The organism is Lactonifactor longoviformis DSM 17459, from assembly GCF_900129135.1.
In the GTDB taxonomy this organism is placed as follows: Bacteria; Bacillota; Clostridia; order Lachnospirales; family Lachnospiraceae; genus Lactonifactor; species Lactonifactor longoviformis.
Genome location: NZ_FQVI01000006.1, coordinates 1 through 57,671, shown reverse-complemented (window position 1 = coordinate 57,671; position 57,671 = coordinate 1). Strand labels below are relative to the sequence as shown.

Sequence of the window (57,671 nt, the reverse complement as noted above, 5' to 3'; positions counted from 1 at the left end):
GGCACTGACCATCTCCAGAATATGGTCCCTGGCCTGCTGCTCTGTCATATGTTCAAACATGATTCTTTCACCTGCTTTTTCCTATATTCTTCTATCTGCTGTTCCATCACTGCAGACACATCCGCTCCCGCCAGATATGCCTTGGTCCACGCCACCGTTCTTTCAACGGCTTCCTGCACGTGCCATACCGGTTTCCATCCCAGCTCTTTTTTGATTCTGGAGCAGTCCAGCTTCAGAAAGTTCGCTTCATGCGGCCCATCCAGAGACTGGTTTATCCAGGTCTGCCCATCCCCCCAGGAACGGCAGAAAATATCGGCCAGCTGCCCTGTGGTAATGCAGTCTCCCTCCTCCGGGCCTACGTTATAGCACCCTGCAAGACTGGGATCCCCGTATTGCCTCCGGGCAATCAAAAGATAGGCGGACAAGGGCTCCAGCACATGCTGATACGGCCTGGTGGAGTGTGGATTCCGTACTATTATAGGTTCCTTCTCTTGGGCTGCCCTTATACAGTCCGGAAGGATGCGGTCCGGCGCAAAATCCCCTCCTCCTATGACATTGCCTGCACGAGCTGTGGACACGGGAATCCCGGCTTCCTCAAGGAAGGACTGCCGGTAGCTGTGGGTTACCAGCTCTGCGCAGGATTTGCTGTTGGAATAAGGGTCGTAGCCGTCCAGCTCATCTGTCTCCCGATACCCCCACTCCCACTCCCGGTTGCGGTATACCTTGTCGGTAGTTACATTGAGAAATGACTTTACACACCCTGTCTTCCTCACGCACTCCAGAATGTGGACAGTTCCCATTACATTTGTCCCGTATGTGGATACAGGATTCACATAGGATTCCCTCACAATAGGCTGTGCCGCCAGATGGAAGACAACCTCCGGGCGTGCCTCCTCCACGGTTTTCATGAGAAGGGGAAGATCCCTGATATCCCCGGTAACCGACTGCATTTGTCCGGCAATTTTGCTGACGGCAAACAGACTGGGATCTGTAGGGGGATCCAGTGCATATCCCGTGACAACAGCCCCTGCCTCAAGCAGCATCTTACAAAGCCAGGTTCCCTTAAACCCTGTATGTCCGGTCACAAACACTCTTTTTCCCCGATAAAATTCTATATCTGCCATTAGTTCCACACCTTCCAGGGAGCACTGCCTGACTGCCACATCTGCTCCAGCTTTTCCTTTTCACTCAAAGTATCCATACACTGCCAGAAACCGGTATGCTTATAGGCATTCAGCTGGCCTCTTCTGGCTGCTTCCTCCAGGGGATATCTCTCAAATATAGTGTCGTCATCCTGGACTAAGTTGAGTATCTCCGGTTCCAGTACCATAAACCCGGCATTGATCCAGCCCTCATCCTCTTTTTTCTTTTCCTTAAAATTGGAGATACTTCCGTCGTCCTGGATGTCCAGCACACCGAAACGCCCGCTGGGCTGGGCAGCTGTTATAGTCGCCATTTTCCCGTTGGACTGGTGATATGCGAGAAGCTCTCTGATATTCACATCGGCAACTCCGTCCCCGTAGGTGAGCATAAAAGTCTCCTCATTCAGATACTCGCGGATCCGTTTAATACGTCCGCCGGTCATAGTCCGCAGTCCGGTATCTACTACCGTTACTTTCCACGGTTCAGAAATGTTATTATGTATGATTCTTCTGTTTCCCTGGGTCAGGTCAAAGGTCACGTCGCTGTTGTACAGGAAATAGTGTGCAAACCACTCTTTTATCATATGCTGCTTATAGCCGCAGCAGATCACAAATTCGTCAAATCCATAATGGGAATATAATTTCATAATATGCCACAGGATGGGCTTTTCCCCGATCTCCACCATGGGCTTTGGTTTTAAATGGCTTTCTTCGCTGATTCTCGTACCGAACCCGCCCGCCAGGATAACAACCTTCATAGGATACCTCTGCCTTATACTTTTTCTTTTGTTTTATTCGCTGCCGCAGTCCTGCAGTCCTTTTTGGCCTTTGCGAAATAAACAACTAATAGTATAATATAATACTTTCTGCAGAAAAAGGAAGAGGTTTTTTGCATTTTATACATTTTAATGTCTTTTTTCGTCTAGATTAGAGGGGATATTGTTGTAAAATGCCTGATTTTAGTTTTATGTATGTGAAGTTCGGGGGTATGTAGTCCGAAAGCAGGGCGTTACAGACGGACGGATATAGGAGGGAGCACCGGGGAGACAGGGCCAGGCCAGGGGCCGGGGGATAGGGACCAGTCAGCTCGAGGCTCCGTTCCCCTAAGCTAAGTCCTACCAGCTGCTAAGCTCGTCAGGAAAGCCTTCCTCGCTAAATAGCTGGTGGACTGGATCTTAGGCTCACTCCGCTTAACCTCCCTGACTGGTCCCTATCCCCCGGCCCCTGGCCTGGCCCTGTCTCCCCGGTGCTCCCTCCTATATCCTGACAGAGACTCACTTCACATTCACGGAAAACGGGTGGGGAAGGTCGTGAGTTGTACACTTTTCATATTATTCATCATTTATGATCGCTCGATGTTTTGGATAAACAGCCAAACCTGTTACCGTTATCACTTCCATACTTTCTGGTTACATTACATCTATATTCTATCTGACAAATTTACAGCCATATCCTATGTGTAAGATTCCATTCCCGTTCTGATAAATCTCCCCCCCTGGAACTTTCCCATACCCAGGTGAGAGGAATCCTGCGGCGGCGGGCTGGCTGGTTCGGACGGGAGGGAGGGCTTAAGTTCCGCGGACGATTCCGCTGGAGTGACTAGAGAGTCTTAGGCAAAAACGGGATTCACGCTGGAGATTTTTTCGGCAGTCCAAGCCGAAAAAAAGTGAGCATGTGCAGAGAATGCACATAAAGCATTCTTTGGCCATACGAACGGTGCTCCGGCGGGGATTCCGGTTTTGTCTTAGACTCTCTTGGCGACGGAGGTGTCCCCGGAACTTAAGCCTTCCTCCCGTCCGATACTGCCAGCCCGCTGCCGCGGGATTTCTCTCACCGTCCCCCTTGCCCCCATACCTTCCGGCTAAAAAGTCTTAAGCTTAGGAAATTAGCTTAATCTTCTCCTATCGGTTGCACTCTTTCAGCCCATATGTTTCTATCTTCTTAAGTACGGTCTGTCCTCCGCAGCTGCACAGATATGTCTGGTTTTGTGCGCTGCCCGCATAAATATTCAAAGAATGATTATTCCGATACTGATTAGTAAAGATTTCCACAGAACTCTGGTCTGATAATATATGAACATCTAATTCTTTTTTATTCCGGAGATATAATGTGCTCTCAGACACTCCCTTGCTCCAGCCGTCTGCATGATTTCTGTTCACAGACATTATACTTTTTGTAAAATCAAAGGTACATACGGTCTGCTGTCCGTTCCCGCAGCGCAGCACAACCTTTAATTGTTCTGCATCCGTCTGCTCAAGATCAACCGTAAGCTTACACTCAAAAGATACTCCGTCTCCGGCTTTTACTATAGCCTTTTCCTGCTTTATTACCATATTTTCCTTCTGCCATGCATCTGTGCGGATCGTTTCAATCTCCCTTATGGGCACAAACTGTAGGGTATAATCTTCCATAAGGCGTACCTCTCTTGGAATATTATAAGAGCCGCACCAGCCCTCCTGGTATGTTGGTCCCCAATCCTTCCAAAACGGCATCCAGTCCCATGCATTTGCCCAGCCAACAATGATTCTGCGTCCGTCCGGTGCCTCAAATGACTGCGGCGCATAGTAATCAAATCCCCAGTCAATTTCTCCATTCACATGATAATCAAACTTACCGGTCTCATAGTCAAAATCGCCGACCAAATACACAACCGTACGCTCTCCTGCTCCCATTGGTGAGAACATAAGCACATATTTATCACCAATAGGATAAAAATCCGGACACTCCCACATATAGCCCCACTCACCCCGGCTTTCGGCCAGCACATTAAAGAGCTCCCAGTGCAGCATATCCTTAGAACGGTACAAAAGTGCCTGTGCTCTATTGCTGCGGCTTGCCCCGCATACCATATAATACGTATCTCCATGTTTCCAAACCTTGGGATCCCTGAAAAAATCGGAGGGTACCCCTTCTGGTGCAGTCAGTACCGGATTTCCCTCATATTTTTCAAAATGAATGCCATCCTCGCTATAGGCAATACACTGTGTCTGTTCAAATCCATTTCCATTATTAGCGGTACCAGTAAACATCAGAAACAATTTCCCGTCATGCTCAATTGCGCTTCCGGAGAAACAGCCGCCCCGCAGATGATTGTCATAGGTCTCAGAAGGTGCCAATGCCAGCGGCAGATACTCCCAATGCAGCATATCATCGCTTACGGCATGCCCCCAGTGCATACAATCCCAGAATCCGTAATATGGATTATACTGAAAGAAAAAATGATATTTTCCTTTATAATAGATCAGTCCATTGGGATCATTCATCCAGCCCGTCTGGGCCATAAAATGATAGTGCTGTCGCATCTTTCCATTTTTTACAATCTCTTTTTTGGCATCAATCTCCTGCTGGGCCTTCACAATATTCTCTTGCATCAATTCTCTGGACATAAAACTCCTCCAAGTTATCTATATTTATCACGAGGCTTTTTGGCAAATCCTGTATTAAGCCTTCACTCACGACGCGCTTTTTCTTCTTTTATCCTAAACTGTTCCTGCCTTGCAGGACTGTATTCCTCCCAACGCTTTGCCCATGATTCCTTACAGCTTCATCTCATATGTCATTTCCGGCAGTTTAAGTTCTCTACCCGGCGGAGTCGGAACATTCGGAAGTCTTTCTTCCACCGGAAGAATCGTGACTTTCTTACTTGTAGGCAGCGTCTGATACCAATAAGTGGTTGAACTCCAATTGTCGGATAAATGATTTGCATGTTCATGCTCAATTGTTACCTTTAAACTCTTTTCAAAGCAAACGGGATCCTTGAAATGAAATCTGTATGACACCTGGAAACCATCGGTATCACCCTCATGGACAATTGTTTCAAAGAGTGGGTATGCATTTCTCTGCATTCCCCAGGTATGATTAAAATAGTCTTCTGTTCCCGTACCATTAAGGCTTGGATATTCTTCCCCGTCAATAAAGAACATGTCGTTGCCTTCGCCTTTCAAGTTTGTTACATTATTTACATCGGGCGAATTGATCTGCACATCCGGTCCCCATCCGTCACACGGATTTTCACGTCTCCAGCAGGCAATCTTAAAACATCCGAACAAAGCTTCTATCTGTTTTTAGATTCCGAGCAAGAGGTAAAATATCCAGCCACCAGAACCAAAGGTTCTGGCTTTGCCCTTGGTGTGCCGTCAAGGGTGGCGGACGCCGCTAAAAAACTAATATATCTGCAATTTTCTAGGTTCCTCTGGAACTATTTTTTAGCTCCAATTTTCATATGCTACTTTACACTACCGAATTAGCACCATGGAACCCGTTCCATACCTGATAAAAAATAAAATATATTCCAAATATTTTTGCAAGTGTTGTGGAACGCGTTCCGCAACACTTGCAACATGAATGTGCACTATTCGATGTCTTTAATCTTATTATATTCTTTCATTCCCCGATGTCAATGTTTTTTTATGCCTTATACTTGCTTCTGCATATAGGAGTATCCTTCTTCAAATGTACAAAATTCGCCTGAATATATGCAGCATAGGTAGTGGACCAATGACATAATCAGCCAATACCTTTGGATTCTCTTCCTGAAACGCATTTGATATTTATCCAGTGCAAGCTTGCCTTTGCTTTGACGAAAAAATAATTCAATCCGCCAGCGTTTTGTGTACGTATCAAGGAGCTCCTGTGTGGATAATTCTACATTCGTGGATATAAATATCCATAATGCTTTCGGATTTCCAAAGGCTTCTTTTGGATAAATGATCCAGTTGGTCTTTAATGCACCAATCGTGTAGAAACCTTTCCGGATAAAGCTGTCCATTACTTTAGCAGTTGTATACCAACTGTCACAAAGAAAATAGGAGATCACCGGTGCAGTGGGGAGTTCCTCTGCGTTTTCCACCTGATACCCATAATCCTGACAGCCCTTCCAACAAGAGGATTTTCAACCACTAAAGTGTATTGAAAATCCTCTTTATTTATTCGGACTGTTTTTTCACAGCCCCTTTACACATATTAAGGGATATATGTCAGCTAAGACTTCAGATTCCTCTGAAATCCTTAACTGCTTTGTACATTGCCACCAGATTTTCTGCTGGTACTTTTGCTACTACATTATGAATGGTAGCAAATACAAATCCTCCATTTGGACTGAATATATTTAATCTCTCCATAACTTCATTGTATACTTCTTCCGGCGTTCCTGATGGCAGGGTATGCTGTGTATCTACGCCTCCGCCCCAGAACGTAATTCTATCGCCGTATTTTGCTTTCAACTCGCGGCCGTCCATGCCTGCCGCTGATAATTGCACCGGGTTTACAATGTCCATACCCATATCAATGAAATCCTCCATAAAGCCTGCAACCGCCCCACAGGTGTGATAGAAGGTCTTCCATGTCGTGTTCTCATGGATCCAGTCATTGACTTTTTTATAGTATGGCTTATACAGATTACGGAATGTATTCAGAGAATGCATTGGCGCATTCTGGGTTCCAAAATCAGTTCCACTCAGCCAGATTGCCTGAATTTTATTTCCAACAGCCTGCTTATAAAGTTCCAGATTCTTAATCATAACATCTGCGGCATAAGCATACACCTCTTCCACATATTCCGGGTACAGGAGATGTGCCATTAACCAGTCCTGTACACCGCGGATACCCTTGGGGTTTTTCAGGAAAGGCCCCGGAACTTCCGCTGCATCCCCAATGCTCATACCGCCCAGACAGCCAAACACAGCGTAATCAGATGTATCGTAAATGTGTTTAATCTGCTTTTCCCAATGTTCACAGTCAGCTTCCGTCTTTACCGTAAAGCTATCTCTATAATCCTCCAGTGGTGTCAGATTATCCTCGTCATACTCCGAGCGCTCAATATTATCGAAGAAAAAACCTTCTTTTGTCATCATCAGGCTTGGTTTTACGCTTCTGTCACCACAGGGATAAACATAGGTATATCCCCGCTCATCCACATCATACTCAAAGTCTTCAGACATTAATGTGGGCGTGCCGTCGCACAGAGTCCATGGTTTCGTACAATTCAGGTTGGAAATTCCCATCAGATTATCCCTGTTCCATAGAGGAACGACGTCGCCACCGATTTTTTCCAGTAAATCTAATTCAACTTCCCCTAATATCTGATAAGGCTCTACAATTTTGACAGGGTGTTCATCCAGTCCATACGCTTTTCTAAGCTGGTACAGTGTACTTGCACTTATTCCCGTCTGGCCGCAGCCACCCAAATCCATTGGTACATAATCCGGTGTTTCATGATTTAATGCTGCTATCACTCTTTCTCTCGATGTCATTTTTCTACTCCTTTTCATTCCAAAATTGATGATGAGACTGTCACATCAGAACTCGTCCCTATGCATTCCCTATCGCTTGATTTTTCCGGTTACATTCTGCATAATAATTGCAAAAACCAGCAAAAGCCCTGTCGCTATATCTCTCCACGCCTGATTTAATCCCAGCATAGTCAGACCATTGGAAAGGATTCCTGTAACAAGAACTCCCATGAAAGTTCCCAGCATCTTGCCTTTACCACCCGATAATACAGTTCCACCCAGCACTGTACCGGCAATAGATTCCATCCCATATGTACTTCCCACAGAAATCTGCGCTGCGTTCATTCTTGAGGCCAGAACAATTCCTGCAAAACCTGCCAGTGCACCACTGAGCACATATGTGATGATTTTGACTTTATGTATATTGATACCCGCAATTTTAGCCGACTCTGCATTACCGCCGACACAGTAAATATATCGTCCCAAAACAGTATTTTTCAGAAACCAGGAGAAAATCAGATACAGCACTATAAAAATCACCATGGCAAGTGGTATTTTCAATCCGGTAAAAGTAGTTCTTCCGATAGCCCCAAACGCCGGTTTTGAGGATAGAATTGCCTGCCCGCCGGACACCAGCAATACCAGACCGCCCAGCATAAAATTAGTAGCCATCGTTGTTATAAATGCATTGATATTCAGTTTCGTAATAAGCAATCCGTTGACTAATCCAACAAGGGCAGCTACTCCAATTGCAAGAATAAATGCCAGCACATAATTCATGCCCATTTTTTCAAAGAAAACACCCAGCATGATCCCTGTAAAGGCTGCTGCATTTCCTACGGACAGGTCAAAATCCGATGTCAAAATACATAATGTCTGTCCAATCGACACAATACCCAGTACAGAAATATTTAACCCGATGGCAAAAATATTTTTCATTGTCAGGAAATAATCCGACAACATAGAAAAAACAACCAGCTCGATAATCAGCAGCGCTACCAGTATATACTTATTAAGCATGTCTCCATTAATTTTCAGTGAACGTTCTTTTTTCACAATTTATCTCCTCCTTCATCTTTCATGATTGCATAATGGAGAACCTGTTCCTCCGTCAAATCTCCTACCTCTGTAAACTCCTTATTAATCTCACCATCACGGTATACCAGGATCCTATCAGACAGAGACAGCAGTTCCGGAAGCTCCGAAGAAATCATAATGATAGATTTTCCTTCGGATGCCAGTTGTTCCATAAGACGGTAAATTTCCGCCTTAGCTCCCACATCGATTCCCCTTGTAGGCTCATCAAAGATCAATATTTCTGATTCAGCTCCCAGCCATTTCGCGATAACAATTTTCTGCTGGTTTCCTCCAGAGAGTGAGCCTGCACTGTCGTCCAGGGAGGCTGCCTTAATCCTGAGCTTTGCTGACAATTTCTGCGCATTGTCGCACTCCTGCTTATGATGAATTGTCTGTAAGGACGATGAAAGTTTTTTCAGGTATGGCATTGTTATATTCCACTGCACACTGGAAACTGTTGACAAACCTTCTCCCCGTCTGTCCTCTGTTACAAAACCCAGCTTACGTTTTACTGCCTGCCGGGGATTCCGGATTTCCACAGTTTCCCCATTTATTTTAATCCTTCCCCGCTCCTTTTTCTCCAGTCCAAAGATTAATCTGGCAGTCTCTGTCCGTCCTGCCCCGACAATACCGAACATCCCAAGGATTTCTCCTTTGTTCAAAAAGAAGGATACATTTTTCACTTTTTTATCCCAGCACAGTCCTTCCACTTCCAAAACCTTCCGGGATATATCCGTATAATTCTTTTCTTTCAGATAGCCCCCTGTTTCCCGCCCAACCATCAAAGCAACCAGGCTCTTTGCGCTCACGTCATTTATTACTTTTGTATCCACATATTTTCCATCTTTAAAAACCGTGACCCTGTCACATACCTTAAATATCTCACCAAGACGATGACTGACATAAATAATAGAGATTCCCTGTTCCTTCAGTTCCTTTATCAGATGAAACAGACGTTCCGTCTCATCATCCGAGAGAGAACTGGTCGGTTCATCAAAAGCGATAACCTTTAATTCTGTAGAAATTGCTTTCATAATTTCGATCAGCTGCTGATGTCCCATACTTAAATCACCAACTCGCGTATCCGGCGTAAAATGATTCTCACACCCAATGCGTTTCTGTAATTCTAAAGTTTTCTCCCGCATGGCATTCCAGTCAACTTTTCCATGCTTTACAGGGTATTGCGTCATCATTACATTTTCTGCCACCGTTAGATCCTGTGCCAGATGAATTTCCTGGGGAATCAGAGATATTCCATTATTTCTGCACTCCTGAACAGATTTAAAATTTATTTCATTTCCTTCATAGATAATTCTTCCGGAATCCTTTCCGTACAAACCTGTGAGGATTTTAATCAATGTGGATTTTCCTGCCCCATTCTCGCCACACAACGCATGAACTTCACCTTTTTTCAGTTCAAAATCAACATCGTCCAACGCCAGGACCCCCGGAAAACTCTTCCTAATCTTCTGACAGGTTACAATATTCTCTGCCACATCTTCCACCTTCCTTTCCCTATCAGGCGCGCGGGAAATGTCTTTTACAAAACATTTCCCGGCATAGTCCACAATTACTGATCTGTCATCAATTTGCCGTTGGGATAGAAGTCCAGATAGTTCTCAGAATTTGCAATAGAACCTGAAACAAAAGTGTTCTCCGGCATTTCTGTTCCATTTACGATGTAGTCATACGCTATTTGAACTGCTTTATATCCTTCTACATCCGGCTGCAATACAATTGCAATATAACTGGGATCACCTGCTTTAAATTTTTCAAGAGACATCTCATATCCCCCAAGTCCACAGGCAAGCACATTATTCATGTCAAAATTCTGTTCTTCCAGTACTGTCATAGGTGCCAGCGCACAGTCATCATTAGCTCCTGTTACGATCCAATGTGTTACATCCGGATTTCCCAGGACAATCGGAGACGCTACGGCCAGATTTTCCTCATAAGATGCTGTCGCATCGGCTGCCTCCACCCGGATGAAATCTTCTTCTTTCAATGGCGTATTTTCCATCAGAGCTTCCTTGTATCCGTCCAGTCTCGGAGCAAATACTGTATTCGTGGGAATATCAATCTGAAGAACCTTCACCTTATTTCCCTCTTTGAAAAAGTCTCTTTCATTTGCCATCTTCGCCAGTTCTTCACCGCCCAACATTCCTACTTCCTTCGTAGGCATTCCGACATGGGGAACCTGATTTCCATCTGCATCCATGATATTATCGTCAATCGTCACCAGTGGGATTCCCTCATCCTTACATTTTTGCGCTGCATTCGGACCCATACTCTGATTGGTGATGCACATCAAGAGTGCATCTGCTTCCATCGAAAATGCACTGTCAATATCAGAAAGACATTTCTCATCATTTCCGTCACTGTCAATTCCCACATATTCAATTCCCAATTCATCACAGGCTTTTTTAATTCCCATCTCTTCCTGAACAAACCAGGGGTGAGTCAGCTGCTTGGATATGTATACAAATTTCAAATCCTTCCCGTCAGATTTCTCTTCTGCTGCCTCTGTCGACTCCGCAGTTTTTTCAGCAGCGCCGCTGCCTGCATCCGCTCCTGCCGTACCCGCAGACTGGCTGCCACAGCCAACACAGGACAATACCATTGCCATCGCCAAAATACCACCCAATACTCTTCGCTTCATATTCTGCTTCCTCCTTATTCTTTGTGAACACCCTTGTTTGTGTGTTCTGTTTTAACTTGAGTATATTAAACCATATCCCATTATCTTTTAGAATGAGACAATCTTGGCAATATGTGCTGTGATTTTGTCCAATCGGGAAAGCAATTTTCGGACTCACTTTGGCAAAATCAGTTTCAAACTCTTAGGAGGTTTTATATATGTGTGATTGCGGGATGATTTTTATGATTTTATCGGCGAGAAGCTTACGGACGAGGTCCTGGATGACCTCCACTATCAGTTTATCCGCCGTCTGGAAAAAGAAGGCCTGGTGACACCTAAGACGCTGTATATCGACAGTACAATTATAGAAGCAAATGCGAACCGCTACACCTTTGTATGGAGAGGAAGCATCGAACAAAGGAAAACAGGGGCATGGAAAAGCAATCTATGAGGCCCGAGAGCTGCAGGAAGAAAGTTAAGAGAATACCCAAAGCGGGGAAGAGGCGCATCACCGTGTGGTACGCTCTATCCAGACGGAGGGAAATTTCGGAGATATGAATGAGAATGAAAACATTTCATTATTGAACGAAGGAAAAGTAAATAAAGAATTCATGCTGCATGAGATGGGGCGAAATCAGAATAAATACTATCGATTTCTGCAAGGGGAATTAAAGAAATACGAAAGAGCAGAAGAAGGGAAAACTGCATAAGAGAAAAAAACGAACAAGAGGCATGAAAGCCATGATTCCTACAGGGATGCTCCTAATGGGGTGTCCGGGAGTTGAAAAAACCATTTCCCGACAGCCCCTTTATTTATTGCCACTATCTTCAAAATATAGCATATAATTATCACAGGTCGCAACTGCCCCGCCCAGGATAATAGAAGTATCCAGCTCTTCTCCATTCACCAGATATTCATGCAGCATCTCCGCTGCCTGTGCTCCCTCAACATCCGGCTGGGTCATAACTGTTATATAGTTCCTGTTTTGCGCCTCAAATTCCCGGATACTCAGTTCATACCCGCCCAGACCACAGGCAATAATCTGTTCCGCTGGAACACCCATCTCTTTCAGAACATGCATTGGAGCTAATGCACAGTCATCGTTTACCCCACAGATAATCCAGTAGGTATTTTTATCCGGAACATTTTCCTGAAAATAGCGCTTTACTATTTCGCAATTTGCCTCATACATTCCTGTAGAAACATCAATTACCGTAATGTTCTCCCTGTTTAGAGGCGAATTGGTAAGCAGTGCATCCTCATATCCTGTCAGCCGCTCTCGAAAAACACTCAGACGGGGTACATCTATTTCCAATATGCGTACATCCCCGTTTTCCAGCGGAAACTCCTTTTCCTTTGCCATCTTTGCCAGCGCAGCTCCGCCAATAGAGCCAACTTCCCTTGTTGCCATACCTACATAAGGGAATTCCTTACCATCGGCATCCCTCATGGAATCATCTATCGTGACTACAGGAATTTCCGCTTCCGCACACAGCTTTCCTATTTCGCTCCCCAGCTTCTGCTCAGTTGCGCAGATCATCAGGCCATCATATTCTTCCCTGATCACCTGCTTTACCTGTCTGATACATGTATCGTCATCATAATCCGAATTAAAACACTGCAGCTTCATCCCCATTTCCTGACATTTGCTTTCCATTCCTGACTTCACCTGCTGATACCAGTAATGATCCAGATCTTTCGAAATAAAAGCCAGCTTGATCATGCTGTTCTCCTCTTGCTGAGAATGCCTGCCGCACCCGGTCAGAATGACTGCTGACAATATTACCCAAAACAGCCAACGTCCTATTTTCATGTTCCGTCCTCCATGTAATCCCCCCAGATATCCAGTATCTGTTCTTTTTCATTATCTAAAATACCAGTTCTGTTAGAAGAGTATCCATTTTCGATAGCAAAGAAATAATAATTGGAATGCTCGGGAAATTCCACATCCCCCATACTGGTGTAAAAAACCATGCTCAAAGAAGGAATCAGACATTCTCCCTTTTCCAGGCGGATTTTCTGTCCCAGAGTACTGACATAGTAACTGAGAAATTTCTTAGCCATCCGCACATGCTTGCCATTCCCCGCTGCGACCAGTGGGACATCAAAATTACTATTCTGGAAATCACTCTCAACAGAGGGATAAGGGACAATATCCCATTCAAAATCTATCCTGCTGCAAACACGCGTCATCTCCAGACCGCCAATAATCATAGGCAGTTCTCCTGCGGAAAACGCTTCTGCCAAAGATGTACTGTCCTCTGTTTCAGCATTCATCACAGTCCCTTCCTCCATCAACTGTCCCAGAACCTCCAATGTTTCCAGTGCTTTATCATTCAATTCAACCTGACCATCCGCCGCTTTATATTTGCCTCCGTCACAACGCACAAAAGGCTCTGCCACAGTCCAGTCTCCTGGCAGCGCAATCCCCGGTTTTCCTGTTCTCTCTTTAACAGCCCTCATATAGGCTGCAAATCCTTCTAAATTCCACTGCTTTTTTTCAAACAATGTCTGAACATCCTCCAACCCATTTTCTGTAAGAAAACTTCTATTATAATAAATCATGTAGGGCATAACCCCCGCAGGCAGTGCATATTGCTTTCCATCGAAATTTCCGTTCTCCAGTGCTACCGCATAAAATTCATCCCCTTCCTGACGCCTGGACTCTACTATATCGTCCAGCTCCTGAAGTTCATTAACTTCCATTAACCTGGAAAGAATATCTTGATTTGTATAGAAAACATCAAAAGTAGTCCCTCCTGCTATCTGACTGATTATTTTGGAATTCAGTTCTTCTTCTGAAGCATAGCAGTATACCTCGACCTTGCACTTATTCTGTTTCATAAAGGTTTCCGCTACTTCTTCTGCAATCTTTTGTATTTCTTCATTGCCATATAAAGCGAAGCTTATCTTCTCTTCATCCACTGTACCCTGTGGCTGTACGCTTTCCCGCATTTCCATTGATATTATCAGTCCCACCGCTCCCAGCACCAGAAATGCGATACTTATGATATAAAGTATTTTATTTGTTCGATTCTTCATTCTGATTATCCTCTGAATTCAGACGGTGTCTTTCCTGTAATTTTCTTAAACAACTGGCTAAAATACCGAACGTTTCCAAAACCCACCATATCCGCCACTTCGTAATTTTTCAAGCTTGGGTTTTCCCGAATAATCTTCTGTGCCTGATCAATCCTAAGTGCACTCATATAGTCACTAAATTTGATACCCTTTTCCTTGCGAAATAATTTACTAAAATACCACTTGCTTACATAGACCTGATCTGCCACCTCTTCCAGAGAAATCTCTCTTCTGCAATTTTCTCTCATATACTGCACTGCCCTGTCCATAATATACTCCGTACGCGATAATTGCTTCTGACTAATGAATCCCTCTATCCAGCCACTGGTTTCATTCATAATATCCATAAAATTCTGCAGGCTTTTTGCATAGTAAGTTTTTTCCATTGCAGTTTCAAGGCTCTCTGAAAGTTCTGTGCTTTCCCCATAGTCTTCCATTAAATAACGGTAGCTTTTGGAAATCCATTCTGCCACGGTACTTTTTACTATGATGATATTTTTCACATTTTTCAATTGATCACACAGATGCCGCGCCTCCGCTGCAATATCACCACCCTGTCTCAGCGCTTCAAAGAAAGCCTCTGTTTCTACCTCTGCAACGCCTTCCCCGCTATCGGAAATGTTTTGTAAATCGCTGTAACAGATCACACTGCCTGCTCCCAGATAATAGCTCTGTACCGCACATTTATCGGCTTCTATCCGTGCTTTTCTGATATTGGCTGCTCCTTCATATGCCCGGCTGATACCAATGGACACGGAAAACCTCCCACAGGATTCAATCCGCTCTCCCAGTTCCCGCGCATACTCCGGCAGCAACTCCTTCGTCATCATTTCCTTATCGCCGCCAATAATGGCATAGACTGATTTTTTATGATGAAAGGTAATAGCCGTAAAGCCGTAATCCGGCAAAAGTTCTTCTATCTGCTCCACAATCAGAAAAAGCAATATCTGCACATCATCTTCTGTAAACCCTTTTTCCAACTCATGAAAGGAATCAATTTCAATGTTCAAAATGGCAAACCTGTCTATCCGCAAATTAAAATATTCCATTTTCTCACAGACGCGATAAAGGGTATCCGGGCTGCTGAATAGTAAGCTGGAAATGAATTTATCCTTTAAGATAGGCAAACTTTCCTTCACCTTAGCTTTAAGCAATTCCTTCTCTTTTTTCAGCGCTATGGATTTTTTTATTTTCTCTGCCAGCTCCTTTACGACCTCTAATAATTCATCCTGATCTACCGGTTTTAAAATATAATTACTCACTCCAAATGAAATTGCTCTCTGCGCATATTCAAACTCTTTATATCCCGTCAGCAAAATAACCTGGATATCCGGATTTGCAGATACAAGCGTCTCAATCATGGACAAACCATCCATCTTAGGCATGCGGATGTCGCTGATTACCAGCTGAGGCTGAAAGCTCTTCGCCTTTTCCAGCCCATCCACTCCATTTTCCGCCAAGGCTACTACTTCACAATCTATCTCATCCCAAGGCAGTACACTGGCAATTCCCATGCGGATAATGGGCTCGTCCTCTACAATCATAACTCGGATTTTCATACTGCCCCTCCTTCTAAAGGTACTGTTATTACAATTTCTGTCCCAACATCAACTGTACTTGAAATTTCAACACCAAACTTTTCTCCATAGTTCATTTGAATACGTTTATGTACATTATACAGCCCTACTCCGTGCTGCTTCTGCTGACGCACTTTGCCGCTCATAACCTCTTCTACTTTTTCAGAGGTCATGCCAACTCCATTATCCCTGATTGTGATTTTTAAAACCGAATCATCAGAATCTGCTGCGATCAGGAGACGCTTATCCCCGTCCTTCATTTCCAGACCATGTACTAGAGCATTTTCCACCAGAGGCTGCAGTATCATTTTAGGCACATGCATGCTCAGCTCCGGCTCGTCCACAGAAACCGCATATTCCAGACTGTCTCCGTACCGAATTCTCTGTATTGACAGATAATCCTCCGTGTTACTTACTTCCTCTTTCAGAGTAACAATGTTTTCTGTATTAGAAATCGACCATCTTAATATTCTGCCCAGGGCAACTGCCATTTTGCTCACATCTTTATTTCCTCCCATGGAAGCCATCCAACTGATAGCATCCAGAGTGTTATACAAAAAATGAGGATTGATCTGCGCACGTAGAAACTTATATTCTGTTTCTTTAAGTAGAATTTTGCTCTTATAATCTTCCTCTATCAGGCGCTTGATCCGTCCCGTCATAGCGTTAAAAGTAGTCGCCAATTCTCCCATCTCATCCTGATGTTCTACTTCGGCAACTACATCAAAATTCTCATTTCTAACCTCAAGCATTTTCTCCTGCAGATTTCGGATGGGCTCAGTGATAGAATTCGAAAACCGATTCATAATCAGGAACAGTACTCCTAATATCATCAGTATAATGGAAGCAAGCAGCAACTGTATGCGGTAGATGTCCTGCATCATCTCATCCTTCGGCGTGAATTCCTGAATCGTCCATCCAATATCGGTATTCTTCAGTTCCTCATAATAATATGCTCTGTCATTCACATGCGCAATGCTCAACTCCTTTCGGTTGTCCGATTGAAAATCATCTGTAAACACAATATCCTGCCCATCACAAGACACTATCTGCCCCTGCTCATCCCGCACCGCAAAAAAACTACCCGGAGTTATTTTCAGTTCTTCGTACTGCTGCCGGATCGTCTCCTCTTTGAAAAAAACATAGAGCCTTCCCAAATCTTTCAGCGTTTCAAAATCACGAATTTTCCGTACTCCCACCACGTACTCGTCCGTTTCAGGAACCCCCTGCCAAACTGTTTCACCCCTCTGATATTTCTGTTTAACAGTTTCATCCCAGTCAAGTTCATCATTCCGGAGATATTCATTTACTAAAGTATACATATCTCCTGTAGAATACGTAAATTTCTCTTTATTCTCTGTCACGATCACCAGGCATTCAATATCTTTCCTGGCATTGGCAATGCTTCGCAAAAGACCTTTCGCAAGATTTTTTTCCTCCGGTGATGACAGATACTCCGAACTTTTATTCAGCATTCTCATCAGATCGTCATTCCAGAGATTCGAGATAATGATGTTATCAAGCTCAGATAAGCTGTTGTCAATCCCCTGCATGCTCTGATTCAGATACTGCTGTGAACTTTTATAAATCTGGTCAAGCTGCATCCCCCGCGTCACCAGCGATACGATTACGCCAAACAAAACCAGCGGGATCACGATTAAGACTGCAAAAAATATATTCAGTTTCGTCCGAATTGGTTTATCGCCAAGGCACTTCCATAGTCTCTGCATTCTCATAAGCTTCCTTCTTGTATTAATCACTAACCCTTTACCTATATTTAAAATTAGTTTAACATTTTCTTTAAAACTTCACAATTATATATTCCAGCTCAATATAAACCTTTATCCTGCTCTGCGGTAAAATCCACAAAAAAGCAAGTGCTCCATCCGGTCAGAAATCATACTGGCAGCACGATTTCCGGACAGATGAAGCACGCAAGACAATCCTATAGGAGAACAGTTCGATCATATAAGGGAATCCCCTCATCTTTGGTTTATCGTAGCGCTAAAACTGCGGCTCTCCGGTGCTCTTGGCCCGGTTCTCGTAGCCGTCATCCCGCACTAACTACCAAAATCTATGTCCGAACTCTGGAGAAAACGCCTCCACAATCAGCACCATGCCCTGCTCCTCAATTGATGCACATAATCCTGACAGCCCTTTCCGCAAGGTTATTCCATTGACCATGACTGAGATAGGTTTTACTCATTTATAGTTCTCAATGCTTTATGCTGCTTTTATCTTAAACACTTGTTGTTTTTCTCTTTTTTAATTCTACATTCAATATAATATTTTTGTCCTTATACATTTTGCCGTTAATCAATTTACATATCAGACGGGCAGATTCCTTTGCCAGCCCTCCTATTGGCTGAACAATTGCTGTTAATTCCGGTTCAACCATTTCCGTAATATAGGTACCGTCGTAAGCAACAAATTTCACATCTTTCGGAACCTTCTTATGTCTTCTTATCACTTCATTCATGCATTCTATAGCCAGCCTGTCAACCCCGAAAACGCCGTCAAAGTCTATATTTTGAGACATAACATCCTTCACAGCCTCCTTGTAGTACTGAGCATCCAGCCGATTCCATTCCAATTCATAGCAGATTGTCCGGATATTATTTTCCTTCATAATTCTCTCGAACTCATAATGCCTCTCGTGATACGGAGATTCCACCCTTGTACTGCCGATAAAATGCAAAATCTTTTTGCATCCATTCTCAATTAATGTCTCCGCCGCAAGCCTTCCGCCTTCCTTATGGTTAACCGCTACCACCGGTATCTCTTCTCCCAGGTAACGATCCAAAGCAACAATCGGCTTATGGATTCTCCTGTATTCCTCCGCCTTCAAAGAGTGGACCCCTGTGATTACCCCGTCAACAATGTGCCGATTCAGCATATCCAAATATTCCAGCTCCGCATTGCTTTCTTTTTCTGTATTGCACAGCATCATTTTAAATCCGGCATTATACAGCTCCGACTCTACGCAATCCACAAATTCTGCGAAAAAAGGGTTAGAAACATTCGGCACCAGCACTGCAATAATTCCTGTCTTTTTATGATAAAGATTCCTTGCCAGTTCATTCGGTGTATAGTCAAGCTTTTTCATTGCATCTTCAATTTTCGTTCTCGCCTCTTCTGATACGTAACCACTGTCATTTAGAAATCTTGACACTGTACCGACCCCTACCCCGGCCTCTTTTGCAACATCTCTGATGCCTGCCATAACTTTTCTCCTTTTATCTTATCTGCAAACGATTGCTGCTATAATGAAGTATAATTCCCGTGAAATCAAGTTGTCAATAAACATTTTTTCTACTTCGTTCTGTAAAATCCACAGCTATCCGGCGCCGGGTCCGATATTCTGCAATTTGCGGGGATGGCAGTGTGTTGCTGGAAGTATGCATCTTGTACTGGATCTCAGGGGAACCTGATGATAGAATAAATAGAAAATAGCAGAGATAACCGAACCAAACATGATGAAAAGACTGGATACGAGGTGAACCAATGAGTGGATATGAAATCCGTTTTGTAGACAAGATTCTGGATAATGTACATGGATTTATTGAATATACTGCTGTGGAGAAGGAGATTATAGAGCTTCCTGTCTTCAAGCGCCTGCAGAGCATCAAGCAGCTGAGCCTGACCAATTGGATCTTTCCCGGCGCAGAGCATACCCGTTTTATCCATTCCCTGGGGGTTATGTACATTGCCGACCAGATGGCCATACAGCTGAACTATACAGGGGAGGAGCGGCAGCTGGTGCGGCTGGCAGGCCTTCTTCACGATATCGGGCACTATCCCCTCTCCCATGTGGGGGAACAGGCCTACAAATCACTCCCACGGGATCCGGAGAATATTCTTGTGAATCAGAAACGCAGGGTGCAAAACAGTCTGAATGGCCTGGATCATCCCAGCCTGCGCTGCATGCAGGAATCTCCCAATCCATTTCATCATGAGCATATTACCAGGGAAGTCATCCGCCATGATGAAGATATTATTAGAATTATTGAGAAATACTGCGGGGGCTCCTCCCTGATACAGATTGATAATATCTGCGACATTATTACCGGAAATGTGGAGCGCAATCCTGGCATCTCGGGCCTGGCACAGCTGATCCACTCGGAGCTGGATGCCGACAGAATCGATTATATTATGAGGGATGCCACCTTTTCCGGAACCAGCTACGGCGGCTTTGAACTTGGGCTGTTTCTCAGGAGTCTGGCACGTACCAGGTATCAGGATACGGAGATCATCGGTGTTCATTCCAAAGGGATTTCCATCGCTGATCAGTTTCTCATGAACCGGTATTTTTCCTACACCCAGGTTTTCTTTAACCGCCATGTGGCGATCCTGGAATTCATGGCCCGTTCTCTGACGGAGGTGTTTATTTCCAGAAATACCAGCGAGTACCCCTCTCCGGATGTTCTGCTCCAATATGTCAAAAAGCATAATGGAAAGACAGAATTTCTGTATTTCACTGACCGGGCATTCTGGGACAGCCTGCATCATGTATCCATGGGGTATTCCCCCTATGCAGATATCTTCCAGGAACTTCTGCTGAAATATCAGGAGCTGGATCTCACCGAAAACCGGGAGATATCCATTACGTTTAACAGCAAAGAAGAATTAATGAAGCGTCTGGAAGAGCATCCCATCTATCAAAACCTTCTGGATGATGCCTGTGAGGCAGTTCCCATCCTCCACCTGGGAAACTTCACCGGCCAGCTGCCCCGGGAAACCTTCTGCAGAGAGCTTGAACGTCTCCGGGATGTCTCGGGCCTCACGGAGGCGGATATCCGGCGGATGACGATACGGCGGATGCAGGAAGGCATTACTGTAATTGAAGAGGGGAAAGCGCCCTCACTGCTCTGTGACAACCCGGCCTCCCTTATGTCAGGCCTCTATTCCACCCGATTCTGTATCCTCAGAGAATACGGGCTTCCCCGGTGAGGGACGCCCGTATTCACAAAAATCTATATGCATTTTTTTCGAAAGCAGACGCTCCCGGCTGCTCCCAGTGTACACAGCAGCAGCCAGGCAGGCGCCTCTATGGCGTCCCCCGTGTCTGCTGTCTTCGCGTATCCAGTCTTTCCATATTTTAATTTCCCGGAAGGAGACCCCACGCTTGATCTGTATTGCCATACTTTTGGATAAGCAGGCTGCTGTGGCCCTGGCTCATCAGGATAGATCTCCTTATTTCATTCGGCGTCTGTCACCGCAATTCCATAGGTAAGGCTGCCGGTATAAGTGACTCCTTTTACTGTGGTAGGTCCGATTTCAGGAATTGCTCTGTACGTTTTTGTGCCGTCTTCTGTGAAGGATACAATTTCCTGTCCTTTTGCCACAGATACATTTGCTATGGACTCTATTAATGTGCCGTCAGGTCTCTGAATCTTATAACCAAGGATTCTGTTAATTCCGCCGGAGTCTTTGCCGCTTAACACCAGCTGGTCAAAAGAAAAGTCTGTCCCTGCCACGGTCACGGAAACCTTCTGCCCATCCTGAAGGTTATTCACATCTGTCACTGTGATATCCACATCTGTTCCGTCTGCGGCCATAGTAACGCTGGATGGAATACTGACTGTGTAGGAAGGCTAATTGGTTACTGTACAGGTGAATTGTGTCTCTGAGCTCTCCAGATTTGCCGCGTAAACAGATCCGGATGTCCCCAAGATAAGGCCCATGGTTAATACTGCTGCTACTTTTTTTCTCATAAATAAATTTCCTCCTCATACTATATGGAATTTGCAGACGGAGACAGAAATAGCCCGCTCCGATCCTGCAGTTCTATTAAAACAGATAACTCCCGGGCGGATATCTGTATTAACCGTTCCTGTCACTGTACCGAAACATTGGTACGCACCACTGCATTATTCATCTTCTCCTGGGTATCCAGGGAAAATGTGTGAACCTGAATCTCTGCCTCATATTCTCCTGCCTCCAGACCCCGGGCCAGCGTGAGACTCTTAACGGCCTTTCCTGGTTCGATAAGGTCTGAAGTATAAAGTATTTCCCCTGTCTCATCCAGGGCAATAACAAACTGAAAATAGCAGGGATTTTCTTCTGGGTTAGCAAGGGTGAGCTGTACCTCTTTTTCATCTGCCGGAAAAGTAATTGTTCCATATCCGGGTATCTTAATGCCTGAAGTTTCTGCCTCTGCCTGGCCTTCCAGCTGATTTTCCCAATCCTCTGCATCCATATCCAGGACCATGCCGTTTCCTGTCTGAACAGGGGATACCTGGGCAGGCCGGAAAAAAAGCCAGAACACACCCCCTGCAAATAAGAGAACTATCAGTAAAATGACCATTATTTTCTGCCTGGTAATCTGCATTTTCTTTCACTTCCTCTCCTTTACTGAGACAAGTATATGCCGGACGGGTTAAATAACTTGTGGGGATGGAGTAAATAACCTGTAAAAGTTTTAAATAAATCCTCTTGACTTTGCGACACATATGTCTCATAATATAGAGACACTTATGTCGCTTATTGGAGGTTGTACTATGGGAGAGAAGGGAAGAAGAACCAGGCAGGCAATCTGTCAGAGCGCCTGTCAGCTGTTTGCAGAAAAGGGATTCAAAGATGTGACAATGAAAGACATCTGTGAACGCACGCACCTGAGCCGGGGAGGCCTGTACCGGCATTACGGTAGTACGCGGGAGATTTTCATAGAAATCGTGGACTCCCTTATGAGAGAGCAGGCCGACGATTTCGGCGGTAAGATGGAACAGGGTGTTCCCGCAGGTGACATCCTGGATGAGGTGCTGAAACGCTACGAATCGGAGATGGCAGATGCCGGGAGTTCATTAAGTGTTGCACTGTATGAGTTTTTCAGCAGCCCTGAATACTCCGGGGATGACCATTCCATGTATGAGCAGTACCGTCAGTCTGCAGAGATGTGGGAACGTTTCCTGGAATACGGGATAAAAAGAGGCGAATTTTTGCCTGTGGATACGGAGGCAGTGATTGACTTGATACTGTTCTCCTATCAGGGGGTACGCATGTACAGCAAGCTTATGCCGGTAGATCCCCGGATACCGAAAAGAATCCTCAGCCAGATCCGGCTGATACTTACAGGAAAGGAGTGAATCCCCTATGACATCTGTATTTTATAAGAAGGAGCTGCCCTCTGCAGCCGTAATTAACCCGGAAGACTCTGTCCAGCCAGTGAGTGGCTTTCCGGAGGTATGTATCTCTACCTTTTCCAAAGCTATCATTGATAAGTTCGCAGCTATGGACGGCGTTCGGATTATTGCCTGGCTGCTTACTGCCAACGGCAGAATTCCAGTCTATGAGATCACGTACGGAGGCAGAAGATTTGCCTTTTATCTCTCTTTGGTGGGCGCGCCGGCCTGTGTATGCGGGCTGGAAGAGATCATTGCCATGGGAGGAAAACGCTTTGTCTTTTTCGGATGCTGCGGAGTCCTGGACGCAAAAAGGGTGGGGGAGCGTCTGATCCTTCCCGCCGGAGCGGTCCGGGATGAGGGCACCAGCTACCACTATTACCCCGGAGATATCCGCTTAGAACCGGATGCTGCGTGCAGCCTCATCCTTCAAAGCTGTATGGACCGCTGCGGCTATCCCTATACGTCCGGAAAGATTTGGACTACGGATGCCATATACCGGGAGACTGCTCCGCAGATCGCAGAGCGCAGAAAAGAGGGCTGCATTGCTGTAGACATGGAATACTCCGCACTTCTGGCCGTATCCAGATACCGAAAGGTTGCTTTCGCCCAATTTTTTTATGGTGCGGACAGCCTTGACGGCGGAGTATGGGAGCCCAGGGATTTGACGGATTATGGTCTTTCCGGGGCAGATAAATACATGGCGCTCGCACTGGAATGCGGACTGGCACTCTCCTCTGCACCCTAAAGCAGACCGGAAAGTCCCTCCGCATCCAGCAGCTTCAGGCCCCCGGAATTTCTCCGGAAATACCCCAGTGCCTCCATCTTTTTTAGTTCCTGGTTCAGAGAGGATCTGCTCACATGCAGCTTGTTGGCCCAGACAGTCTGGGACACGGGAAGGGGGATCTGTCCGTCCTCATAAAGATGATCCATCCCCACCAGCCAGAAGGCCACTCTCTGACGGATGGTCTGATAATTCAGACAGTTGAGCAGAAGCTGATTCTTCAGCCCCCTCTGAGAGACGTAGAGGAGGAGTGAGTACATCATCCGGGTATCTTCCTCTATCATCTCTTCAAACTTGGAGGCGGGCATCCAGGCTACTGTAGTTCTCTTGGCCGCCACCAGGTTATAGGTGTACGATCGCCTCCCGGAAAAGTATAAGAATTCAGGTAATATATCCTTTTCCTCAAAGTAAGCACTGCACATCTCTTCTCCTCCGGCGGTGTCTGTCTCCGCTTTCAGGATCCCGTCTGTTACAATCCCAATGGCATCAATGGGATCCCCCAGGGAGTAGATAATGCTGGCTGTTTTATAGGTTTTGTATTTCAGATACCGGCTGTAGTTCTCGTGTTCCCGGCACAGATCGGCAAAAGGGAGCTGATGCATGTTTCCTTCCTCCTGATGGAAAGCTTACCCGCGGGCACCTCTCAGCGCATGCCCTGCAGGCGGACGTACTGCATTTGCAGTACGTTAAAGGTTAACATCATCATACCCCAGATCCGTGGGGAATGCAATCTGTCCTCTGCGTGTAATGCACGGATGCACCAGGACAAAACCGGCATACCCGGGGAGATTTTTTCGGCAGAGCAGGCCGAAAACAGCGACAATGGGGCAGGTATTGCCTGCTCCATAAAGGGGTTCTCCCCTGGGAATGCCGGCTTTGTCTTAGAGCATCTCTATGGCAGAGGCGCCCAAGGGGCCCTGCCGCCAGGCAGGAGCCCCGGAAATTCAAAGCTGCTTAAGCCCTCTGTCCAAAAGGTCACAGAGATCGTCGTAGTCCTTCTCCCCCTGGAACCTGAGGGCTTCTTTCCCTCTGCAAAATACTGCTACCACAGGAATACCGCCTATATGCAGGGCCTCTGCCAATGCCTTATTGGCATCCACATCCACAAAGCAGACCTTGAACTGCCCCTGGAATTCTTCCCGCAAAGCCTCCTCCAGCACCGGATGAAGCGCCTTGCAGTGGACACAGCGTTCTGCTCCAAAAAGCACAAGGACAGGGGTTTTTTCCTCCTTCAGCACTTCCCCTTCCCATTCCGGCATAGTGACTGGCCGGAAGAAGTCAGTGTCTACCGTAAACACCTTTTCCCGCTTCGTCACATCTTCTTCGTCGTCTGTGGCTACGCACAGGGCAACGTCGTCATAGTAGGGCAGAGTTCCTTCCACATCAACTACCGTTTTAGCCCCCAGAGCTCCGGCGCCCGGAACACGGAAAGAAGTATTATCTATAGGAGCAATGGCGATCTCCGCAGGCCTTGGCTCCTGAGGGACATAGTCGTAGGGATACCGGTATGCCCTGTAAATCATGTTATTCTTTGGTCCCTTCTCGTTGTGGGAGTAGTAGGGGGAAATCCATTCCCATACTATCTCATATTCCGGCGTAACCTCGAATACCCTTCCGTCCGATCCCTCCGTGACCAGTGTATTTCCGTTGGGCAGGCGCTGGGCGCTGCTCACATAAGGACTGTAGAATTTACTGGCATCTGTGGGAATGGCGTGGCCCAGTTCTTTGGGCGTCAATTTCCATACGACCTCCAGCGTAACCGGATTCAGCTCCAGCACACGGCTGTAGTCTCTGAGCGCATTCTTGGTTCCGATCCTGGAACCGGGATTGGGCGTACCGTATCCGGCCCAGCCTCCGTTGTCAAAGACGAGAAGATTTCCCTCACCCGGCAGTCCTTTGGGGATCATATGAAAATGATGCTGCCCGATGATCCACCCCAGCTTCTGGAGCTCAGGGGCAGCCGTAAAGTCCGGTCCTATCTTCCAGACTATGTCTCCTGTTTCCTTGTCAAGGATTGCCAGAATATTAGCCTCTCTGCAGTCAAAAATAATATTCTCCGGCTTGAATCTCTGATCACCCGAATCATACCAGCTATTTGGCCCCAGACAGCTCATACAGTTAATATGGAGATAGTCACCCACCCCTCCGTCGGAGGATCTGAGATTGGGATCCCGGAACAGCACATTTCTGGCTGCCTCGTCAAACCCCAATTCCTCAAAATGGTCGCTGACAGACCATTTCCAGAGTATATTCCCCTCCCAGTCCACTTCTATCATTGCATCGTCCAGGAGCTTCTTGTCAGAGATCCCCGGATTCCTGATGGTCTGATGTACCAGAATCAGGGTGTTTCCATCCAGAGGCTTTGCGTCCATACCCGGCACATAATAGCCCACGGGGTTCCCTTCCCTCTGATAATCATGGTGCTGCCTTGCCATCCAGCGGTGATCCCGTCCCGGGTCATCAATCTCCTCAAAATGATCAAAGCTCCAGACAATATTGCCGTCGTAATCTATCTCGATAAGGTTCACCCCGTCCTGCATGCCGTAATCAGGGTGGCGGTATCCGGAAAGTCCCATAACATATCCCCCCGGAAGGAGTTTGGGCGGCATGGCATGCATCTTCCATCTCCTGACCTCATTTCCGTTCATGTCAAACAGTAAAACTCCGTCATTAATTAACGGCACTATCGTATATCCATTCCAGCACTTTTCCGGCTGGTATACAGTTACCCCGTGAGGGAAAACAAGCGGCTGTCCCATAATCTATATCCTCCATTCTTCCTGCCTGCTCCTCAGGCTATATTCACCATCTGTTACGACTGCTGGAAGCGCTCTGTCTTTATCAGCTGTCCATCCTCATAATATGCTGCCGCCACGGTCTCCTTCAGGCCAAGCTCCTGATAAAGCAGGCTCTGCCGTGTAATATCCTGGCGGTAGACTTTCTGGCTTGCCCCCAGTTTTTTCTCCAGCTTTGTCACCTTTTCAATCTCCTCGCTGTGGTAGGGATTATAAAAAACAAAGACTGCCTTTCCCGAATCCGGACTTAATATCCCCCGAATCTGCTCTAATTCACTGGCATAGCGGCCGGAAGCCTCTGCTGCCACAGCGCCGTCCGCGGCGGAGGTTACAATCTGCCTCAAAAATTTGCTGGTACAGTCCCCAACTGCATACAGCCCCGGTATACAGGTTTCCATCTTATCTGTCACAGGAATGTACCCGGACAAATCGCAGTGTACCAGATCCTTTACAAAGTCCGTCTGGGGCACCATGCCCACAAAGGAAAAGAGTCCTTCTGTCTTTACCTCTCTCATTTCCCCTGTCACTACATTCTTCAGCACCAGGGATTCCACCCAGTCTTTCCCGCGGATTTCGGCCAATGTTGAATTCCATACAAAATTAATTTTGGGGTTTCCAAAGGCCTTTTGGGCCGCTAACTCATTGCAGTCAAGGTGTCCTTCCTCGTGGAGAACAATTACCGTGGCTTTTTTAACCAGACGTGTGAGATAATCCGCTTCCTCAATGGCCTGATCCCCGGCTCCCAGCACATAAATTTCTTTGTCTTTAAAAAACTCCCCGTCACAGGTGGCACAGTAGGCAACCCCATGACCGGCAAACTCTTCCTCCCCGGGAATCCCCAGAACCCGGGGCCTGGTTCCCAGATCCAGAATAACGCATGGTGCCTGAAAATCCCCTCTTCTTCTGGTATGAACAGTGAAGATATCTCCCTCTTTTTCCACCCCTGTGACTGTGGTCCGCTTCATTGAAACTGTCGGAAAACTCTCCGCATGCTCGCGGAATCTCTGCATCAGCCCTTCCCCGCTCTCACGTACTGTTCCTGGATAGTTTCTAATCTCTGCCGTAGTATTCACTCTGCCTCCGTAACTGCCCTTTTCAATCAGCAGTGTCTTTCTGCCCGCCCGGCCGGCGTATATGGCAGAGGTCAGGCCTCCCGGGCCTCCGCCTATAATGATTACATCATAACGTTCATTCATACTTACCGCCTCACTCTTCTTGATATCTACTCCCATTGTAATCCCTTTAAAAAAAATCACCTGTTGGCGCTCCAACAGCAGCTTAATTTTTCATAAGTTTTCTACGCTGGCCTTTCAGCTGCAGATCTGTTAGGATAAAATGATGTAAAGAAAGGAGGTTTTGCTTTGGCCAATACAAACCTGCAGCTTATAAAGTATATGAAAGAAACACCGGAGGTTTACTTGGAAAGTTCCTCTGCCTTCTGGACTGACCCGCATATTTCAGAATATATGTTAAAGGCTCATCTGGATCCTGATTTTGAAGGCGCATCCAGAAAACATGAATTTATAAAGCAGTCTGTTCACTGGATCGCAGAGTACTGCCATGGAGGCAGGGGGAAAAAACTCCTGGATCTGGGATGCGGCCCTGGTATTTACGCAGAGCTCTTGACAGATCTGGGATTCTGTGTGACAGGAATTGATTTTTCAGAGCGCTCCATAGCATATGCCAAACAGCATGCTGACAGCACCGGCCGGGAGATTTCATACTATTGTAAGAACTATATGGAACTGGATGCTTTCCGGGAATATGATGTTGTAATCTTAATCTACTGTGATTTTGGGGTTCTCTCCCCAGATATAAGGAGCGCCCTGCTGAGAAAAATTACAAAAGCGTTAAAAAAGGACGGCTTGCTGATTCTTGACGGGTTTACCAGGTCCTGCCTTAACTCCTTCCAGGTAAAAGAAACCATACAGTATGAGGCGTCAGGCTTCTGGTCTGCCGATCCTTATGTTGTTATTCAGCGGAATTCCCTGTATCCCGAAACCGCCAATACCCTGGAACAATATCTGGTGCTGACGGAAAATGACTGCCGCTGCTATAATCTCTGGAATCAGGTGTATACAGCAGACTCTTTGAGAGCAGAGCTCACCGGGGCGGGTTTTCAAGATATACACCTTTTTGATAATGCTGCCGGAAAACCCTATACAGGACAGGATACCACTATATGCGCAGCAGCCATAAATAAACCGGCTGGACAGGACGTACTTTCGTAATGCAAAAGGCATAACCTGTCGTCCCTGAGAAGGGCAGGTTATGCCTTTTCTAAAAACACTCTTTAGCAGCCAAACAGCTCCACTGCTTCCATCATCTTCCCGATGATATCCACACCGAAGGGACAATTCTTCATACAGGATCCACATTCTACACATTCCTGTGCATGATGTTTCAGCAGTGCATAGTGATCCTTCAGCGTCTCTGGGACTGTCTCCTGTATGGATGCCAGATCCAGATACTTATTCATCGCCGCCACGTCAATCTTAACAGAACAAGGTGCACAGTGGCCGCAGTACATACAGTGGCCGCCAAATCGGCCGCAAGAACCTCGTCCACAGCTCCCATTCCAACCATCACAGATGCCACCGCCGGCCTTGTCAGGCAGTAGTGAAGGCACTGCACCGGAGTTAATGCCTTACCAAAGGGAGACTGGGCATCATCCAGGAGAACCGTACTGCTCTGCATCCCAGGCCGTACATAGGTGCCCCTCTATTACATAGTCCTCCCGTTTCCTTAGTGTTGCAGGATTATTATTTATCCAAATTTGTAAGCTTCTCTCTCTGCCTGAATTGAATCATTTTGCGAATCAACGCTTCCGGCAGTTTCGTGTCATAGGGAAACTGCACTGTGTTCTTCTTGTTTGTCTTATAGACGGCCAAATCCTCTCTGAATTCTTCCAGTGTACCCGGGCTTGTATAGAATCCCAAATGCTTCTTATTCGCTGCAATCTGCAGCAGATACCCGTTCAGATAATAAGCCGGGGCGCCCCAGGCTATCTTCTCAGTACAGTCCGGTATTGTGTCCATGATTATGCGCCGCATCTCCAGAAGATACGCCTGCACCGACGGTTCAAAGCCTTCTATATATTCCCTTATATCTGCCTGCATGGTTCCTCCTTTGCCACTATACGTATCAGTTTCTGCCTCTAGAATACAAGAATACCATGGTAAAATCTACTGCTTTTCGTCTATAAGTGTAGTTTTGACATTCATAAAACAAAAAAGATTGCGCTTTCGCGCAATCTCCGCCTGCGGCGGGCTGTCACAGACAGCATCTTTCTTTCCGCCGCAGCTTTCTTTAATTCCTATACTGCGCTGTCCCCGGTATGCATACACACCTCTACCTTGTGGTTTGTACCCACAGCCAGCGCCCCCAGTAAAGATTTTCCGTCTACTACTATATGACCATACTTTAAATCAACATCAAAATCATATTTCTGAACAGATTCTACAAACTGAACAATCTCTTCCGGAGAATGAAAAATAATGGTTTCTGTCTTCAAATTTTCACCTCTTCAATCATTGCTTTATTATTATTCTATCCAGATTTTCCCGGGTTGAAACCCAAATTTTAAAAGTATGGTTGATAACCCTATTATATTCTGCCTGCTTAGTCTTATATCCAGGCATAAGAAGAACCGCCCCGAAGTTTCACACTCCGGAGCGGTTCCTCCCTTCTGACAGGTATCAAATCAAGTCTGATTGCTGCTGTTATCTTGTCTTTGTCCAGGCGCCGGAACCGTTCACATAGTAGTTTCCTATCCATGTACTGCTGGCCATGGCCCCGCTGCTTCTCAGGTAATACCAGGTATCTCCCACTTTTACCCAGCCGGTTGCCATAGCTCCGCTGCTCTTCAAATAATACCAGGCGCTTCCTACTTTTGCCCAGCCGGTCACCATCGCTCCATTGTTCTTCAGATAGTACCAGGTGTTTCCATCCAGTACCCAGCCAGTGGCCATGGCCCCGCTGCTCTTCAGATAGTACCAGGTACTTCCCTCCTGCAGCCAGCCCGTTGCCATGACTCCGTTACTTCTCAGATAATACCAGGTACTTCCCACTTTTGTCCAGCCCGTTGCCATAGCTCCGCTGCTCTTCAGGTAATACCAGGTATTTCCCTCCTGCAGCCAGCCCGTTGCCATCGCTCCGCTGCTCTTCAGGTAGTACCAGGTACTTCCCTCCTGCAGCCAGCCCGTCTGCATCACACCGTTTTCGTCACAGTAGTACCAGGTCTTACCATCCAGTACCCAGCCCTCGGCACGGTATCCGTATTTATCAAAGTAATACCAGTTTCCGTCTATCAGCCTCCAGCTGTTCTGTGGCCAGGTACCATCCCCATTGTTATACCACCAGCCGTTGCGGTCCTGCTCCCAGTGGGGAGCTTTCACTGTTTCCTCTACAGTTACCGTGAACTCTGCGGCAGCCTCCCCGTAGGTTACGGTAATGGTCTTTTCTCCCGGAGTAGATGAATCCAGCTCACTCACGGTGTAATTTGTCACTTCTTCCTGGCTTCCGTCTGCATAGTAAGCGGTTACAGTCATTCCTTCTGTATCCAGCGTCTCCCCTACCTGATAGGTAAGTTTATCCGGAGCCTTCACTTCAATCTTTGTCACTTCCGGTTTTGGCGCTTCTGCTACCACAGCCATGAATTCTGCTGCCATCTCCCCGTAGATAACCGTCACATACTGGATGCCCGGCGCGGTTGTATCTAATTCTGTGATCTGGTAATCCTCTGGGGCGAGTTCCACATAGCTGCCGTCTGAATAGTGGGCATATACAGCCAATCCTGTAAGATCCAGGGCTTCTCCTACCACATATTCTGTTTTTTCCGGAGGGGTCAGCACTACTTTAGATAACACCGGTTCCGGTGTTTCTTCTTTCACATTTACCGTGAATTCTGCTTTCATCTCCTGATAGGTTACGGTAATTGTCTTTTCCCCTGCCTCTGCGGAGTCAAAGCCTTCCACCGTGTAATCTTCAGAAGAAACCTCTTCTTTTACCTTGTTGCTGTAAACAGCGTTTACTACCATACCGGCGGGAGCAAAGTCTTCTCCTACCAGGTAATCTGTTTTGTCAGGTACAATCACTTCAATTCCTGTAAGAACTCTCTCCTTTACCAGGATTGTAAATTCTGCCGTCTTATCTTGATAGGTTACGGTAACCTTCTGTTCCCCTGCTTTGCAGGTGTCCACTTCAGAAACGGTGTAATCTGTTACTTCGGCTTCTGTATTGTCAGAATACTGGGCCATTACTTTCAGGCCGGTGCTGTCGAAGGGTTCCCCGATCTCGTATTCTGTTTTCTCCGGAGGTGTCACGGTAATTCCTGTAAGAGTTTTGTCCGGTTCTTCCTTTTCCTTTACGGTTACGGTAAATTCTGCAGTCTTTGTCACCTCACCTTCTGTGTAACTGACGGTTATGGTCTTCTGACCTGGGGTTTGGGAATCATAGCCTTCCACAGTATAGCTGCCTGCTTCCAATTCCTGCTGGCTGCCGTCGCTGTAGTTTGCAGTAACTGCCAGTCCCTCCAGATTCAATTCCTCTCCGGTTTCGTATTCCGTTTTTGCAGGAGGAGTTACTTCTATCGATTCCAAAACCACTTCTTCCGGTGCTTCTTCCAATTTGTAAATTTTAATGTAGTTAACAGTAACACAGGCATCCGGGCAGCTCAGATGAACATCCAGATTTCCGTCTGTTATCTGTATCTGTTTTTCAATTATATTTGTCTTATTCATGGGTATCCCAACCGTTGGGGTGTCTGTAGCCAGTTCTCCGTTTAGGGTGATTGCTGTGCTCCAAGCATTGCTCCACGGATTGCCGATTCCCACCTGTACCAGATAGGTGCCGTTTTCCAGCTCATAGCCATAGTCAATCCCTGGCCGCTGGCTTGCATCCGGGAATGCCACATCCTGACCCCTTGCATAGCGGAAAGTGGATTCCTTAGGCTGATTGTCGCCGGTATTGCGCTCATCGGCCCAGGTGTATTTGGTGAATATTGCTTTGGATTCTGCCGGTGTTCCGGATGTGTCAAGGTCAGAATCCTTCACCTTCAGTCCCCACATCCTGCCGGTGCCGGGATCTGCCTGATACAGCTGCTCGGTTACGCTGTTGCCGTATCCGAATTCCTCACCCGCGCTCAAGGTGGAGGGATCGTGATCTCCGCAGTCTGTGAAATATGCCAGTTCCGTCTTGGGCGGCTCTGTCCATTTCTCTATGGAGATATAGTTCATGTTAATGGTGGCATCCTTAGACAGTGCATACACATCCAGGAATTCCTCTCCCTGTAGGACTGTCACCAGTCCGCTTACCTCTGCAGTGGCGCCTTTTCTGATATTCAGAGGGGCTTCATTTAATTTGGTCTCCCCTGCATATACATCGGGATTTCCGGAGTTGTTCCACTGATTTCCCATGCCTGCGGTTACCTTATAATTTCCCGGTTCCAGCTGGAAGCGGTATTTGACATAGCGGGGATTGATTCCGTTTTCCGCCTGATTATGCGCATAGCGGAAGGATGTTTCTTTGTCCTGCAGGTCTGCCTTATTGTTTTCATTAGCCCACTGGTAAGTAGTGTAAGCGCCTTTGCTTCCGGAGGGCGCTGCGATAGCCTGATCCTGTTCTGAGGTTACCGCACCCCACTGATATCCGGTACGGATGTCCTCTCCAAAAATCTGGTCCGTAACTTGATTGCGTTTTCCAAATTTTTCTCCCGGGCTGAGCGTATCCGGGTTGTGATCTCCGCAGTCTACAAAGTATTCCAGTTCCTGTGAAATCAGGCTTTCATCCCTCTGATATACTTTTTCCAGTGAGAAGTTATCCAAGTATAAGGTTCCCTTCGTAAGCCCTGCAGCATCTGCTTTAATTAAGATATCGCCCTTATTCTGCATATTGATAACCATTGTCTGTTCTTCATATTCTTCCGAAAGATTCATCGCCTGGGTTGTCTCGCCTGCACATAGCAGAGCTTCTCCCTCTGCATTCTCTCCCTTTGCATAAACATGAAGGATATATTTTCCTGCATCCAGCCCCTGAAGGTTCTGGGAAATACTTCCCTGCTCAATGCGGGCATAGTAGCCTTCGTAGCTGTTTGCAATTTCTTTTGCCACGGATACAGCATCTTCGCTGCTCACTTCCCAGCCATAGGTATTCCCTGTGCCAAAGCCTGCATTGGTGATGTATGCATCCCGGTGTTCGCCGCTGGCTTCTTCAAAGTATACTTTTACCTGTACATCTGCCTGTACATCTGGTATTTCCAGGGTATAGGCACCGTCTCCCTGCTCCAGTACCTGGTCTTTTTTAGATACACCATCCACCAGCACATCCGCCAGTCCCTTTTCAGGAACCATCGTTACCAGGAAGCTGCCTCCTTGTTCCACTGCATTTTTGTCAACGGTTGCATAACCGGCTGCTGTAGTAGTTACCTGAATGCTGTAGGTATCAGGCACTGCAATTGGCTCATCTAATGTCAGTGGCGTCAGGATAAACCGGTCAAAGTTCGGCGCATAGTTATCTAATACATTTTCTCCCGGTGTGGAAGTGCTTCCGCCCCATTTTACGATCCAGCTGTCATCGTTGAAGACCTTGATTACATTATCACCTGCGTCCAGACGAACCTGAATGGATTTCTCCTTAAAGGTATCATCTGAGAAGGTATTAATAAAGAAGTATCTCTGAGGATCCTGTCCATTTACCTGGAAGGATGCATATTTATCAATGATCTTGGTATTGTAGGAGTGTGTACCACAGATATCATTGTTGGACTGGAACACCTGGAGTTCATAGACACCTGCCTGGGGCGCATTGCAGTGGATCTCCAGATATTTGTTGATATCCTCTGCCGCATTGGCATCGCCTTCCATACCAGCTACATATTTGCCGCCGGAAGCCATACTGCTGTTCTTTACTTCAATTGCCGATCCCTCCGGAATACAGTCTTCTGCCTCAATCGCCGTTGGGTATTCTCCCTGGTCTACTGCCTGTACCTTCATATAGTCCAGCGCCAGAGCCGCATCTGTATCCGCGTCAATGACATTGATGCCTTTCTGCAGATAAACGGAAGCTGTTGCTTCTCCCCACTGTCCCTGGGCAGGTTCCACTGAAACTGTCTTGCTCAGTCTGTCCAGGGTTGTCGCCGTATTGCCGGTATAAATATGGATATTGCCGGCTGCCGGTGACTGATACCGGAAGGTCATGTTATACAGCCCGCTTTCTTCTACGACTACATTCCACCGGATACCGCCGCCTTCTCCCACCGTTCTCTTATCCAGTCCGGTTACATATCCATTGCTGGAGTACCCGGAAATGCTGTTCTCAGTTTTCACTGTTGTATCTGTATTTCCCAGGAGAATATTGAAATCTGACTGTTCTGCCTCATAGAGATCCCTTGACTTTTCCAGGGCCACATCCTTGGCTCCTGCCCAGGTTACAGTCAGCGCATCATGCCAAACCGTGCCATTTCCCATTGTCTGAATCTGTATGGTGTGGGTTCCTGCTGACAGATCTCCATATAAAGTATGAATACCTGTCATGTTCTCCAGAAGTGTATTCTTCATCATTTCCTCAGACGGCTCCTGTCCATCGATGGAAAATGTCTGCATAATATTCTGGGGATTGTGAGTACTCATATTGTTTCTGGTGCTTCCCGTTCCGTTTCCGTAGATAAAGTCCAGTTTATATTTTCCGTCTACCGGAACCTCAATGGTGTACGTCATAACTGCATTCTGAGGCATGGAAACAATGGAACCGTCAGAGAGATAGTAGTTGGGGTTGAAGGTTTCTCCTTTTGTGGTGCACCCGGTTCCCAGTTCGGCCTGTTCGGCCTCGTATACCTTCTGATAACGGTTCACCATAGCATCCGTCAGTTCTTCCCCTTCAGAAACCTTTGTTATCGTAACATTATAGGCTGTGGAAAACTTCATGTTATTCAGGGATAAGGTCACACTGCCGTCCCCGTTCACAGGAAGAGCCCCTTCCATGATAACCGGCGTCTGGTTCTGCGCCCCGTGGTATCCGGAAAATGCGGTAGCCTGCACTTTAACATGCACCATGCTCTCTCCACTGAATGCCTCAGTGTTTCCCACATTCAGCAGATTTACGTTGGCAGATCCATCGATTCCTCCCAAAAGCGTGGTAGCGCTCTGTTTTGTGTTGTCCACGGAAGCTACGCCGTATAATTGTTCGTAGCTGGTATTGGTAGAAACCTTTACTGTCTGTCCGGACATATCCCCGTACCATTTATACAGCCACCATGCTCCATTCCCCTCGTTGGCATCTGCTGTCAGGTCGTTCAGGTTATTGGCCTGATGCCAGAAAGGAAGGCATCCGTATACTTTTTCGTCCTCCAGACGGGCAATCCAGTTCACCAGGCGCCCCGGTACACCGCAGTCAGAGAAGTCGGCATACTCGTTGATGCAGATTTGCGGAATCTCCGGATCCTGATCCGTATGGTTCGCTTCCTTCCATTTTGTCCAGTTAGTAGAATTCCAAATAGACTTAAAGTCCTGCATCTCCCCTTTCAGTCTGTTCAGTTTATCCACCTGGAGATCATGCCAGGTTATGATATCGGGCATACAGTTATTATCCGCACAGTACTGAATATGTCCCCGCATATTGGTTCCGTTGAACTGGGTATTATAGGCTGCGCTGTTGGGACCGGCAATGGTTGCGCCCGGATCCCCTGCCTTGATTGCTTCATAGTATGCCTTCCAGGCCGTATTTGTATTGGTGCCCCGGATAGGGGTACCCTCGTTAATGGGGATATAGACAATGGCTTTGTCAATATCCACATCCTTTAGATTGTCATTCTTGTGGTCTTCTTTCCAGGCTTCCTTCCATTCCACCACAGCAGGGGCAATGATGGTCTCCAGGACATTTGCATATTCTTTGTAATTGGCAGTTACACCAAATACTCCGTAATAATTGCTATTGTACATCATGACCTGCTCTCCCCCGGATTCCAGGAAGGTCTTAGCCACGTCAAGGGCATCTCCGTAGGGATGTTCTGTTCCCAGCGCACCCTTTGTACACAATACCTTTGGCTTCAGGGGCACCAGTGTATTCGTGGTAGGCACATCCTCGCTGCTGACCCCGTACAGGAATCCGGCAGCACCGTGAAGAATATCCCCGGTTGTTACCCCAAAATCCACGGTCAGGGCAGGCATCTCGGCAGCCTGCGCCTCAACGGTTCCCAGCCCGGTGGCAAAAATGCCTCCGGCGGCCATTGCTGTGCTTAACAGTCCGGCAACAGCCTTTTTCCAGAAACTTTTGGTTTTCCTCATCTTCTTTTCTCCTCCTTTTATTCTCATTCGCTTTGTATGGGTAACGGCTGACAGTCATCCTTCAGAAATACCGGTATGGTATCCCTTCCGCAGACTGCTTCAACCCGCTGACCGCCTTTATATCTTCTGCCTGTGTCATACTCTGTCCAGAGGGATCCGGCAGGAAGGTAAACACTTCTGACGGTAATTCCAGGGGAAAGCACCGGGGCAACCAGAATATCACTGCCGTAGCAGTATTCATCCTCAATCTTCCAGCACTTCCCGTCCTCCGGGAATTCATAGAACAGTGTCCGCATCACCGGAGTCCCTTTTTCATGGGCCTCCGCCATCAGCTGCCGGGTGTAAGGACGGAGAGCTTCACGAATCTCCATATATTTCTTACAGATCTCATAGACCTCCTCCCCATAGCTCCAAACCTCATTGGCTGCCCCGGAACAGCAGGTTGCCCCTCCCGTGGTGCCCACCTGGGGCTGTCTGGGTTCCCGGTCACCGTGGAGACGCATCACCGGGCAGAAAGCGCCCCATTGGAACCAACGGACGAACAGCTCCCGGAATGCTTCATCGTTGGGATCCCCTCCGTGAAATCCCCCGATATCGGTAGTCCACCAGGGGATCCCCGCAAGACCCATATTAAGGCCGGCAGCCAGCTGGTTTCTCATGCTGGAAAAGCTGGAAGCAATGTCTCCTGACCAGACAAGGGCTCCGTACTTTTGGCTTCCCGCCCAGGCACACCGGAGCAGATTGACAATATTCTTCTGTCCCTCTGCCTCCATTCCCTCATAGAACGCCCGGGCATAATCCACCGGATAGATATTGCCAATCTGGAGAGTTGGCCCCAGATAGTAGCGGTAGTTGTCAAAATCATAGGCGGTATACTCCGGCTCCGCCTCATCCAGCCAGAATATCTGGATTCCTTTTTCATAGTAGTTCTTTCTGGCTTTTTCCCAGATGTATTCCCTGGCTCCAGGGTTGGTGGCGTCAAAATGAATGGTAGCCCCCTCAAAGTCCAGCCCCACCCGGAAGCCCCGGTCTGTGCGGATGAGATAGCCTTTCTCCAGCATCTCCTGATAGTTCTCACTTTCTCTGTCCACAGTAGGCCAGACAGATACCATAAGCTCTATTCCCATATCTTTTAGTTCCCGCACCATCCCATCGGGATCCGGCCAGTACACGGGATCGAACTTCCAATCTCCCTGTTTGGGCCAGTGGAAGAAATCTATAACGATCACATCTATGGGCAGGTTTCTTCTCTTATACTCTCTGGCCACAGAGAGCAGCTCCTCCTGGGTCTGATAACGCAGCTTACACTGCCAGAAGCCTAAGCCATATTCCGGCATCATGGGCACGGTACCCGTCACACGGGCGTACTGTTCCTCAATCTCAGCCGGAGTATCCCCCGCTGTCACCCAGTAATCCATCTGCTTGGTGGAATAAGCCTCAAAGCTGGTAATGTTCTTGCCTAACACAGCCCGTCCCACTCCGGGATTATTCCAGAGGAACCCATACCCTCTGGAAGACAGGGCAAAAGGAACACTGGCCTGTGAATTCCGGTGGGCCAACTCCAGGTCCGCTCCCTTAAGGTCAAGGTAGGGCTGCTGATACTGGCCCATCCCATAAATCCTTTCTTCAGGGTCCAGGGACTCAAACCTCAGAGTCAGATGGTAATCGCCCCCCGGGATAGGCTGAAACTCCCTGGCCTCCACTTCAATGGCGCTGCATTTGCTGTCTGTTACATCCTTTCGGTTCCTCATATACTCCTCTAACAGAAGCTTTCCTTCCCGGTTATAGATGAGAAGCTTTCCGGCCCATGTTACGACTGCCCGGATTCTTCCATTTTTCAGTTCCGCCTCCCGGCTTTCGATTCTTATCTCTGTCTTCTGCTCCGGCTGGGGGAGGAGGGCCCAGTCAGTGTCCTCCATTGCCCGGTTTTTGGTGGCCCGGATGCGCAGACTGTTCTCTCCCCAGGGTTCTATCCACATCGTTTCCCCGTCATAGGTATAAATCAGCCTTCCATTTTCCTGTCGAAACATTTTGTTCTCCTTTCCGCTGTACCGGCATGCCGACTGCGTCAGCCTTTTACTGCGCCGCTGGTCATGCCGCTTATGATGTATTTCTGCATAAAGATAAATATTAATGCCACTGGGATAATTGTAACTACCGCAAATGCAGTGAGGTAACTCCACTTGGTTCCGTACTGTCCCATAAAGTTAAAAATCCCCGCTGTGATAGGCCGTTTCTGCTGGTCGATGATAAAAGTCATGCCGTAGGCCAGATCTCCCCAGGCATACAGGAAGGAAAAGATGGAACATACCATAACCCCCGGCTTTGCAATGGGAATCAGTACCCGGATAAATGCGGTAAATCGGTTGCATCCGTCTATATAAGCGGCCTCCTCCAGTTCCTTGGGAATAGAGGCAAAATAATTCTTTAAAATAAGTACTGAAAATGGAATCCCAATGGTGGCATCTGCCAGAATAGCTGCCACAGGTGTGTTATACGCGTGTATGTTCCTGAACATAATAAACATTGGTGTCAGAAGCACAGACACCGGAAGCATCTGGGTGACCAGGAAGCCCAAAAGCACTACTTTCTTTCCCCGGAACCGGTATTTTGCAATTCCGTAGGAAGCGGGAACTGCCAGGATTACCGAGATTACCATGGCCCCTGCCGCAATGAGCAGACTGTTTCCAAAAGACCGGAACATGTTAAAGTCTCCGGTTTCTACCTGTGCCGCATACGACTTTGTATTCAGCACGTGGGGAAACAAGGTGGGGGGAACCTGGAAGATCTCCTGCTCCGTCTTCAGGGATGTCACTATTATCCAGAACAGCGGGAACAGCAGTACACACAGTACAAGAAGCGATGCGATACACAGGATCACATTCTTTCCGCCGGTAATTCTTTTCTCGTCTCCCATTATTCTTCCTCTCCTTTCGTTGTCATCCGCAGATAGAACATGCTGATAATCAGCAGAATCACAAACAATACATTTGCCACTGCAGATCCTTTGCTGTATTTGAACATTTCGAAGGATAATTTATAAGAATAGGTGGAGAGCATGTGGGTGGAATTCACCGGTCCCCCTCCCGTCATTACATATACAAGATCAAATACCTTAAATGTATAGATAAAGCCTAAAATTAAAACGGATTCAATGGTGGGCTTCAGCAGCGGTAACGTAATCTTAAAAAATGACTGGATCTTACCGGCTCCGTCTATGGATGCGCTCTCATACAATTCCTGGGGAATAGTGGTGAGTCCTGTGGAAATCAGAATCATGTTGAAGGGAATTCCGATCCACACATTAGCGCATACAATGGCAAACATTGCCGTATTCGTGGAAGTCAGCCAGTCTATGTTTTCCTTGATAATCCCCAGTCCCTGGAGAATATTATTGAGAATCCCCACATCTGTGCCAAAGATAAATTTAAAGATAAGTGCTGTCACCGTGATGGGAATCATCCAGGGCATCATCAGAAGTCCCCGCACCGGCTTTGAAATCTTAAAGTTTTGGTTGAAAAAGATCGCCAGGGCGAATCCGATGAGAAACTGGAACAGTAAACAGCATACAGTGAATAAAAGTGTGTTGCTCAAAGATTTTATAAATACAGGATCTTGAAAAATCTCTATGTAATTGGCCAGTCCCGCAAATGGCTTGTGAGCCGCGGTCAGTGTTTTCATGTTTACGTCCTGAAAGCTTAATATAATATTGTCCACAATGGGATATCCTACGAATATGAGCATGTATAGAAATGCCGGAAGAACAAACAGATATCCAATATTGTCATACTGAAAAAACCGCTTCGCTTTTTTCAAAATAACGCCTCCTCATTAATTTTGGGCAAAGATACGGAGTACACGGATCTTCCGCATACTCCGTATCCCTATCTGTCCGCTTTTATTTTTTTACAATACTGTCAATGGTTGCCTGGGCATCGGCAGCTGCCTTGTCCGGTTCTGCTGCGCCTGTCATTACCTGATTAAAGGCCAGTGAGATGGCATCGGATACCTCCGGCCACTCTGCCAGAGGACCTCTTGCTTTGGCATAATTCAACTCTTCTGTAAACTTCTGCATAACTGCGTCATCTGTAAACTGGGTCTCTGCAATGGATTTATCTGCTGATATGTAGCCGAATTTGTCCATGAGATAAGTCACCTGTTCTTGTTCTGTGGCATATTCCAGGAACTTAAGAGCTCCTTCTTCATTGCCGCCGGCGATTACTGCATAATTTTCACCGCCTAAAGCAGAGGCATATTCGCTGTCCTTGGGAATTAAGGTTACATCCCAGTTCAGGTCCGGCGCCTCCTCCTTCATGGTTGGAATCTGCCATGGACCATTGATCATCATAGCTACGTTGCCGGAGATGAATTGGTTCATTACGTCTCCCTGTGTCCAGTTAATGCACTCCTTGCTCATAGAACCGGAATCGATGAGATCCTTTGCCAACGTCAGGGCTTTCTTCCCTCCCTCAGAGTCAATGGTGTAGGAATCCGTGCCGGTGGACCATACCCACGGCATAAAGTTAAAGGTTCCCTCCTCGTTCTGAACGCTGCAGAATGCCATACCGGTTACCTTGTCCTTTGTGAGAGCCGCTGCAGTATCCTTCAGCTCGTCCCAGGTTGTGGGCGGCGTAAGGCCAGCCGCATCCATCATATCCTTGTTGTAGTAGAGTCCCAGACAATTTACTCCGAAGGGAACCCCGTAGAGGCTGCCGTCTATAGTACAGGAATCTACTGCGCCCTGATAATAGCTGGATACATCAAACTTCCCTGTTAAATCTGCGAAGATTCCCATAGAAGCATAGGACGCATGATCCGGGGAGTCCAGAATGGCAATGTCGGGAAGCTCGTTGGCAGATGCCCCGATGGAGAGCTGTTTCTTAAAGTCAGCAAACGGAACATACTTGGCCGTTACCTGTATGGCATCCTGGGATGCGTTATAATCTTGAATCACCTTGTCCAGGGCTTTCTGGTGCCCCTCCGTCTCCCAGTAATACCAGATGGTAACGTCCTCTTTCTCTCCTGCGTCCTCGCCGTCAGCCTTGGCTGTTGTCTCTGTACCGCTTTCCTTTGTGTCCTTATTGCTGTCATCGCTTTTGCTGTCGCCGCATCCGGCAAGCATGCCCATGGCCATTGTCGCTGCTAAAAAAGCTGCTACTACTTTCTTTCTCATAAATTAATCCTCCTTATATTTGTTTATTAAAGAATGTCATTGCTGGAATGGCTTTCTGTTTTCTATGGTCTTATTCTATCTCAGATTTCCCGGTTCCAAAACTCTAAATAACTGAAAAAGGGTAGACATTTCTAAAGTAATCGGAAATGTCTACCCTCTTTTATTGATGCCGCTTTCTGTACTCTGCCGGAAGTTCCCCTGTCACCTCCTTGAATACCCTGCTGAAATACTTGGGATCCGAATACCCCACGGCGGAGGCAATCTCATAGAGCTTCATCCGGGAGCCTATAAGCAGCTCTTTTGCCTTTTTTACCCGGTAATTCTTCATATACGAGGAAAAATTACTTCCCGTCTCCCTGTGGAACTGCATGCCCAGGTATTCCGGTGTGATCTTCAGCTGTCCGGCGATCTCATCCAGAGTGATGCCCTGCCGGTAAAATTCGTGAATAAGGCTTTTCGTCCTCTGAATCAGATAATTGTCGTCCCTTTCTCCTTCCACAGGGATTCTGGCTGTCACACCGTCAAGAATCTCCTCCAGTTCGTCATAGGTGACTGCAGACATAATATCTTCCAGAAGCTCCTGCTGTCCAACGGCTTTCAGAGGTTCAATATCAATTTCCTTTCCCACATTCAGGATACTCCACAGAAAGCGTACGTAGGATTCCTTAATCTCCCTGGGAGCATAGACAGTGCCATTGGCAAAGTACTCCCGGAAGGCCCTCCCCGCCTGCTGAATCCTTTTTTGCCTACCGGCACATAGTTCCCTCCGCATCTCCTTCTCCAGTTCCACAGGGTAGGACAGCGGCTGGGTCTGCACCTGCGTAATCTTGGGATAGACAATAAGAACCGAGCTTCCCAGAACCAGCGCCCAGTCCATATACTTCTGCAGGGTCTGAAACGCACCCGAGAGGCTGCTCAGTCCCTGAAAAGCATGCCACCCCGCGCTCACTGCTCTCTGGCCTGCCATCCCTCTGTGGTGTACCAGATAGTTGCTGATTTCACGTTCTGCCTTTGCCAGATCCTCCCACCGGTACAGCAGCACCAGGATCTCTGACTTTTCAGGAAGGTAGAACAGACAGTGGGGCACCCCGCCCATCCCTTTCAGCATGGTCTCTATCTCAATAGCCGTATGCTTCCTTTCTCTCTCATATTGCTTTCCCAGGTAAAAACTCAGCAGCGCAAACTCTCCTCCCGGATCTATCCCATACTGCCCGGCAAGATAGGTTTCTAATTCTCTGTCCGCTGCCACCGTCCCCATGAGAAGCCCAATACAAATGTTCTCCAGAGACCGCAGCTTCTCCGGATGTTCCCCTTCGTTTCTCCTGGCCTCTTTCAGCTGATCCTCCACATTTTTTAAGGATTGAGCCAGCTCTCCCACCGCAACAGGCTTCAGTATGTATTCACTTACTCCCAGGTGAATGGCCTGCTGCGCATAGGCGAATTCTGAGTAGGCGCTGAGCACAATCGCTTTTATCAGAAGACCATCTTTATGAAGCTCCTCCAGCATCTGCAGCCCGTCCATTTCCGGCATCTTAATATCTGTAATCACCAGATCCGGCCTGACCGCTTTTACCAGTTCAAGTCCGGTCCGGCCATTTTCTGCCTCCCCCACGATCTCGTAGGATGGGTCTATCTTTCCCAGAAGCTTTGATATCCCCTCCCTGATTCTGATCTCATCCTCTACAATAACAATCCTCATATTCCAACACTCCAGTCTTTTTCTCTCCGTCCCTATTCCAACCTTGGTATCCACAGTGTAATTTCTGTCCCTTCTCCCGGACAGCTCTTGATCTCTGCCTGTGCTTCCTCCTCATAATACATCTTTAAGCGGCCAATGGCATTGCTGATCCCGATGTGAGATCTCTCTTGAGCCTCTGCTGTCTCACCTGCAGCAAAGCGATCTGCCGTCTCCTGGGGCATTCCCTTTCCATTGTCCTGTATCCGTATCCGGATGCGGTTCTCATCCCCGTCAATGGAGATTTTCAGAATATGCTTCCGCTCCACCCCGTCAAAGCCATGGAGAATGGCATTTTCCACAAAGGGCTGGAACAGCAGCTTATGGATCCGGCAACCCAGTATCTCCGGCTCTGTGTTGATTTGACACTCAAAGGTATTTTTAAGCCTTGTCTGCTGCAGAAATATATACTGACGGAGCCACTCCACCTCTCTGCGTATCTCCACCATGGAGTTGCTCTTATCCAGTCCGTACCTGAGGATCTGCGCCAGAGAATTAATGGTATTGCTGATCTCGTATTCATCCTTATCGATTGCCATCCAGTTAATGGTATCCAGGATATTATACAGAAAATGAGGGTTAATCTGAGCCTCCAATGCGGCAATCTCCGCATTTTTCTGGCGCACAACTGCTTCCCGCTCTTTATCCATAGACTCTTCCACCTTGCTGAGCATATGGTTAAACTGCCTGGCAATCAGCTCAATTTCTGTGGGCATACGCTTCTCATCCGGAATCCGCTGGGCCAGTCCGCCCTCCTCCACGTTCTTCATAGTAGCAACTACCCGGTACACCGAACCAGTGAGATGGGCTACTGTAAAATGTATGATAATAACCAGCGCAGCCCCGGAAAAAATTACGATCAGGCATATAATGGTTCTCTGCTGCCGCAGCTGTCCCAACGTGGCCGCCTGGTTGGATGCATTAACGAAGGTAAAGTCCAGTTTCTCATCATAATACGTCTGAACAGCCAGGTGATCCCCCGACATATAGCCCTCCGTCTCAAGGAACTGCTTTGTCTTCCTTACTTTTTCCTCCTGTGTATCCTTTTTCTCCCAGAGTTTTGTACCGCAGCGGGCCGGATCATCGAAGGAACAGAGTCTTCCCTCTCCGTCCGCGATAAAGTTCATGGTTTGATACCGTCCATCCTCCATGCGTACGGTATCTTCATTACAGATATCATTCAGCATTCTCTCATCAATGCTGACGATTACAACTCCATTTCTCTTCTTTACCTTTTTATAATCAATAATCCTGTTTGCCATATGAAATAAATAATAGTCATTGTTTCCCTGGGTAGTCGCGTACTGTGTGGAGTACATCACAGTGCCCGCTGTCCCTGATATCTGCTGAAATATCTCTCTCCGGGACAGTCTGAACTCATCCAGCCAGGAATTCTTTGTGGTGGCAGCCGTAATCATATCATAGAAGACCGCCTCTCCGCTGGCTGTCAGTATGGTGATGGACTGGATATCCGGCTTTGCACTGGCATATCCTCTTAAAGCCCGGCGCAGCTGGTTCTTACTCACGGCCGTATCCTGACCGGCGTTAATCTTGTCTGTCAGGGCCACAATGTTTTCATCTGTAAAAATCTGGTAAATCAGAGCATGATAGGCTTCAATAGATACAGCCGCTGTTTTGCTGGTCTGTGCCAGATTTGCATAGGTAAAAGTCTTCACATTGTCGTTTACAATTCCGGAGGTGTTCTTATAGGTCCATATCCCTATGCCAATGAGAGGAATGATAGACACAATAAGAAAGGACAGGACAATTTGTGTCTTAAATCCCCGGACAGCCTTTCGGATTCTTTTCATAGGTTTTCCCCTTTAGCGTTTTTTCACAGTTTTCTTATGATTTGTATCATGTCACATTATTCTTCCGTCTGCAAGATACTATTAGAAATTTTGTTTCAACCTACTTCTTTACTATCATTCTACCTGTATTGCCAAAAGTTGAAACTCTAAATTTCCAAAAAAGGGGGGACATTCCTAAGATTTCGGTGGTAAACCTAAAAACAGCATAGCCGTTTTGTCGGCTATGCTGCTCTCTTGTCTTTTTATTCTGCTGCTTTCCCCATTACCTCTTTATATGTCTCAGGAGTTACAACAACGGCGTCCACTGCAGTTTCCATAGGAGGTTCTTCCCCATTGATGAGCTGCATCAGCACTTCCACAGAACCTGCGCCTACTGATTCTGCTGAGAAGTAAGCGGAAGCTTTCACGCAAGTACCATCTGCTCCCTTGTTGTTCCATTCGTCTTTTGCCATATAGGCACCCAAGCCTACTACACAAGCATCTGCGTCCAAACCGGCACTCTCCAGCGCACGGGCGGCACCGATACATCCCTCTTCATTTGCGCCTGTTACCAGCCACTTTTTGATGTCAGGATTGGCGGTGATAACCGCTGCTGCTGCTGTATTTCCCTTGTCGGTAGTACCGTCATAGTCTGCTTTGAAGATCTTGCTCTGATCAAAGTCAGGAGCTAACTCTGTAAACTTGTCCAGTTCACCCTCTGCTCTGGGTACACAGCTGGATACGGTGTCCATGGTCATAACCAGCAGCCCGACTTCAGGATCGGCCGCAAGATTGTTGTCCTTTACATAATTGGCAAGCCACTCTCCGTTCGCCTCACCAATGACATAGGCATTGATTCCAACCCAGGGAGCCAGCTTTTCACCTGCGCCATCCTGCAGCGCATCGTCCGCTGCTACTACAGGCATATTTGCCTCTTTACATTTATCTACTACCGCCTGGGACATAGTCTGATCCGGGATACAAGTTACAATACCAGAAGCGTTATTAGCAATGGCGTTGTCAACAGCTTTCAGATATTCCTCAGGATTCATCTTGGCGTCTACATAGACAAAAGTTCCTCCTGCTGCTTCCACGGCTGCCTTCGCAGCTTCTCCCTCATCGATAAACCAGGTCTGATCCCCTGCTTTATAGATACCGTACACAACCAGATCTCCTTTTTCTTTGCCGGCATCCGCCGCTGGTTTTTCCTCAGAATCCCCAGCTTCTGTTGTTGTCTCTGCTGCGTCAGATTTTTCATCTTGTCCGCCGCATCCCACCAGGGCTGTTGCTGCTACTGTTGCTGCCAATAATGCTGCTAATACCTTCTTTTTCATTTAAATTTCCTCCTTGGAGTTTTATAGTTTATTGCTCTATGTCAAATGTGCAAATACACATCTGATTATTTACTGCTTTCTACCTTCATGCTGGCTGCCAGGAGTTCTTTGTTACGTTTTTCCTTTCTGATATAGTCAGAAGTCAAAGCGAACAGAAGGAGCGCCCCTCTGGCTACATACTGCCAGAACGTAGGTACATTTACCATGATAAGTCCTGTGTTAAATGCCTGAATTAAAAGTACACCCAGCATGGTTCCCCCCATGCTTCCCACACCGCCGGTAAAGGAAACACCTCCCAGGATAACTGCGGTAATGGCATCAAACTCTAAGTTCACATTTGCGGCAGGCTGCCCTGCATTCATACGTGCAGAGAATACGATACCGCCCAGAGAAGTAAGCACACCAATCATAATAAAACAAAGGGTTACGATTTTCTGAGGGTTCAGGCCTGCCAGCCTGGCCGCCTCTGTACTTCCTCCGATAGCATAAACACTTCGGCCGAACTTTGTTTTGGCAAGAATAAAACCGAATACCACCATAGAAATCAGCATAAGCCACACAGATACAGGGATAGACAGAAATCTGGCTTTTCCCAGCTGGATAAAAGCGGAATTGCTGATAGCCACCGGTTTTCCGTCGCATATAATGTAGGCAAACCCACGGATAATGGCCTGTGTTACCAGAGTTGCAATAAAAGACTCCAGTTTAATCTTGTTAACCATCCACGCATTGAAGATACCCACAACAGCTCCCGCTGCCAGTGTCACCACAATTGCTATCACTACCGGGACACCCCAGCTGAGCAGCAATGCTGCAAATACACCGGAAAAGGCTGCCAGGGAACCCGGAGATAAATCATTCTGGCCTGCAATAATCAGGTATGTATGCCCCACTGCCACCATGCCTACCAGAGAAGCCGCCACAAGGAGGTTAATCATATTCTGCATAGTCAGAAAGTTCTTATTGATAGCAGTGAACAATATAAATACTAAAATAATAGCGCCTATCAGTACCAGTTTATCTCCGCCAATGGCAGATACTATACTTTTTAATTTGCCTTCTTTCTTTTGTTCCGCCTGTACATTACTCATTCTTGTCCTCTCCTATCATACCCAAACTTAATAACCTGTCCTCTGTTGCTTCTTCTCTGGACACCTCTCCGGCTATCCTGAGCGATTTCATCACAATGATTCTGTCTGAGAGTCCGATTACCTCGGGAAGCTCCGAGGAGATCAGTATAACACCCAGTCCCTGCTTAGCAAATTCACAAATCATGTTATAGAATTCTGACTTCGCCCCCACATCAATACCCTTTGTAGGTTCGTCTAGTATCAGCACCTTAGGGTTGGTGGCTATCCACCTGGCCACGATACATTTCTGCTGATTTCCTCCGGAAAGCTCTACGATTTTCTTATCCGGAGAGGGGGTCTTAATTTTAAAATTCTCAATTCCTTTATATGCTTCCTCCGTTTCCTTTTTGTGATCAATAATTCCCAGTTTATTCGCATTCTTGTTCAAAAGAGAAATGTTAATATTCCCCGCAACACTCAGGTTGGAAATAATCCCCTGGAGTTTCCTGTCTTCCGGAACCAGAACGATTCCGTTGTCCACCGCATGTTTCGGCGACCGGTTCACAATCTTTTTCCCTTCCAGATAAACTTCCCCTGTGCGCATGGTGTCTGCACCGATAATCGCCCGCATGACTTCTGTCCGCCCTGCGCCTACCAGGCCTGAGAATCCCAGCACTTCTCCCTTTCTGAGGGTAAAGGAGACTTCCTTTACATAGTCGGAAGAGACATTCTTCACTTCTAAAAGTACATCGCCGATCTCTTTCTCTCTGTCCAGTTTCTCATAGATATCTCCCAAATCCCGGCCCACCATCATTTTAATCATAACGTCTTCCGGTGTATCCTTTGTGACCACGGTGTCTATGTAACATCCATCCTTAAAGATGGCAACCTTGTCTGTAATACGCCGAATCTCGTTCATCCGGTGGGAAACATAAATAATGATCTTGCCCTGTGCCTTCAGCTTTTCAATAATCGCGAAGAGCATATCAATCTCCGCGTCACTTAAGCTGGCTGTGGGCTCATCGAAGCAGATTACCTTAAGGTTCTCCCTGCTGTAGGCCTTCATAATCTCTACCATCTGCTGATGGGCAATGCTTAGATCCTTTACTTTTGTGGACGGCGCTATGGGCAGTCCGAAGTCGTCAATAATCTTCTGCGCCATCTCATTGGCTTTGCGGACATTGATGACCCCTAACTGGTTCGCCGGCATCCTTCCCAGAAAGATGTTCTCTGCCACGCTGAGCTCCAGCAGAATCTGCCGTTCCTGATAAATTACACTAATGCCTTCCTCGATTGCTTCATGGGGTGTGTGGAAATGTTTTTCCTCTCCATCCAGCAGATATTTTCCTCCATCTGGCCTGTAGTCTCCGTTCAGTACCTTCAGCAGTGTAGATTTGCCTGCTCCATTTTCCCCCAGAAACGCGAGAACTTCACCGCTATGGGCTTTAAAACAAATATTGTCCAGCGCCTTCACGCCCGGAAAATATTTCGTTATATTTTGGAATTCCAACACACTTCCCATGCTTTTCCTCCTTGAAGAACTCTCCTTTGTCTGTCTTAGTTACTTACATTCTCATATTTGCCGTACGTGTCTATGGCCTGCAGAAAGGCTTCTACATTCTCATAGGGCACCTCCGGCTCGATTACGTGAGTAGGGGCGATCAAAAGGCCTCCCCCTTTGCCCACCTCACAGATTAATTTTTTGCAAACATCAAAAATCTCTTCTTTTGTTCCAAAAGGCATCGTGGTCTGTGTGCCTACACATCCCCAAAAAGATAATTGGTCACCGTAAAGCTCCTTTACCTTAAAAGGATCCACACATTCCGGCTGCACCGGATTCAGAACATCTACGCCAATCTCAATTAAGTCAGGAATAATGCGTTCCAGATTGCCGTCTCCGTGGTAAAAGATAAGAATGTCTTCTTTTACTTCTCTGGCTGCCTGAATAATCTTCGCAAGCCTTGGTTTTAATGTACTTCTCCACAGGTCGGGACTCATCATCATGTCCTCCTGGGTAGATACATCATCCCCCAGCATCAGAATGTCCACGCCTACCTGTGCATATCTTCTGGCCATCTCTATACGGATATCCGTAATTTTGTCCATCAGTTTGTCGTTGAATTCCGGGTCAACATAAAAACCCATCATGAATTCTTCCATTCCCCTAAGATACCAGCAGAGTTCAAATATGGTCATTTCCATAAAGGCTGCTGTTGCATAACCCTGGCGGATCAGACTGTCATTTTCCTCCTTCAGCCCTTCCCAGCGGTAGTCTGCGTTCATATCAGGAAACGGATATTCCTCAATTTCCTCCTCTGTCTCAAAGTTCCGCATGGGATGAATCATTTCCTGGAAATGGGCTACGGTACCCCTTTTTCCCATCACTCCCCATTCCGGATTCCAGTCCAGGGGTTCTATGGGACCTTCCACATCCTCATAGTATTTGCTGTAATCATTCACATGCTGTGAAGGTTTCAGCTCTATATACCTGCAGGCAAAATCGTAATATTCCCGAAAGTTTCTGGTTCCATGAGCTTTTTCAAAAGCATCAATGTGAGCCGGACATAACTCAAAGTCACATGGGACATATTCGGGTTTTTCCCTGCGTAGAGCCCTCAGCAAATTTTCTCGTTTATTCATAAAGTAGTCTCTCCTCTGCAATCACACCTCGCCAGCTACTTCTGAATTTACCGGGTGTCATTCCCGTATACTGCCTAAAAACATTGTTGAAATACTGTGAACTGCTGTACCCAACTGTTATGGCAATATCCGTAATACTTCTCTTGGAATTCCACAACAGCCCTTTCGCTTTTTCCATCCGCAGCATTGTAATATATTCTGTGCAGCTCATACCCAGATTTTCTTCAAAATATTTGCGGACACTGCGAGAGCTAACTCCGAAATTCTCTGCAAGTTCTTCGATATTAAGCTTACTGTCATAGTACTCGTTAATATAACGAAGGAGCTGGCTCTGTCTGTTTAATAATTTACTTACATCTGTTTTTGCTTCCTCCTCCAGGATATAGGCCAATGCCATATATAATTGTGCAAACCCAAACTCCAGCTGCGGCTTCATATATAGGTCAGGCTTCTCTTCCCGAAAGCAGCGGCAGATTCCCTCCATAACATTTCCAATGGATGCACTGTCTGTAATTTGTATGTACTCTCTTTTGCCATACATGAACCGAAACGTATCCGCGATATGGTCCGGCAGATTCATGGAATATTCCAGCTGTACAATACTGCACCCTCTCTGCATTCCAACCATAAAATAATGTGGGATATTCGGCGAAATGATAACACAATCCCCCTGCTTCAGTGATGTAAGAACACCTCCAATCTCCATGACGCAGTTGCCGGAGTTAATGTAATTCATTTCGAATTCAATGTGACTGTGTACACCAAACAAATAGTTGATTGGGAAGCGGAACTTCCCTGCATTCCTGATATGAATGTCAAATTCTGGACTGCCTAAAATGTCTAATAAAGATTGCTTAAGCTCATTCTTCATAAGTGTATTTTACCCTTTTGCTTCCTGTAATGCTTCCGTTATTAGGAAAAACGTCCAATATTTTGTGTAATTTTCGGAATTATTTTTTTGCAAATTTAACAATTTAGTTGATTTATTATACCATACCGCCCGCAGAGCGGCGCTCCTATCTTGACGGAGATTATTTCCATCTATGCAAAAAATACCTTCCGGAAAGGGCAAGGAGCTGCTGCTCCCGGATATCCATAATCCGTTTGCACCAGCTCCTTGCCCTTTTTTTACAACTTACCTAGTCTTGGTCCAGGCCCCGCTCTTATTTACATAATACTTTCCAATCCATGTATTGGCAGCCATGGCTCCATTGCCCCTCAGGTAATACCACGTCTTTCCAACCTGGATCCAGCCTGTGGCCATCGCTCCATTGCTCTTTAGATAATACCAGGTCTTTCCGTCCAGCAGCCAGCCTGTCACCATCGCTCCATTGCTCTTCAGATAGTACCAGGTCTTTCCGTCTAACAGCCAGCCCGTTGCCATCGCTCCGCTGCTCTTCAGATAATACCAGGTCTTTCCGTCTAACAGCCAGCCCGTTGCCATCGCTCCGCTGCTCTTCAGATAATACCAGGTCTTTCCTAACTGCAGCCAGCCTGTGGCCATCGCTCCGTTACCCTTCAGGTAATACCAGGTCTTTCCGTCCTGGATCCAGCCCGTTGCCATGGCCCCGTCGTTCTTCAGATAGTACCAGGTCTTTCCGTCTAACAGCCAGCCCGTTGCCATCGCTCCGCTGCTCTTCAGATAATACCAGGTCTTTCCGTCCTGGATCCAGCCCGTTGCCATGGCCCCGTCGTTCTTCAGATAGTACCAGGTCTTTCCGTCCAACAGCCAGCCTGTCTTCATATACCCGTCATTATCAAAGTAATACCAAACTCCGCCGATGGACTGCCAGGTGTTCCTGCTCCAGCTGCCGTCCGCATTCTGATATCTCCAGCGGCTGCCCTCCTGCACCCAGTGGGGTGTTATCTTATCAATTCTGGAATCCTTAAATTCCTGAATGGCACCGCTCAGTTCTTTGATTGCTGTATCTACTGCGGATGCATCCACGGCAGATTTTGCCTTTTCTGCATTGCCTTTTGCCATGCTCTCATTGATAAGTCCTGCAGAGGCCATCCTTCTCTCAAAGCTGTCACCGGTTCTTCTTGCTTCCTGTGTGGATTCCTCTTCTTCCGGCTCTGCCTCCTGTACAGGCTGCACATCTTCGCTCTGATCCTCCGCTTCCGGTTCCTCTCCGGCAGGGTCCGTCTGAGGCTCCTGCGGGTCTGTCTCTTCAGGCACTTCCTCAGACAGGGAGGTATCTCCCTGCATATTTACACCGGCAGCACCCTCGCCCATTACCACAAAGATATCCATACTAATAAAGGTGCCCGATGAACCGGGATGTTTCTTACCAGTATGTTCAACAGTGATAGTATGCTCTCCCACTGTATCCCATACCTGTTCAAACAAGATTTCATTGATTTGGTGAGTTGTAGAAACCTCTCCGTCATACAGGTCAATTTCCACTGGCTCCTCTCCATCCACAGTAATTTTTACGATTCCCTGATTGTTTTCTTTGGCACCTATCCATCGTATCCCATCACCGGTAAAAGTGAAGTCTACTTTTGCATTATTATTTGCCAGATAAGTGACTGTTTTTCCATAAGCATTTCCCGTCCAGGGTTGATTCTTGTCTGTAAAATAGTCACTTCCCGCTGTCCCGGTAAACTGAAATTCCTGCGAATCTGCCAGAATATCATAAATCACACAATTGCCTGTCTCTATTATATTACTCTTAACAGGAGTCCCTGCAGTCTCTCCCCGCTTCATTGTGGCAGTACAATATATCCTGTCGCCGTACAATTCAGAAATATCAAGAGTTTCCCCGGTTGCTCCTTCAATAGCCTGAGTCTTAGAATCCGGATCACCAATTGCGGTACGGTACCACTGCAGTTCCACCCCTGTGCTCTCATCTGCGTGGCTCAGGTTATAAGTGACTTTCAGCTTAGAATCCCCTTCCTCTGCCACCGTTACATTAGTCAGGGTGGGGATTGTTTCTGTGGAATAATTTTTCCCGTTTGTCAGGCGTATCGTTGCTGTCCCGGTCGTGCCCTGTTCCAATTTTCCGTCAATTCCTGTATAATTACCCCATCCGAGGTTCGGATAATACCACTGGTTGTTTATAATCAGCTGTGCTTCTTCCGTGGCTGCAGATCCGCCTTCCCTGAGTACCTCAAAGGCATCTACAACGATACAGTCTGCATTTCCTCCTGAAGTCTCCAATTTAATGGTATGTTCCCCGTTCTCTAACCCGTCTATGCTATAGATTACCGCCTGTTTTAAATCATTTCCAAGATCGCTGTAGGTATCAACCTCCTCCATGAATGCTCCGTCGATATAGACTTTTACCTTGCCTGTATTTTTCTGTTTTGCCCCGATATACCGCACACCCGTTCCCTCAAAGGTAAATTCACAGGTATCGCCAAGCTTGGTACTGAATGTTTCTGTTCCTGCATAATCAGAATTAGAATCGTAAGGGGCCCATCCTCCGCTATATGTTATCCTTGCATCTCTGTCGTCAATATATCCACGGTCATAGGTAACACTCACCCGGGCCGCTACACCGGCATCCGGGGATTCTACACTGATGCGTGGAGAATCTTCCTTATCTCCATAGTTAACATCATAGTACCAGACATGCTCACGCATAGTCTTAAAGTCATTGGTCACCAGACCGTTGTTGGGGTCCTCCGAAGAATACACAAAATAATTCTTCATGTCATCTTTCCACGGCCATTGAGGCAGTACACCGTATTGATCCGGTGTCTCTTCCGCTCCCTCTCTGGTTTTTAATGCCAGTCCTTCATTTCGTCCGATATGGTCCTCCGGATATGCACTATACAGGCCATCACGCAGCCAGCTTACGCTTTTTGCCTCTTTTGGGATATCAAAGCTGATTCCCACCTCCCGAAGTCCTGTTTTCACGGCAGGCTCTGTGGTCAGCGTATAGTCTGTAGTGATGATGCCATTTCCTGATATTTTCATATCAAATCGCACACCCTGTCCGTTCTGATAGGTTCCGTTTAAGGTAGCCAGTGCATAATTATCCTGCAAATCCACCGTAATTCCACCGCTTTCTGCAGGTGTCCACTCTCCCAGGTTCATGCCTGTCACGTGGAGATATGGACCTCCTGTAATCAGGGCACCGTCTTTAAAATTCCCGCTGTTGATAAGACCTGTCACTGTGCTGAAAGCCACAGAGAACCCTTCGCCGCTCACTATGATTTCGTTTGTCTCCTCATTAGAAGAAATTAACGGTGCGGTCTCACTGGGCTCCGCAAACTTATGCTGGACCGCTGCAAGGGCAACGTTGTATTCATCCACCATAATGCCGTCAGGGGTATAGAATTTTAAGTTTACACTCTTTGCTTCCTTGGATATACCGGGAACAGTAATTACGCCTTCGCTGTGAGGGGCAATGCTTTCTGCCACTTCTAAAGTATTTGTCTCTCCTCCGTCGGCCGCATATTCCACCTTAAGCTCCTTCAAATCTGTATGATCAAACCAGTTCTTTACAGGAATATTCATAGTATCCCCTGATATATAACAGTTATCTTCATCCACCCGTACCGGCGAATAAGCTTTTTTCGTCAGGTATGCTTCCGGCTTTTCACGGAGATATGCATCCAGCACACTTCCCCATTCTCCATAGCCTGCAGTCTGTCCGTCTGAATGTGACTGCCACCGCTCAGAGGTACCTTCGGGGATATAGAACACATCATCAATCCCTCCCCACAAAGCTCCTCCCAGGGCACCTTCCGTAGTAAATATATTTTCCCAGCCCTTTTTCAGTCCTTCGCCCCAGAAATTCCGGACATTTACATCCCTCTGGAGTTCGTCCAGATTATAGCATGAAATATGAGCATACTCATCGTGGAGAACAGGCTTGTCATTTCGCCCCATTCCGCCCAGAATGTTTGCATAATGCTGACTGTAAATATCAACAAACCCTTCCGGTTCCCCTCTGTTTGGCCAGCTAAAGATCGTAGGACGGGTATTTTCCACATCTCTCAGATACTCACGCTCATCCTGGATAGCATTTCCTCCGGATTCCTCTGCTATGGCGCTGTAACTGGATTCATTGCCCAGAGACCATATAAGAATTGAAGCACGGTTCCTGTCCCGCTCAATCATCTCCGTAAACTGAGGAAGAAAATCTTCGTACTTGCTTTTTACAGATGAACCATAGACAGAGCCATAGCCCTGAAAGCACACTGCTGTTTCCTGTTCCACATAGATTCCCAGTTCATCGCAGGCATCCAGCAAGTCCTCAGAAGCAGGGTAATGAGATGTACGGATAAAGTTGATATTGGCATTTTTATATGCCTCTGCCTCAGCATAACTTTGTTCCCTTGTCATTGACCGTCCCAGATCATACGATACATCATGGCGGCAGGTCCCCCTGAGTTTGACTTCTTTCCCGTTTACATACACCTTATTTACATCTGTGCCGTCTTTTCCGCTGTATTGTATTTCACGGAAGCCAACGTTTTCTTCATTTACCTGTACTGTTTTACCATCTATCACCAGAGTCGTCCTCAGGGTATATAGGTTGGGATGCTCTGCGTCCCACTTCTTGGGTGCTTCTACCGGCAGGGAAAGCTTCTTTGCCGCAGAAAGTTCGGAGGACCCCGCGATCAATTTGAGTGCCTCGTTGCGCTCCCGGAGCAGCTTCTCATACGCCTCTTTTGAATACTGCCCTGTCTGGCCGTTTATTCCTTCATACAGGTTATCTACATTTTCAGAGAGAAGTGTACCGGCCTCCTGTATCAGTTCAGGAAGATTTTTCAACTCTGCTGCCTCTCTCTCAAATCCGATTTCCCCGGAAGTGACTACCTGACCCTCATCTAAAAGCTCCACCTGAAGCTGTGCGTTCTCCGTTATCATACCAAGCTGTGCAGTTACTTCCAGGCTGGCATCTGTGAATGTCTCATCAAAATCAGTGTTCACATAAGTGCGGGCAATATAGTCAAAAGGCATTGCTACCAGGCTTACATCCCGGTTAATGCCTCCCATATTATGGTGTGCGTATTCCGTTGCATTTGACGGATTGTTCACCGGATTACCATCCGGATTCCAGATTCCCTTTGTTGTGGAGTAAATTTCAGCCACTCCCACGGTCATCGTAACTGTTTCTCCCGGCGCTGCATACTCAGTGATATCACAGTCCCAGGTGGTAAAGCCGCCCGCATGAGTCCGTACATGTTCTCCGTTAATCCACACTCTTGCATTGCTGTACACTCCGTCAAATCTAACCAGCACCCTATTTCCGGCAAAGTCCTCCGGAACAGAAATACTGCGCTGATAATAATACTCATTATTTGCCTGAATATCAAATCCCTGCATCAGCGGTTCTCCCGGCACCTTAATGTTCTCCCAGTCCATCTCAGCCCAGGCATTAAAATCAAAATCCTGCACCTCCTCTGTGGGGGCAGGTACTCCCTCCGGAAGCGTATAGTCAGGAATGTCATACAGGTATTTCCAGGTTCCGTCACCGGTCGTCTCGTTCAGGCTGATTTCACTGTTTTCTACCCCGGAAAGAATCTTTGCTGCTTTTGGAATTACCGGCGTCTCCCACACATCACTGCCAATCTCAACATCCTCTGTCCGAGCCTCCGTCGTCTCACCTGAGGGGGGCAGGTTGTCTGCCAATACTGTCACACTGCCCAGCTGCAAAGATATAACTCCTGTCATCATAAGGCTTAATGCTCTTTTCCATTTTCCCATTGCGGAAAGGCCTCCTTCTTAAATAAAATTTAGGGGAAGACAGGCCTGAGCTTTTGGCCATGTCTTCCCGGCTGCAATACATTACATTTTGTTACAAAGAAGACTTAAGCGAATCTTTATATAGACATTATATCTTGGACAGAATTCTTAGTCTTTCATTATTAGGAATACGGCAATATTTTCTGTCAGCTATTCGGAAGCCTCTCATATCTCCCCTATATTTTTCCCACCGTCGGGCGAATCCGAAACTTTCACCGGTTTGGCGTATGCACTGCCGGGCGGACCAAACAAATATACCGCCGGCTGCAATCTGCAGCCGACGGCACATTTCACTACCTTGTTTTTGTCCAGGCCCCGCTCTTGTTTACATAATACTTTCCAATCCATGTATTGGCAGCCATGGCTCCATTGCCTCTCAGGTAATACCAGGTCTTTCCAACCTGGATCCAGCCTGTGGCCATCGCTCCATTGCTCTTTAGATAATACCAGGTCTTTCCGTCCAGCAGCCAGCCTGTCACCATCGCTCCATTGCTCTT

General features: G+C 46.9%; 43 protein-coding genes and 1 pseudogene (1 of these 44 running past the window's edge). 6 read left to right on the top strand and 38 right to left on the bottom strand.

Annotated features, from left to right (window positions below):
- From rfbH to BUA56_RS07675, 10 genes are all read right to left on the bottom strand, one after another.
- Positions 1-60, bottom strand: the beginning of a protein-coding gene (rfbH, locus tag BUA56_RS07720; RefSeq protein ID WP_072850564.1) for a lipopolysaccharide biosynthesis protein RfbH. 1,302 nt of this gene lie to the left of the window's left edge; 60 of the gene's 1,362 nt are visible here — the first part of the coding sequence; it begins with the start codon at positions 58-60; its stop codon lies off the left edge, out of view.
- Positions 45-1,124, bottom strand: a complete 1,080-nt coding sequence (gene rfbG / locus BUA56_RS07715; protein ID WP_072850562.1) for a CDP-glucose 4,6-dehydratase — start codon at positions 1,122-1,124, stop codon at positions 45-47. The genes rfbH and rfbG overlap by 16 nt, the downstream gene beginning before the upstream one ends.
- Positions 1,124-1,900: a glucose-1-phosphate cytidylyltransferase gene (gene rfbF, locus BUA56_RS07710; RefSeq protein ID WP_072850561.1), complete on the bottom strand. Its 777-nt coding sequence runs from the start codon at positions 1,898-1,900 to the stop codon at positions 1,124-1,126. The genes rfbG and rfbF overlap by 1 nt, the downstream gene beginning before the upstream one ends.
- Before the next feature lie 1,143 nt (positions 1,901-3,043).
- A complete protein-coding gene (locus tag BUA56_RS07705) occupies positions 3,044-4,528 on the bottom strand; it encodes a glycoside hydrolase family 32 protein (RefSeq protein ID WP_072850559.1) in 1,485 nt (494 codons plus the stop codon).
- A gap of 150 nt (positions 4,529-4,678) precedes the next feature.
- Positions 4,679-5,125: a DUF2961 domain-containing protein gene (locus tag BUA56_RS07700; RefSeq protein WP_242946737.1), complete on the bottom strand. Its 447-nt coding sequence runs from the start codon at positions 5,123-5,125 to the stop codon at positions 4,679-4,681.
- Between the two features lie 431 nt (positions 5,126-5,556).
- Complete coding sequence (locus BUA56_RS07695; protein ID WP_278320848.1) at positions 5,557-5,958, bottom strand: transposase; 402 nt, start codon at positions 5,956-5,958, stop codon at positions 5,557-5,559.
- Between the two features lie 172 nt (positions 5,959-6,130).
- Positions 6,131-7,393 (bottom strand): uroporphyrinogen decarboxylase family protein, encoded by a 1,263-nt coding sequence (locus tag BUA56_RS07690; RefSeq protein ID WP_072850553.1) that lies wholly within the window; start codon positions 7,391-7,393, stop codon positions 6,131-6,133.
- Positions 7,394-7,462: 69 nt separating this feature from the next.
- Positions 7,463-8,428 carry an ABC transporter permease gene (locus BUA56_RS07685; RefSeq protein WP_072850551.1) on the bottom strand — a complete coding sequence of 322 codons (966 nt, stop codon included), beginning with the start codon at positions 8,426-8,428 and terminating at the stop codon, positions 7,463-7,465.
- The gene (locus BUA56_RS07680) at positions 8,425-9,945 is read right to left on the bottom strand and encodes a sugar ABC transporter ATP-binding protein (protein ID WP_072850773.1); all 1,521 of its coding nucleotides are present in this window, start codon (positions 9,943-9,945) and stop codon (positions 8,425-8,427) included. Before BUA56_RS07680 ends, BUA56_RS07685 begins: the two co-directional genes overlap by 4 nt.
- Positions 9,946-10,019: 74 nt before the next feature.
- Positions 10,020-11,108 (bottom strand): substrate-binding domain-containing protein, encoded by a 1,089-nt coding sequence (locus BUA56_RS07675; RefSeq protein ID WP_072850549.1) that lies wholly within the window; start codon positions 11,106-11,108, stop codon positions 10,020-10,022.
- Between the two features lie 205 nt (positions 11,109-11,313).
- On the opposite strand from BUA56_RS07675, the gene BUA56_RS23960 reads away from it, so the two are divergent.
- A complete protein-coding gene (locus tag BUA56_RS23960; protein ID WP_341443407.1) occupies positions 11,314-11,538 on the top strand; it encodes a hypothetical protein in 225 nt (74 codons plus the stop codon).
- Between the two features lie 103 nt (positions 11,539-11,641).
- On the top strand, positions 11,642-11,797 hold the full coding sequence (locus BUA56_RS22945) for a hypothetical protein (protein WP_158640991.1): 156 nt from the start codon (positions 11,642-11,644) through the stop codon (positions 11,795-11,797).
- 99 nt (positions 11,798-11,896) lie between these two features.
- On the opposite strand, the gene BUA56_RS07660 is transcribed toward BUA56_RS22945, so the two are convergent.
- The 5 genes from BUA56_RS07660 to BUA56_RS07640 form a co-directional block, all read right to left on the bottom strand.
- Positions 11,897-12,901 (bottom strand): substrate-binding domain-containing protein, encoded by a 1,005-nt coding sequence (locus BUA56_RS07660; RefSeq protein WP_072850547.1) that lies wholly within the window; start codon positions 12,899-12,901, stop codon positions 11,897-11,899.
- Positions 12,898-14,130 (bottom strand): ABC transporter substrate-binding protein, encoded by a 1,233-nt coding sequence (locus BUA56_RS07655; protein ID WP_072850545.1) that lies wholly within the window; start codon positions 14,128-14,130, stop codon positions 12,898-12,900. The genes BUA56_RS07660 and BUA56_RS07655 overlap by 4 nt, the downstream gene beginning before the upstream one ends.
- Positions 14,131-14,135: 5 nt before the next feature.
- Complete coding sequence (locus BUA56_RS07650) at positions 14,136-15,728, bottom strand: response regulator (RefSeq protein WP_072850543.1); 1,593 nt, start codon at positions 15,726-15,728, stop codon at positions 14,136-14,138.
- A complete protein-coding gene (locus tag BUA56_RS07645; RefSeq protein WP_072850541.1) occupies positions 15,725-17,476 on the bottom strand; it encodes a cache domain-containing sensor histidine kinase in 1,752 nt (583 codons plus the stop codon). The genes BUA56_RS07650 and BUA56_RS07645 overlap by 4 nt, the downstream gene beginning before the upstream one ends.
- 509 nt (positions 17,477-17,985) lie before the next feature.
- Complete coding sequence (locus BUA56_RS07640) at positions 17,986-18,969, bottom strand: LacI family DNA-binding transcriptional regulator (protein ID WP_072850539.1); 984 nt, start codon at positions 18,967-18,969, stop codon at positions 17,986-17,988.
- Positions 18,970-19,250: 281 nt separating this feature from the next.
- On the opposite strand from BUA56_RS07640, the gene BUA56_RS07635 reads away from it, so the two are divergent.
- Positions 19,251-20,696 (top strand): HD domain-containing protein, encoded by a 1,446-nt coding sequence (locus BUA56_RS07635; RefSeq protein ID WP_072850537.1) that lies wholly within the window; start codon positions 19,251-19,253, stop codon positions 20,694-20,696.
- A gap of 248 nt (positions 20,697-20,944) precedes the next feature.
- On the opposite strand, the gene BUA56_RS07630 is transcribed toward BUA56_RS07635, so the two are convergent.
- Together BUA56_RS07630 and BUA56_RS07625 are read right to left on the bottom strand one after the other, a co-directional pair.
- Complete coding sequence (locus BUA56_RS07630) at positions 20,945-21,304, bottom strand: hypothetical protein (protein WP_072850535.1); 360 nt, start codon at positions 21,302-21,304, stop codon at positions 20,945-20,947.
- Between the two features lie 278 nt (positions 21,305-21,582).
- The gene (locus BUA56_RS07625; RefSeq protein WP_072850533.1) at positions 21,583-22,077 is read right to left on the bottom strand and encodes a hypothetical protein; all 495 of its coding nucleotides are present in this window, start codon (positions 22,075-22,077) and stop codon (positions 21,583-21,585) included.
- A gap of 169 nt (positions 22,078-22,246) precedes the next feature.
- Here BUA56_RS07625 and BUA56_RS07620 point away from each other — a divergent pair, with 169 nt between their 5' ends.
- Together BUA56_RS07620 and BUA56_RS07615 are read left to right on the top strand one after the other, a co-directional pair.
- Positions 22,247-22,831, top strand: coding sequence for a TetR/AcrR family transcriptional regulator (locus tag BUA56_RS07620; RefSeq protein ID WP_072850531.1), 585 nt, complete (start codon positions 22,247-22,249; stop codon positions 22,829-22,831).
- A gap of 7 nt (positions 22,832-22,838) precedes the next feature.
- Positions 22,839-23,615 carry a nucleoside phosphorylase gene (locus BUA56_RS07615; protein ID WP_072850529.1) on the top strand — a complete coding sequence of 259 codons (777 nt, stop codon included), beginning with the start codon at positions 22,839-22,841 and terminating at the stop codon, positions 23,613-23,615.
- On the opposite strand, the gene BUA56_RS07610 is transcribed toward BUA56_RS07615, so the two are convergent.
- The 3 genes from BUA56_RS07610 to BUA56_RS07595 form a co-directional block, all read right to left on the bottom strand.
- Positions 23,612-24,253 carry a Crp/Fnr family transcriptional regulator gene (locus tag BUA56_RS07610; protein WP_072850527.1) on the bottom strand — a complete coding sequence of 214 codons (642 nt, stop codon included), beginning with the start codon at positions 24,251-24,253 and terminating at the stop codon, positions 23,612-23,614. The genes BUA56_RS07615 and BUA56_RS07610 overlap by 4 nt on opposite strands.
- A 342-nt stretch (positions 24,254-24,595) precedes the next feature.
- Positions 24,596-26,410, bottom strand: coding sequence for an aryl-sulfate sulfotransferase (locus tag BUA56_RS07600; RefSeq protein WP_072850523.1), 1,815 nt, complete (start codon positions 26,408-26,410; stop codon positions 24,596-24,598).
- A 53-nt stretch (positions 26,411-26,463) separates the two neighbouring features.
- The gene (locus BUA56_RS07595; RefSeq protein WP_072850771.1) at positions 26,464-27,642 is read right to left on the bottom strand and encodes an NAD(P)/FAD-dependent oxidoreductase; all 1,179 of its coding nucleotides are present in this window, start codon (positions 27,640-27,642) and stop codon (positions 26,464-26,466) included.
- Positions 27,643-27,807: 165 nt separating this feature from the next.
- Between BUA56_RS07595 and BUA56_RS07590 the strand changes: the two genes are divergently transcribed.
- Positions 27,808-28,677 carry a class I SAM-dependent methyltransferase gene (locus tag BUA56_RS07590; RefSeq protein ID WP_207650921.1) on the top strand — a complete coding sequence of 290 codons (870 nt, stop codon included), beginning with the start codon at positions 27,808-27,810 and terminating at the stop codon, positions 28,675-28,677.
- Positions 28,678-28,739: 62 nt separating this feature from the next.
- Here the strand turns inward: BUA56_RS07590 and BUA56_RS23600 are convergent, their stop codons facing one another.
- The 18 genes and pseudogenes from BUA56_RS23600 to BUA56_RS07505 form a co-directional block, all read right to left on the bottom strand.
- Positions 28,740-28,925, bottom strand: a complete 186-nt coding sequence (locus BUA56_RS23600) for a 4Fe-4S binding protein (protein WP_242946735.1) — start codon at positions 28,923-28,925, stop codon at positions 28,740-28,742.
- On the bottom strand, positions 28,922-29,143 hold the full coding sequence (locus BUA56_RS23595) for a hypothetical protein (protein ID WP_242946734.1): 222 nt from the start codon (positions 29,141-29,143) through the stop codon (positions 28,922-28,924). The genes BUA56_RS23600 and BUA56_RS23595 overlap by 4 nt, the downstream gene beginning before the upstream one ends.
- A 65-nt stretch (positions 29,144-29,208) precedes the next feature.
- Positions 29,209-29,565 (bottom strand): iron chaperone, encoded by a 357-nt coding sequence (locus BUA56_RS07580; protein ID WP_072850519.1) that lies wholly within the window; start codon positions 29,563-29,565, stop codon positions 29,209-29,211.
- A gap of 197 nt (positions 29,566-29,762) precedes the next feature.
- On the bottom strand, positions 29,763-29,960 hold the full coding sequence (locus BUA56_RS07575; RefSeq protein WP_072850517.1) for an HPr family phosphocarrier protein: 198 nt from the start codon (positions 29,958-29,960) through the stop codon (positions 29,763-29,765).
- A 208-nt stretch (positions 29,961-30,168) separates the two neighbouring features.
- Positions 30,169-36,726 (bottom strand): bacterial Ig-like domain-containing protein, encoded by a 6,558-nt coding sequence (locus BUA56_RS07570; RefSeq protein ID WP_072850515.1) that lies wholly within the window; start codon positions 36,724-36,726, stop codon positions 30,169-30,171.
- Between the two features lie 23 nt (positions 36,727-36,749).
- Positions 36,750-38,756 carry a glycoside hydrolase family 31 protein gene (locus BUA56_RS07565; RefSeq protein WP_072850513.1) on the bottom strand — a complete coding sequence of 669 codons (2,007 nt, stop codon included), beginning with the start codon at positions 38,754-38,756 and terminating at the stop codon, positions 36,750-36,752.
- 38 nt (positions 38,757-38,794) lie between these two features.
- Positions 38,795-39,643, bottom strand: a complete 849-nt coding sequence (locus BUA56_RS07560; RefSeq protein WP_072850511.1) for a carbohydrate ABC transporter permease — start codon at positions 39,641-39,643, stop codon at positions 38,795-38,797.
- Positions 39,643-40,542, bottom strand: a complete 900-nt coding sequence (locus BUA56_RS07555; protein WP_072850509.1) for a carbohydrate ABC transporter permease — start codon at positions 40,540-40,542, stop codon at positions 39,643-39,645. The genes BUA56_RS07560 and BUA56_RS07555 overlap by 1 nt, the downstream gene beginning before the upstream one ends.
- Positions 40,543-40,624: 82 nt before the next feature.
- Positions 40,625-41,899, bottom strand: coding sequence for a sugar ABC transporter substrate-binding protein (locus BUA56_RS07550; RefSeq protein WP_072850507.1), 1,275 nt, complete (start codon positions 41,897-41,899; stop codon positions 40,625-40,627).
- 160 nt (positions 41,900-42,059) lie between these two features.
- Positions 42,060-43,598, bottom strand: a complete 1,539-nt coding sequence (locus BUA56_RS07545; protein WP_072850767.1) for a response regulator transcription factor — start codon at positions 43,596-43,598, stop codon at positions 42,060-42,062.
- A gap of 32 nt (positions 43,599-43,630) precedes the next feature.
- On the bottom strand, positions 43,631-45,445 hold the full coding sequence (locus BUA56_RS07540) for a cache domain-containing sensor histidine kinase (protein WP_072850505.1): 1,815 nt from the start codon (positions 45,443-45,445) through the stop codon (positions 43,631-43,633).
- 242 nt (positions 45,446-45,687) lie between these two features.
- Positions 45,688-46,758 (bottom strand): substrate-binding domain-containing protein, encoded by a 1,071-nt coding sequence (locus BUA56_RS07535; RefSeq protein WP_072850503.1) that lies wholly within the window; start codon positions 46,756-46,758, stop codon positions 45,688-45,690.
- Between the two features lie 65 nt (positions 46,759-46,823).
- Positions 46,824-47,849, bottom strand: a complete 1,026-nt coding sequence (locus BUA56_RS07530) for an ABC transporter permease (protein ID WP_072850501.1) — start codon at positions 47,847-47,849, stop codon at positions 46,824-46,826.
- Complete coding sequence (locus BUA56_RS07525; protein WP_072850499.1) at positions 47,842-49,350, bottom strand: sugar ABC transporter ATP-binding protein; 1,509 nt, start codon at positions 49,348-49,350, stop codon at positions 47,842-47,844. The genes BUA56_RS07530 and BUA56_RS07525 overlap by 8 nt, the downstream gene beginning before the upstream one ends.
- 35 nt (positions 49,351-49,385) lie before the next feature.
- The gene (locus BUA56_RS07520) at positions 49,386-50,468 is read right to left on the bottom strand and encodes a uroporphyrinogen decarboxylase family protein (protein ID WP_072850497.1); all 1,083 of its coding nucleotides are present in this window, start codon (positions 50,466-50,468) and stop codon (positions 49,386-49,388) included.
- Positions 50,461-51,339 (bottom strand): helix-turn-helix transcriptional regulator, encoded by an 879-nt coding sequence (locus BUA56_RS07515; protein WP_072850495.1) that lies wholly within the window; start codon positions 51,337-51,339, stop codon positions 50,461-50,463. The genes BUA56_RS07520 and BUA56_RS07515 overlap by 8 nt, the downstream gene beginning before the upstream one ends.
- A gap of 264 nt (positions 51,340-51,603) precedes the next feature.
- The gene (locus tag BUA56_RS07510; RefSeq protein ID WP_072850493.1) at positions 51,604-57,135 is read right to left on the bottom strand and encodes a glycoside hydrolase family 2; all 5,532 of its coding nucleotides are present in this window, start codon (positions 57,133-57,135) and stop codon (positions 51,604-51,606) included.
- Between the two features lie 332 nt (positions 57,136-57,467).
- Positions 57,468-57,671, bottom strand: a pseudogene (locus BUA56_RS07505) (N-acetylmuramoyl-L-alanine amidase family protein); the annotation flags it as partial.

Bases quoted from the DNA above. Each gene is read 5' to 3' on its own strand.
- BUA56_RS07610 (WP_072850527.1), bottom strand. From the start codon at position 24,253: ATGCATCAGCTCCCTTTTGCCGATCTGTGCCGGGAACACGAGAACTAC.
- BUA56_RS07615 (WP_072850529.1), top strand. From the start codon at position 22,839: ATGACATCTGTATTTTATAAGAAGGAGCTGCCCTCTGCAGCCGTAATT.
- BUA56_RS07540 (WP_072850505.1), bottom strand. From the start codon at position 45,445: ATGAAAAGAATCCGAAAGGCTGTCCGGGGATTTAAGACACAAATTGTC.
- BUA56_RS07635 (WP_072850537.1), top strand. From the start codon at position 19,251: ATGAGTGGATATGAAATCCGTTTTGTAGACAAGATTCTGGATAATGTA.
- BUA56_RS07650 (WP_072850543.1), bottom strand. From the start codon at position 15,728: ATGAAAATCCGAGTTATGATTGTAGAGGACGAGCCCATTATCCGCATG.
- BUA56_RS07645 (WP_072850541.1), bottom strand. From the start codon at position 17,476: ATGCAGAGACTATGGAAGTGCCTTGGCGATAAACCAATTCGGACGAAA.
- BUA56_RS07535 (WP_072850503.1), bottom strand. From the start codon at position 46,758: ATGAAAAAGAAGGTATTAGCAGCATTATTGGCAGCAACAGTAGCAGCA.
- BUA56_RS07705 (WP_072850559.1), bottom strand. From the start codon at position 4,528: ATGTCCAGAGAATTGATGCAAGAGAATATTGTGAAGGCCCAGCAGGAG.
- BUA56_RS07530 (WP_072850501.1), bottom strand. From the start codon at position 47,849: ATGAGTAATGTACAGGCGGAACAAAAGAAAGAAGGCAAATTAAAAAGT.
- BUA56_RS07595 (WP_072850771.1), bottom strand. From the start codon at position 27,642: ATGAATGAACGTTATGATGTAATCATTATAGGCGGAGGCCCGGGAGGC.
- BUA56_RS07580 (WP_072850519.1), bottom strand. From the start codon at position 29,565: ATGCAGGCAGATATAAGGGAATATATAGAAGGCTTTGAACCGTCGGTG.
- BUA56_RS07520 (WP_072850497.1), bottom strand. From the start codon at position 50,468: ATGAATAAACGAGAAAATTTGCTGAGGGCTCTACGCAGGGAAAAACCC.
- BUA56_RS07515 (WP_072850495.1), bottom strand. From the start codon at position 51,339: ATGAAGAATGAGCTTAAGCAATCTTTATTAGACATTTTAGGCAGTCCA.
- BUA56_RS07690 (WP_072850553.1), bottom strand. From the start codon at position 7,393: ATGACATCGAGAGAAAGAGTGATAGCAGCATTAAATCATGAAACACCG.
- BUA56_RS07570 (WP_072850515.1), bottom strand. From the start codon at position 36,726: ATGAGGAAAACCAAAAGTTTCTGGAAAAAGGCTGTTGCCGGACTGTTA.
- BUA56_RS07660 (WP_072850547.1), bottom strand. From the start codon at position 12,901: ATGAAAATAGGACGTTGGCTGTTTTGGGTAATATTGTCAGCAGTCATT.
- BUA56_RS23600 (WP_242946735.1), bottom strand. From the start codon at position 28,925: ATGAATAAGTATCTGGATCTGGCATCCATACAGGAGACAGTCCCAGAG.
- rfbG (WP_072850562.1), bottom strand. From the start codon at position 1,124: ATGGCAGATATAGAATTTTATCGGGGAAAAAGAGTGTTTGTGACCGGA.
- BUA56_RS07565 (WP_072850513.1), bottom strand. From the start codon at position 38,756: ATGTTTCGACAGGAAAATGGAAGGCTGATTTATACCTATGACGGGGAA.
- BUA56_RS07550 (WP_072850507.1), bottom strand. From the start codon at position 41,899: ATGAGAAAGAAAGTAGTAGCAGCTTTTTTAGCAGCGACAATGGCCATG.
- rfbF (WP_072850561.1), bottom strand. From the start codon at position 1,900: ATGAAGGTTGTTATCCTGGCGGGCGGGTTCGGTACGAGAATCAGCGAA.
- BUA56_RS07630 (WP_072850535.1), bottom strand. From the start codon at position 21,304: ATGGCCGCAGACGGAACAGATGTGGATATCACAGTGACAGATGTGAAT.
- BUA56_RS07655 (WP_072850545.1), bottom strand. From the start codon at position 14,130: ATGAAGAATCGAACAAATAAAATACTTTATATCATAAGTATCGCATTT.
- BUA56_RS07600 (WP_072850523.1), bottom strand. From the start codon at position 26,410: ATGGGACAGCCGCTTGTTTTCCCTCACGGGGTAACTGTATACCAGCCG.
- BUA56_RS07525 (WP_072850499.1), bottom strand. From the start codon at position 49,350: ATGGGAAGTGTGTTGGAATTCCAAAATATAACGAAATATTTTCCGGGC.
- BUA56_RS07625 (WP_072850533.1), bottom strand. From the start codon at position 22,077: ATGCAGATTACCAGGCAGAAAATAATGGTCATTTTACTGATAGTTCTC.
- BUA56_RS07510 (WP_072850493.1), bottom strand. From the start codon at position 57,135: ATGGGAAAATGGAAAAGAGCATTAAGCCTTATGATGACAGGAGTTATA.
- BUA56_RS07545 (WP_072850767.1), bottom strand. From the start codon at position 43,598: ATGAGGATTGTTATTGTAGAGGATGAGATCAGAATCAGGGAGGGGATA.
- BUA56_RS07620 (WP_072850531.1), top strand. From the start codon at position 22,247: ATGGGAGAGAAGGGAAGAAGAACCAGGCAGGCAATCTGTCAGAGCGCC.
- BUA56_RS23595 (WP_242946734.1), bottom strand. From the start codon at position 29,143: ATGCAGAGCAGTACGGTTCTCCTGGATGATGCCCAGTCTCCCTTTGGT.
- BUA56_RS07560 (WP_072850511.1), bottom strand. From the start codon at position 39,643: ATGGGAGACGAGAAAAGAATTACCGGCGGAAAGAATGTGATCCTGTGT.
- BUA56_RS22945 (WP_158640991.1), top strand. From the start codon at position 11,642: ATGAATGAGAATGAAAACATTTCATTATTGAACGAAGGAAAAGTAAAT.
- BUA56_RS07640 (WP_072850539.1), bottom strand. From the start codon at position 18,969: ATGGCAGGCATCAGAGATGTTGCAAAAGAGGCCGGGGTAGGGGTCGGT.
- BUA56_RS07675 (WP_072850549.1), bottom strand. From the start codon at position 11,108: ATGAAGCGAAGAGTATTGGGTGGTATTTTGGCGATGGCAATGGTATTG.